The following is a 48,174-nucleotide window of genomic DNA, read 5'->3' on the forward strand; positions in this document are numbered from 1 at the left end:
GCTCGGGGGTCCGGGGGCGGAGCCCCCGGGAAACCCTCCTCCCCCCACCCCACCCACCCCCGGAGGGTTCAGGGAATGGGCGGGGTGGGGGGGGATGACTACGCTCACCCCATGGCCGACCTCCACGACCTCCGCGCCCGCTGGACCCGCGCCCTCACCGCCGCCCGCCCCGGCGACGGCCCGGACCCGGCCCCCTACGCCGACCGCCTCCTCACCCAGTGGGCCGAGCCGCACCGCAAGTACCACACCGTCGACCACCTCGCCGCCGTGCTGCGCCACATCGACACCCTCGTCGGCCACGCCGAGGACCCCGAACTCGTGCGCCTCGCCGCCTGGTTCCACGACGCCGTGTACCGGCCGGACCGCTCCGAGAACGAGGAGCGCAGCGCGGCGCAGGCCGAACGGGCCCTTTCCGAGGCCGGGTTGAGCCAGGACGGCACCGCCGAAGTCGCCCGGCTCGTACGCCTCACCGTCACCCACGACCCCCACGAGGGCGACACGAACGGCGAGGTCCTGTGCGACGCCGACCTGGCGGTGCTCGCCGGGGACCCGGAGGAGTACGCGGCGTACGCCGCCGCAGTGCGCGAGGAGTACGCCTTCGTCCCCGACGACACCTTCCGCACCGGCCGCGCGGCCGTCCTGCGCCAGCTCCTGGACCTGCCGCGGCTGTTCCGTACGCCCTACGGCGCCAAGGAGTGGGAGTCCCGCGCCCGCGAGAACCTGGCGGCGGAGCTGGAGCTGCTCACGGCGTGAGTCATTGCTGCGTCCCTCACCCGATCGTGGGACCGGCCAAGAGACGGCTGCGGATCCCACAACCGTCGATCTAGGTTCGCCCTGTCAGGTCACCGGAGACAGGGGGAATCGGATGGCCACATGGGAGGGCCTATTCCAGGCATGGTGCGAGTTGGATATGCCCGAGGGGTGGCGTGCCGAGATCGATGAGGGGCAGATCCACATGGCTCCGCCTCCGCCTCGGCACCACCATGTGATCCTCGCGGAACTTCAACGGCCCTGGTGCCACTCGCTCCCGGAGGAGCTGGAGATCTACCAGACTCTCGGCATCCACATCGCCCGCCTCGACAAGCTCTACATGCCCGACCTGGTGGTCATGCCGGGCGCACTTGTCGACGCAGCCGACCCCGCTTCGAACAACCCCATGGACGCCGCCGAAGCCCTCCTCGTCGTCGAGATCACCTCGAAGAGCAACGCCAAGGACGACCGGACGAAGAAGCTCTGGGCCTACGCCCACGCGCCCGTCCCGGCGTACCTCCTGATCGACCGGTTCGACGAACACGGCCCGACCAGCACCCTGTTCACCGAGCCCGTGGACGGCGTCTACAGCCGTACCGTCCGCACCCCGTTCGGCGCAGAGATCAAGCTCCCCGAGATGTTCGGCAAGCCGCTCGACACGTCCGTCTTCCCGCACTGACGCGGACGCCGGCTACGCCGGCCGCCCCTTCGGCCGCCGCAGCCCCGCCCCCGTAAGCCTCCGCACCAGTTCCTTGGAGCCGATCTCCACCGCCCCGGCCCGCACCGCGTCCGCGTACCGCGACTCCGGTACGTCGTAGTGGTCGCGCTCGAAGGCGCGCGGGGGGCAGCCGATGGCGGCCGCGAAGGCGTGGAGTTCGTCGTACGAGACGTCGCTGATCAGGTGCGACCACAGACGGCCGTGGCCCGGCCAGGTCGGGGGGTCGATGTAGACCGTCATGCGAGGGGGCCCGTGCCCAGGCCGCCGACCGGGGCCACCCTGACGCCCGCCTTGCCGCAGACCCAGTGCGGGTCGGGGCCGAGCTCGGGCTCGACGTCCAGCGCGTGCGGGTCCCCGGCGTCGCACACCGGGCAGATGGGCCAGCGTCCGTACTTCTCCAGGAGCGCGTCCTGCACGTCCTGGGCGACGAGCCCGGCCACGTACTCCATACCGTCCGGCCACTGCTCCACCCACCAGCGGCGGTGCGTCACCGCGTCCTCGACCAGCGAGACCACATCGGCCTGGGCCACGTCGCGCGCGGCCAGATCCGCCAGCACGAGGGCGCGTGCGGCGTGCAGGGACTGCTCCAGGGGGTCGACGTCGTCCATGCAGCCATTGTCACCCCTTCGGCCCCATGTGCCCGTCCCCCGGTCGGTCGAAGGGTTGACCACGGCCCACCTGCGAAAATATCTTTCAAGGGTGACTCGTGACGTGAAGGAAATTTTCCTCGGCGACGCCACCCCGCCGGCCCCCGCCGCCCTCGCCGCCAAGGTCCGCACCCTCGCGCCGTCCATGACCCGCTCGATGCAGCGCGTCGCCGAGGCCGTCGCCCAGGACCCGGCCGGGTGCGCCGCCCTCACCGTCACCGGACTCGCCGAGCTCACCGGCACCAGCGAGGCCACCGTGGTCCGCACCGCCCGCCTCCTCGGCTACCCGGGCTACCGCGATCTGCGCCTCGCGCTCGCCGGGCTGGCCGCCCAGCAGCAGTCGGGGCGCGCCCCGGCCGTCACCGCCGACATCGCCGTGGACGATCCGATCGCCGACGTCGTCGCCAAGCTCGCCCACGACGAGCAGCAGACCCTCGCCGACACCGCCGCCGCGCTCGACACCGTCCAGCTCGGCGCCGCCGTCACCGCCCTCGCACAGGCCCGCCGGGTCGACGTCTACGGCGTCGGGGCCTCCTCGCTCGTCGGCCAGGACCTCGCCCAGAAGCTGCTCAGGATCGGCCTCATCGCGCACGCCCACACCGACCCGCACCTCGCCGTCACCAACGCCGTGCAGCTGCGGTCGGGGGACGCCGCCGTCGCCATCACCCACTCCGGCTCGACCGGCGACGTCATCGAGCCGCTGCGCGTCGCCTTCGACCGGGGCGCCACCACCATCGCCATCACCGGCCGCCCCGACGGCCCCGTCTCCCAGTACGCCGACCACATACTGACCACCTCGACCGCCCGCGAGAGCGAGCTGCGCCCGGCCGCGATGTCGTCCCGGACGAGTCAACTCCTCGTCGTGGACTGCCTGTTCATCGGCGTCGCCCAGCGCACGTACGAGACGGCCGCCCCCGCGCTCGCCGCCTCCTACGAGGCGCTCGCCCACCGCCACAGCCCGCGCACCCGCTGACCCCGGGTGCCCTCGCACACGTACGGAAAGAGCAGCGCTCCCATGACTTCCACGTACGGGGAACTCCGCGCCCAGCTGGCCGCGTTGACCACCGAGGCGTTCCGGCCCGAGCTCGCCGACATCGACCGGCTGCCGACCGCCGAGATCGCCCGCATCATGAACGGCGAGGACGCCACGGTCCCCGCCGCCGTCGCCGCGCAGCTGCCGCGGATCGCCGCCGCCATCGACGCCACCGCCGAGCGGATGGCCCGGGGCGGGCGGCTGGTCTACGCGGGCGCGGGCACCGCCGGGCGGCTCGGCGTCCTGGACGCCAGCGAGTGCCCGCCGACCTTCAACACCGACCCCTCCCAGGTCGTCGGGCTGATCGCAGGCGGGCCGGCGGCCATCGCCACGTCCGTCGAAGGGGCCGAGGACTCGAAGGAGCTGGCGGCGGGTGATCTGGACGGGCTCGGGCTCACCGCGCTCGACACCGTCGTCGGCGTCTCCGCCTCCGGCCGCACCCCGTACGCCGTCGGCGCCGTAGAACACGCCCGAGCACGCGGGGCGTTGACGATCGGCCTGGCCTGCAACGCCGGGTCCGCCCTGGCCGCCGCCGCCGAGCACGGCATCGAGGTCGTGGTCGGGCCGGAACTGCTGACCGGCTCCACCCGGCTCAAGTCCGGCACCGCCCAGAAGCTCGTCCTCAACATGATCTCGACGATCACGATGATCCGGCTCGGCAAGACGTACGGCAACCTCATGGTCGACGTACGGGCCTCCAACGAGAAGCTGCGGGCCCGCTCGCGGCGGATCGTCTCGCTCGCGACGGGCGCGGGCGAGAAGGACATCGAGGCGGCCCTCGTGGCCGCCGACGGCGAGGTGAAGACGGCGATCCTGATGCTCCTCGCGGACGTGGACGCGGCAACGGCGACGCGCCGCCTGGAGCGGGCGGACGGCCATCTGCGCACGGCGCTGACGTAGCCGCGCGGCAGCTCCCGTACGCGGTCGGCGGCAGCTCCCGTACGCGGCCAGGCGGCAGCTCCCGTACGCGGCCGGCGGCAGCTCTCATACGCGGCCAGGCGGCAGCTCCCGTACGCGGCCGGCGGCAGTTCCCGTACGCGGCCAGGCGGCAGCTCCCGTACGCGGCCGGCGGCAGCTCCCGTACGCAGCCAGGCGGCAGCTCCCGTACGCGGTCAGGCGGCAGCTCTCGTGCGCGGCCTCTCACCCCGCGCCGGGGCGGCAACCCCCGTGCGGCGCAACGTCTTACGCTCTCGTCATGAGCACGTCCGACCGCGAACCCGAACCCGTCTTCACCCGCGTCAACGGCCGCTTCGCCTACAACCCCGCCAACCCCGTCGGTCTCACCCTCATCCTCCTCACCCTGGTCTTCGTCGGCGTCGCCATGTACGTCGTGAACGACCAGACCCACTGGAGCGAAGGCGAACTGCGGGACGCCGCCCACCAGGCGGCGCACGATCTGGACGACACGACCCAGTCCAACATCGATCCGTCGCAGAGGTTCTCCGGCAACGACTACGCGCGGACGATCGAGGACGCCATGAAGAACACCGGCACGGGCCAGTGGTTCGCCGACCCGATCGTGCTGCGCAGCCACGGCACGGACCAGGCGGCGTACGACATCACCGGCTCCGGCACCTACGCGGCGTTCTGCATGCACCTCACCGTCAGCCCGTTCGGCGGCGGGAAGGCGGTGATCAGGGCCCGGGTCACGGACGGCACCTGCTGACCCCGCCCCGGCCGCCCCCGGACACGCCGGAGGGCGGCACCCCTGCGAACAGGAGTGCCGCCCTCGGCGTACAGCGTTATGGAGCCACCGATCCCTGAGGGGATCAGAAGTCCATGTCACCGCCCGGCATGCCGCCCGGAGCGGCCGCAGAGGCCTTCTCCGGCTTGTCGGCGATGACGGCCTCGGTGGTGAGGAACAGCGCGGCGATCGACGCGGCGTTCTGCAGCGCGGAGCGCGTCACCTTCGCCGGGTCGATGATGCCCTCGGCGATCATGTCGACGTACTCGCCGGTCGCGGCGTTCAGGCCGTGACCGATCGGAAGGTTGCGCACCTTCTCGACGACGACGCCGCCCTCAAGACCACCGTTGACGGCGATCTGCTTGAGCGGGGCCTCCAGGGCGAGCTTCACGGCGTTGGCGCCGGTCGCCTCGTCACCCGACAGGTCCAGCTTCTCGAAGACCGAGGAGGCCTGCAGCAGGGCCACGCCACCACCGGCGACGATGCCCTCCTCGACGGCCGCCTTCGCGTTGCGAACGGCGTCCTCGATGCGGTGCTTGCGCTCCTTGAGCTCCACCTCGGTGGCGGCGCCGGCCTTGATGACGGCCACGCCGCCGGCCAGCTTCGCCAGACGCTCCTGGAGCTTCTCGCGGTCGTAGTCCGAGTCCGAGTTCTCGATCTCGGCACGGATCTGGTTGACCCGGCCCGCGACCTGCTCGCTGTCGCCGGAGCCGTCCACGATCGTGGTCTCGTCCTTGGTGATGACGACCTTGCGGGCGCGGCCCAGCAGGTCGAGACCCGCGTTCTCCAGCTTGAGGCCGACCTCCTCGGAGATGACCGTGCCGCCGGTGAGGATGGCGATGTCGTTCAGCATCGCCTTGCGGCGGTCGCCGAAGCCCGGGGCCTTGACGGCGACGGACTTGAAGGTGCCACGGATCTTGTTCACGACCAGGGTCGAGAGGGCCTCGCCCTCGACGTCCTCGGCGATGATCAGGAGCGGCTTGCCCGACTGCATGACCTTCTCAAGGAGCGGCAGCAGGTCCTTGACCGAGCCGATCTTCGAGTTGACGATCAGGATGTACGGGTCGTCGAGCGCGGCTTCCATGCGCTCCATGTCGGTCGCGAAGTACGCCGAGATGTAGCCCTTGTCGAAGCGCATGCCCTCGGTGAGCTCAAGCTCCAGACCGAAGGTCTGGGACTCCTCGACCGTGATGACGCCTTCCTTGCCGACCTTGTCCATCGCCTCGGCGATGAGCTCGCCGATCTGGGTGTCGGCGGCGGAGATGGAGGCCGTCGAAGCGATCTGCTCCTTGGTCTCGACATCCTTCGCCTGCTCCAGCAGCGCACCGGAGACGGCCTCGACGGCCTTCTCGATGCCGCGCTTCAGAGCCATCGGGTTGGCGCCGGCGGCCACGTTGCGCAGACCCTCGCGGACGAGAGCCTGGGCGAGGACGGTCGCGGTGGTCGTACCGTCACCGGCGACGTCGTCCGTCTTCTTGGCGACTTCCTTGACCAGCTCGGCGCCGATCTTCTCGTACGGGTCCTCGAGCTCGATCTCCTTGGCGATGGAAACACCATCGTTGGTGATCGTGGGGGCGCCCCACTTCTTCTCGAGGACGACGTTGCGGCCCTTGGGGCCAAGGGTGACCTTGACGGCGTCGGCGAGCTGGTTCATCCCGCGCTCGAGACCGCGCCGTGCCTCCTCGTCGAACGCGATGATCTTGGCCATGTGAAGTGGTCCTCCCGGACAGGGGTGGATTCTCCGGATCGAGCAAGCGCCCGCGACGGACGGCCTGCGCGCCTTGTGGTTCCTTACCCCACGCGGCTCGCGGACCTCACCGACCCGATCCTGGTTCTGTCACTCTCACTCGGAGAGTGCTAACGCCAATGATTAGCACTCGACCCAGGAGAGTGCAAGGCCGTCCCACCCTCCCGGCCCGGTCCCGGACACCTCCGCGCCGGCTCATCGGGCCCGGACACGCACGTGGGGCCCGCATCCATTTACAGAGGATGCGGGCCCCACGTGCGTGAGTGCGTCGGTGGCCGATCGCGCCGAGATCAGACGGCGAGCTTGACCATGTCCGCCTGCGGACCCTTCTGGCCCTGCGAGATCTCGAACTCGACTCGCTGACCTTCTTCAAGGGTGCGGTACCCGTCCATCTGGATCGCGCTGTAGTGGACGAAAACATCCGCACCACCGTCGACCGCGATGAAGCCGTACCCCTTCTCCGCGTTGAACCACTTGACGGTGCCCTGAGCCATGCCTAACTCCCCTATTACTGGCCCTTGCACGGGACCGCACTTCGCGGACCCGGGTCAGACCTCCACCCTCCGACAGGAGAGGGTGTGCGCCGGAACGCGTCGACCGCGGCTGAATGTATCTGCCCAACTGCCCTCTGCAACAGGTCAATCGGACGAGAATTCCGGGCAGGGGTGAAGAGCGGAATGCCGCGAAATTCAGCATTCCGGGGCAAGTCGGGCCGGGCAAAGCGCACTTAAGGAGCAATATGCTCGAACACTTTGACTGCTTCTCGACGCCGGTTCGTCGCGTTCTCATATGCACGTGGCACGCGCAACGAAGGGGACTTCCCCACTGTACCGCGCTCAACCACACTGAATTGCCCCCTCCGCTTAGCTTGCGGAGGGGGCAATTCAGGTAACTGTGCGTGTGACGCGCCTATGTTCAGCAGCCGCCGGCACTGTGCTCGACGGTCAGCCTCCGGCGACGGCCGGAATGATCGAGACGCCCGCGCCGTCCGGCGTCGCCGTCTCCAGGCCCTGCTCGAAGCGGACGTCGTCGTCGTTGACGTACACGTTGACGAAGCGGCGCAGCTTGCCCTGGTCGTCCAGGACCCGGGCGGCGATCCCGGTGTGGTTCTTCTCCAGGTCGGCGATGACCTCGGCGAGGGTGGCGCCCTCGGCCGCGACCTCGGACCTGCCGCCCGTGTACGTACGGAGAATGGTGGGGATGCGGACGTTGACGCTCATGTCTTCTGCCTTCCGTGCTCTCAGGACGATGGGGGTCCCTCCCTGCTCCTTAAGAGCTTGGGGGAGGGGTCAGCCGGCCAGGCCGGCGTCGCGGAACGCGTCCAGGCTCGGGCGGATGGTCGCGGACGGTCCAGTGGTCGGCGCCACCGCGTCCAGGGTCTTGAGGCCGTCACCCGTGTTGAGGACGACAGTAGTCAGGGTCGGGTCAAGGAGCCCGTTCTCGATGAGCTTCTGTGTGACGCCGACCGTCACGCCGCCCGCCGTCTCGGCGAAGATGCCCTCGGTCCGGGCGAGCAGCTTGATCGCGTCCACGACCTGCTCGTCGTTCACGTCCTCCACCGCGCCGCCGGTGCGCCGGGCGATGTCCAGGACGTACGGGCCGTCCGCCGGGTTGCCGATGGCCAGCGACTTGGCGATGGTGTCCGGCTTCTGCGGCCGTACGACGTCGTGGCCCGCCTTGAAGGCGGTGGATACCGGAGAGCAGCCCTCCGCCTGAGCGCCGAAGATCTTGTACGGCTTGTCCTCGACCAGGCCCAGCCTGATCAGCTCCTGGAGGCCCTTGTCGATCTTGGTGAGCTGGGAGCCGGAGGCGATCGGGATGACGATCTGGTCCGGGAGCCGCCAGCCGAGCTGCTCGCAGATCTCGTACGCGAGCGTCTTGGAGCCCTCGCCGTAGTACGGGCGCAGGTTCACGTTCACAAAGCCCCAGCCCTCGCCGAGCGGGTCCCCGATGAGCTCCGAGCAGAAGCGGTTGACGTCGTCGTAGTTGCCCTCGATGCCGACCAGCTCGCCGCCGTACACCGCGGCCATGACGACCTTGCCCTGCTCCAGGTCGTGCGGGATGAACACGCAGGAGCGGAAGCCCGCCCGGGCGGCGGCCGCGCCGACCGCGCCCGCGAGGTTGCCGGTGGAGGAGCAGGAGAGCGTGGTGAAGCCGAAGGCGCGGGCCGCCTCGACGGCGATGGCGACGACGCGGTCCTTGAAGGAGTGCGTCGGGTTGCCGGAGTCGTCCTTGACGTAGAGACCGCCGGTGACGCCCAGCTCACGGGCGAGATTGTCGGCCTTGACGAGCTTGGTGAATCCCGGATTCAGGTTGGGCTTTTCAGCCACATTGGCCGGAACAGGCAGCAGCGGCGCATAGCGCCAGATGTTCTCCGGGCCCGCTTCGATACGCTTGCGCAGCGCCTCGGGGTCACCCGTCGGAAGGTCGTACGCGACTTCGAGCGGCCCGAAACACAGGGCGCAGGCGAAGATCGGGCCGAGGTCGAACCGCTCGCCGCATTCCCGGCAGGAAAGCGCGACGGCGGGACCGAGGTTCACAGTGGTGGCGGCATTGGCGATGTTGGCGGTGTTGGCGGAGTTGTCAACGGTCTGCACAGCCATGATGGCGAGGCCCTTTCTCCTCATCTTCCCCATGGCGCATTTCGCCATGAGACGGAATTGGCACCTTCCCCACCGTGACCTCGCGGTCGGCAGGAGGGTTGCCGGGACTTCAACGGGCCGTTCCCTCAGTCCCTCTGGATGAGCGCTGTGGCACTGGGTCCAGGACCCAGGCATTTGTTCGCGCGACGACCCCCGACATGCGACGGTCATCCGCGTTGTTCAAGACTGTAACCGAAGGCCCGGACGGTTGAGATAGTCGTCCGAACCGCGAGATGGATCACACGAGGACCGCACAAGGAGGCTTCCGATCGTGCTGGAAGAGGTGGAGCGCTGGCTGAGCAGGCGTTCCTGGTCGGCGGCCGACCGCCCGCTGGACGGGATCCTGGCCGCCAAGCGCCGCGGCGCCACCACGGTCAGCGTCGTCCTGCCGGCGCTCGACGAGGAGGCCACGGTCGGGCAGATCGTCGCCGCGATCCGGCGCGAGCTGATGACCGCCGCCGTGCCGCTGGTGGACGAGCTGGTGGTGATCGACTCCGGCTCCACCGACCGAACGGCCGAGGTCGCCGCCGCCGCGGGCGCCCGCGTGGTGCACCGGGACGCGATCCTGCCCCGGATACCCGCCCTGCCCGGCAAGGGCGAGGTCCTGTGGCGCTCCCTGCTGGTCACCACGGGTGACATCGTCTGCTTCATCGACGCGGACCTGAGGGACTTCGACCCGGCCTTCGTCTCCGGAATCGTCGGCCCGCTCCTGACCGACGCGGACGTGGAATTCGTCAAGGCGATGTACGACCGGCCGTTCGGCGACGCCCCAGGTCAGGGCGGCCGGGTCACCGAACTCGTGGCCCGGCCCCTGCTCAACCTCCACTGGCCGCGGCTGGCCGGGTTCGTCCAGCCGCTGGGCGGCGAGTACGCGGCCAGGCGCTCGCTCCTGGAGCGGCTGCCGTTCCCCGTCGGTTACGGAGTGGAGCTGGGGCTGCTCGTCGACGCGCTGCACACGGTGGGCCTGGACGCGCTGGCCCAGGTCGACGTGGGCGTACGCAAACACCGCCACCAGGACGGCCAGGCGCTCGGCCGGATGGCGGCGGCGATCTACCGCACCGCCCAACTCCGCCTCTCCCGGGCCCACTTGGTGCGCCCGTCGCTGACGCAGTTCGAGCGGGGCGAGGACGGATTCGTCCCGCGTACGTACGCGGTGGACACCGAGGAGCGGCCGCCGATGCGTGAAATCGGCGAGTACGCGGTGCATCGGGCGGCGTAAGCGGGCGCGACCATCGGAGGTCCGCGCCTCCATTCGTACGTTTGAGGCAATCCACTACGGGCTAGGTTCGTCTCCATGGTCTCCGCGCGCGCTGCCCAGGTCACTGCCCAGGTCCTCGTCGCCTCCAACCGCGGCCCGGTCTCGTACACCCTCGACGCCGACGGGACGCTCACGCCCCGCCGCGGCGGGGGCGGCCTGGTCTCGGGCCTCTCCGCGATCGGCTCCGAGGCGGACACCCTGTGGGTGTGCTCGGCGCTCGGCGACGGCGACCGTGAGGCCGTGCGGCGCGGGGTGGGCGAGGCGGGCGTGCGGATGCTCGACATCGACGCGGGGGTGCACGCGGACGCGTACAACGGCATCGCGAACTCGGTGCTGTGGTTCGTCCACCACATGCTGTACCAGACGCCTCTGGAGCCGGTCTTCGACGCGGAGTTCCGTCGCCAGTGGGGTGCGTACGAGGCGTACAACCGCTCCTTCGCGCAGGCGCTGGCGGAGGAGGCGGCCGAGGGGGCCTCGGTGGTGGTCCAGGACTACCACCTGGCGCTGGTGCCGGGCATGCTCCGGGAGCTCCGCCCCGACCTGCGGATCGGCCACTTCTCGCACACGCCGTGGGCGCCGCCGGAGTACTTCCGGATGCTCCCGGACGACGTGGCCCGGCAACTGCTGCGCGGGATGCTCGGCGCGGACCGACTCGGCTTCCTGACGCACCGCTGGGCGGACGCGTTCACGCGCTGCTGCGGGGAGGTGCTGGGCGGGACGGGCACCACCCGGATCGGGGTGCACGGGCTCGGCGCGGACGCGGAGTTCCTGCGGCGGCGTGCGCACGAGCCGGACGTGGACGAGCGTCTGGCCACACTGCGCGAGCAGATCGGGCCGGACCGCAAGGCGATCGTGCGGGTGGACCGGACGGAGCTCTCGAAGAACATCGTGCGGGGCCTGCTGGCGTACCGGCAGCTGCTCGCCGACCACCCGGAGTGGCGGGAGCGGGTGGTGCACGTGGCGTTCGCGTACCCGTCGCGACAGGACCTGGCGGTGTACCGGGACTACACGGCGGAGGTGGCCCGGACGGCCGCCGCCATCAACCAGGCGTACGGTACGCCTGGTTGGACCCCGGTCCTCCTCCACGTCGAGGACGACTTCGCGCGCTCGCTGGCGGCGTACCGGCTGGCGGACGTGGCCCTGGTGAACCCCATCAGGGACGGCATGAACCTGGTGGCCAAGGAGATCCCCGTGGTCTCGGACGAGGGCTGCGCGCTGGTCCTGTCCCGGGAGGCGGGGGCGTACGAGGAGCTGCGCGAGGATGCGGTGTCGGTGAACCCGTACGACGTGGTGGGCACGGCTGCCGCGCTGCACGAGGCGCTGTCCATGGAGCGGTCGGAGCGGGCGGAACGCACGAAGCGGCTGGCCGCGGCGGCGACGGCGTTGCCGCCGCAGCAGTGGTTCCTGGCCCAGCTGAACGCACTGCGCGAGCGGTAGTCTCCCCCACCCCGCCCGTTCCCTTGCCCCTCCGGGGGTGGGTGGGGGGTTGAGGTGGTCTCCCGGGGGCTGCGCCCCCGGACCCCTTCGCGGGGCCTGCGGCCCCTGCACCCCGCTTCGGGGCTCCGCCCCCGATACCCCCGCCGGGGCTGCGCCCCAGCCCCCGCTTCGGGGCTCCGCCCCGGACCCGGCACGGAGGGTGGGTGGGTTGCCTGGGCTGCGCCCCAGCCCCCGCTTCGGGGCTCCGCTCCGGACCCCGCTCCTCAAACTCCCCCAAGGACTTCGTCCAGGGGGGGGACCCCCAGGGGCTGAATTTCGCGCCGCCGGGGCTGGATCTGGCCGGGCCCCGTTCTGCCTTCAGGGGCGCGGGGAACTGCGCGAGCAACCACAGCTGACCCGCAGACGAACACCGGGCCGAAAAGGGGCGCGGGGAACTGCGCGACCAGCCCCCACCGAACCCGCAGACAAACACGGGGCCCGGGGCGCAGCCCCCGGGAAACGAGCCTCAGCCCCCACCCACCCCCGGAGGCCACGCGGCGGAGCCGTAGCTGTCACAGCGGGAAGGGGCGGGGTGGGGCCACTAAAGGCGGTCCGCCAAGGACGTCAGGAAATCCACCACGCCCCCCGGCCCCGCCACCGACACATCCGCGCGTTCCGACACATCCGGCACCTCCGACGACCCGCTGCACACCAGCAGGCCCGGCACCCCGTCCGAGCGGAGTTTCTCCACCGCGGCGAACGCGGGCAGGTCGCCAAGGTCGTCACCCGCGTACAGCACGGACCCCGCCCCCACCTCCCGCAGGTACTCCGCCAGCGCCACCCCCTTGTCCATGCCGGGGGGGCGCAGCTCCAGGACCATGCGGCCGGGCTCCAGGATGAGGCCGTGCCGGGTGGCGAGGGCCGCGAGGGGGTCCCGCAGCGCGGCGTACGCGGCCGAGGGGTCCGTGGCGCGCCGGGTGTGGACCGCGACCGCCTGCCCCTTCTCCTCGATCCACGTACCCCGCCAGGCCCCGTGCGCATCAAGCACCCCCGGCAGCTCGGCCCGCGCGGCGGTGACGCCGGGGTGCGGCGCGGGCGCGGACACGGTCCCGGTCACCGCGTCCCAGCGCTCGGCGCCGTAGTGGCCGAGGACCACCAGGTGCTCCAGGCCGGGAACGCCCGCGAAGCCCCCGTACCGTACGGCCACTCCTGCCGGCCGCCCCGTGATCACCGCGACCGAGGCGACCTTCGGGGCCAGGGAGGCGAGGGCGGGAACGGCGCCGGGGTGGGCGCGCGCCAGCTCGGGGTCGGGGACGATCTCGGCCAGCGTGCCGTCGAAGTCGAGGGCGATCACGGCCCGCTCGGGCGCGGCCAGGATCGCGGCCAGCGCCTCGCGCCCGGCGGAGGTGGCAGGGTTCGGCAGGGGGTGTGGTTGGCTGCCCATGGCACGACCCTAGCGGCGCGGGCCGGATAACAGCCATGGCGGGAGGGCAATCAGCCTCGGCGTTCGCGCTGGGCCTCGCGTATCCGGCGCAGGCGGTTCACCGTGACGGGGTCGTGGGCCAGCGCCCGCTCGTCGTCGAGCAGGGCGTTGAGGAGCTGGTAGTAGTGCGTCGGCGAGATCCCCAGCTGCTCGCGCACGGCCCGCTCCTTGGCCCCGGGCCCGGCCCAGGACCGCCGCTCGATGGCCAGCACGGCCCGGGCCCGCTCGCTCAGCCCACCCTCGTCGTGGTCAGTCATACAAGCCAACGTATAGCCGACGCGTGACAACCCGCCCGGCTCCGTTCGTCTGCGGGCCGGTGGGGGCTGGTCGCGCAGTTCCCCGCGCCCCTCAAATGCCGCTGCGCGGCAATCCCCTGGGCGCCCCGAAGGGGCGCATCCAGGGGCGCGGGGCTGTGACATGTGCGGCTCCGCCGCGTGGGCGCGAGCAACCCACCACTCAGCCGCAGACGAACCCCGGGCCGACTACTCCGCGTTCTCCGCCTCCGTGGCGACCTTCGCGATCCCTTCGAGCACGGACCGCGGGTCCCCCTCCGGGGACACCGCCCCGCCGATCCGCTTCTTGATCGTCTCGCTCACCTTCGGCCAGGACGTCTTGCCGACGGGCGGCAGCTCCGACGTCGGCAGCGCGGCCAGGAACTCCTTGAGCTCCGGGTGCTTGCCGTTGCTCTGCATGGTCTGCGACGCCGTACGGGTCGCGGGCAGCAGGTCGTACTTGTCAGCGAAGGCCAGCACGTTCTGGTCGTTGAACGCGAAGTCGAGGAACTTCCCGATCTGCTCGCGGTGGCCGTTCTGCTTGAAGCCCATGATCCAGTCGGCCACGCCCATCGTCGCCTTGGCCTTGCCCTCGGTGCCGGGCAGCGGGACCATCCCGTACTTCACGCCCTTCTTCTTGGCCTGCTCCATCAGCGACGGGTGCCCGTTGAGCATGCCGACCTCGCCCTTGGCGAACGAGTCGAAGGCCGCCTGCCGGTTCAGCTTCCCCGGCGCGACGGGCCCGGTCAGGCCCTCCGCGACCAGGTTCTTCTTCAGCCAGTTGAGGGTCTTGATGTTCTCGGGCGAGTCGATGTCGTACCCGGAGACCTGGTTGACGTACGAGCCGCCGCCGCTCAGCAGCCACATCATCGTCTCGGCCTGGGCCTCCTCGCTGCCCAGCGGCAGCGCGAAGGGGGTCTTGACCCCCTTCGCCTTCAGCGCCTTCGCGTCGGCCTCCAGCTGCGCCCAGGTCTGCGGCGGCTTGATGTGCGCCTTGTCGAAGAGCGACTGGTTGTAGAACAGCAGGCGCGTGGAGGCGACGAAGGGGATGCCGTACTGGACGCGCTTCATCTCACCCGCGTCCGCCAGCGGCGCCAGGAAGTTCGCCTGGACGGGGATGGAGAGCAGCTGGTCGACGGAGTAGAGCTTGTCGCCGGCTGCGTAGTCGGAGTACGCGCCGATCTGCGCGATGTCGGGGGCGTTGCCCGCCTTCACCATCTCGGCGACCTTGGCGTCGACGACGTCCCACGAGTAGACGGAGACGTCGACCTTGACGCCGGGGTTCTTCTTCTCGAAGTCGTCGGCGACATCGTGCCAGTACGCCTTCGTGCTGCTGCCGCCCGCGATGTCGTAGTCGGCGGCGACCAGCTTGAGGGTGACGCTGCCGGAGCCGCTGTCGCCGCCGCAGCCGGTGAGGCCCGCCGCCGCTATGCCGAGTGCGGCCACCGCCGCCGTCAGACCGTTCCCCAAGCTCTTAAAGAGCAGGGGAGACCCCATCCGCCGCTGCTGCACGTGCTCTGTCCCACCCTCGTTGTTCGCCAGTCGGTCCCCCGTGAACGTCCTGTTCGCAACGTCCTGTCTACATGAGCTGCGATCTTCCCTTGCGGCCGGGTCTGAGGTCTACACCAGTTGGATATCACTTCCGCAACTTCTGCCGCCGCCGCCCCACCCGTACGGCCGTACTCCGGGCGGCACTTGGGAAAACGCTTACCCGCCGCCCGGTGAGTGGACTAGACCTTTCATGGGTGAACGCGCGAGACTGTCCCCCGTGAGACACGTCATCGCCCTGGATGTGGGCGGCACCGGGATGAAAGCCGCCCTCATCGGGGTGGACGGCGGGCTGCTGTACGAGGCGCGCAGGCCCACCGGCCGCGAGCGCGGCCCCGAGGCCGTCGTCGAGACCATCCTCGGCTTCGCGGCCGAGCTGCGCGCGTACGGCGAGGAGCACCTCGGCGAGAGCGCCGTCGCTGCCGGAGTCGCCGTGCCCGGCATCGTCGACGCCGAGAACGGCATCGCGGTCTACGCGGCCAACCTGGGCTGGCGCGACGTCCCCATGCGACGGCTGCTGAGCGAGCGGCTCGACGGCGTGCCCGTCGCCCTCGGCCACGACGTGCGCACCGGCGGCCTCGCCGAGGGCCGGATCGGCGCGGGCAAGGGCGCCGACCGCTTCCTGTTCATCCCGCTCGGCACCGGCATCGCCGGTGCCATCGGCATCGACGGCCGCATCGAGCCCGGCGCCCACGGCTACGCGGGCGAGATCGGCCACATCGTGGTGCGCCCCGGCGGCATCCCCTGCGGCTGCGGCCAGCGCGGCTGCCTGGAGCGCCTCGCCTCCGCCTCCGCCGTCACCCAGGCGTGGGCCGAGGCCAGCGGCGACCCGGACGCGGACGCGGCCGACTGCGCCAAGGCCGTCGAGTCCGGCGACCCCGGGGCGGCCGCCGTGTGGCAGAACGCCGTCGACGCGCTCGCGGACGGCCTGGTCACCGCGCTCACCCTGCTCGACCCCCGCACCCTGATCATCGGTGGCGGACTCGCCGAAGCGGGGGAAACCTTGTTCGTACCGCTGCGGGCGGCCGTCGAGGAGCGCGTCACGTTCCAGAAGCTGCCCGCGATCGTCCCGGCGGCCCTCGGCGACACGGCGGGCTGCCTGGGCGCGGGCCTGCTCGCCTGGGACCTGCTCGACACCACCGGCACCGCATCCGCACCCGCTTCCGGCACCCACTTCTCTCCCGGCACCGACGCCGGCCCCACCCACTCCACGGAGGTAACCGCCTGATGGCCACCAGCAAGGTTCTCTCCGGCGCCCGCGTCGTCCTGCCGACCGGGGTCGTCGAGAACGGACGCGTGATCGTCGAGGGCGGGAAGATCGCCGGAAGCGCGCCCGAGGCCGCCGAGCGCGTCGACCTCACCGGCCACTGGGTCGTGCCCGGCTTCGTCGACATGCACGTGCACGGCGGCGGCGGCGCCTCCTTCACCAACGGCACGGTCGACGACGTCCTCAAGGGCGTCCACACCCACCGTCTGCACGGCACCACCACCATGGTCGCCTCCACCGTCACCGGCGAGATGGACTCCCTGGCCCAGCGGGCCGGGCTGCTCTCCGAGCTGGTCGAGCAGGGCGACCTGGCGGGCATCCACTTCGAGGGCCCGTTCATCTCGCCGTGCCGCAAGGGCGCCCACAGCGAGGACCTGCTGCGCCACCCGGACCCGGCCGAGGTCCGCAAGCTGATGGACGCGGCCCGGGGCACCGCCAAGATGTTCACGCTCGCCACCGAGCTCCCCGGCGGCCTCGACTCCGTACGCCTGCTCGCCGAGCACGGCGTGATCGCCGCCATCGGCCACACCGACGCCACGTACGAGCAGACCGTCGAGGCGATCGACGCGGGCGCCACCGTCGCCACCCACCTCTACAACGCGATGCCCGCCCTCGGCCACCGCGCGCCCGGCCCGATCGCCGCCCTCCTTGAGGACGAGCGGATCACCGTCGAGCTGATCAACGACGGCACGCATCTGCACCCCGCCTCGCTCGAACTCGCCTTCCACCACAAGGGCGCCGACCGGGTCGCGTTCATCACGGACGCCATGGACGCGGCCGGGTTCGGGGACGGGCTGTACCACCTCGGGCCGCTGGAGGTCGAGGTCAAGGAGGGCGTGGCCCGGCTCGTCGAGGGCGGCTCGATCGCGGGCTCGACCCTGACCCTGGACCGCGCGTTCCGGCGCTCGGTGACCGTCGACGGCCTCTCCGTCGAGGACACCGTCCGCGCGCTCAGCGCCAACCCGGCGCGGCTGCTCGGCGTGTACGACAAGGCCGGCTCGCTGGAGCCGGGCAAGGACGCGGACCTGGTGGTCCTGGACGAGCGGTTCGCGCTCAAGGGCGTGATGCGGCGCGGCGAATGGATCGTGGCGCCGGCGCTCGGCCAGCGTCCTGCGCCGGAAGTTCCCAGGTAGTTCCGGCTCGGGCTCGAACGGCCAACGCGCCTGATCGACGTCCGGAACCCCGGTCGCCGAGGCGCGGCAGATGTACCGACGGACTACTGGCGCAGGACACCAGGGCCTCTCCGGCAGACCCTCCGCGTGCCGACCAGATCCGCCGGACAGGCAGGCCCCGGCACCCTCTGCGGGACGATGGCCGGATTCCGGGACTGGGGGGTCTGGGCCGGCCGGCGTCCATTTGGCATGATCACCTCGTGATCCTGACCGTCACGCTGAACACGGCACTCGACATCACCTACCGGGTCCCCGAGCTCGTCCCGCACGCCAGTCACCGCGTGGACGAGGTCACCGAGCGCCCTGGGGGCAAGGGCCTCAACGTCGCCCGGGTGCTGGCCGCGCTCGGCCACGAGAGCGTCGTCACGGGCTTCGCGGGCGGCCGCACCGGCGCGGTCCTGCGCGAACTGCTCGCCCCGCTCGCGCCCGTCGACGCGCTGGTCCCGGTCGCCGGGACCACCCGTCGTACGATCGCGGTCGTCGACACGGCCACCGGCGACACCACCCAGCTCAACGAGCCGGGCCCGCAGATCACGGCCGCCGAATGGGAGGCGTTCCTCACGGCGTACGAGCCGCTGCTGCGCCAGGCGGACGCGGTGGCACTCTGCGGCAGCCTGCCGCCCGGGGTCCCGGTCGGCGCGTACGCGGACCTCGTACGCCGGGCCCGCGCGGCGCACGTCCCGGTGCTCCTGGACACCAGCGGCGAGCCCCTGCGGCGCGGCCTGGCGGCCCGCCCCGACCTCATCAAGCCCAACATCGACGAACTGGCCCGCCTCACCGGCTCCCGCGAGCCCCTGCGCGCGGCCCGCGACGCCCGCCGCCGGGGCGCGCACACGGTGGTCGCCTCACTGGGCCCCGAGGGCATGGTCGCGATCACCCCGGACGGCACCTGGCAGGCAACCCCACCGGCCCCGGTCCGGGGCAACCCCACGGGCGCGGGCGACTCGGCGGTGGCGGCCCTGCTGTCGTCCCTGGTGGAGGGCCTGCCGTGGCCGGACCGCCTGACACGGGCGGTAGCACTGTCGGCTGCGACGGTGCTGGCGCCGGTGGCGGGGGAATTCGAGGCGGAGGCGTACGAGAGGCTGCTCACGCAGGTACGGGTCAGCAGCGTCCCGGGCTGACCCGCACCCCCTGCCTTTTGCCTTCAGGGGCGCGGGAAACTGCGCGCCCAGCCACGCACGGTCCGCGGACAAACGCCCCAGGGCCGCCTAATACTGCTTCTTCGTCTTACTGATCTCGACCCAGTCGAACACCGCATCACACTGGTTCCCCTGATCACAGGAGAACTTGATGGTGTTCTGCCCGTGCTTGAGCGTGACCTGGGTCCAGGTGGTCTGCCAGTTCTTCTCCAGGTTGGGGTCCGAGGACCCTATGAAGTTCCCCAGCCGGACCGGCTGCGCGTTCGGCTTGCCGTTGACCGTGACCGTGGCGTTCGCTTCCTTCGCCGGGGTGGCGTACCGCACATACAGGTAGTAGCCCCCGGACGACGGCAGGTCGGCCTGCCACGTCAGCGACGCGCCGATCTGGTTGAAGCCGCTGACGTACGCGCCGTCCGTCCCCTGCGCACCCTTGACGTCCTTGGCCAGCACCGCGCTCCCGCCCAGCTTCAGCGTCGCCGCGTCCTGCTTGGGGAGCTCCGCCGCCGGGGCGGACGCCGAGTTGGAAGGCGGGGTCGACGGCTGCTGCGAGGTGCCCGTGGAGCCGCCGCCCGCGGGCTTGCCGGCGTCGTCGTCCTTCTTGCTGTCGTCGTTGCTGAGCAGCGCCACGCCGATGCCGATGACGACCGCCGCGACCACCGCGACCGCGCCGATCAGCAGGCCCTTGGTGTTGGGGCCACGGCTGCCGCGCCCGCCGCCGCCGTCGGCCGGGGGGCCGGGCCGGCTGGGAGCGCCGCCGTAGGTCTCGGGCGCCGCGTACTGGGCGGTGGGCTGGCCGTACTGCTGCTGACCGTACTGCTGCGACTGCTGTCCGTAAGGGGCCTGCGGCGGCTGGCCGTACTGCTGCTGCGGGACCTGCCCGTACTGGCGCTCGCCGACCGTCCGCACCTGGTTGTACGAGGTTCTGGGCACGCCGGGCTGCTGCGGGGTGCTCGGGCCCGGGTAGCCGTAGCCGCCGGAGCGGGGCGGGGTGGCGCCGGAGGCCTGCCCGTCCTCGTACAGATAGCCGAACGGATCGTCGTCCTCGGGCGTGCTCGCGCCGTTGTTGCCGGGCGTCATCCGGGGTCACTCCTCACTGTTCGCCAGCCGTCGCCGACCGGCCGAGCCTACCCCGAACAGCCGACACCATGGCCGCGACCTCGTCCCGGAGCCCGGGAACCGGCCGGGGCGCACGGAATCGGGCGAGGTGTTATCCGGCTCGCCGGTGGACCTTCGCGCGCGACCGCTTCTCGATGTACATCCGCTGGTCGGCGGAGCGCAGGACCTCTTCGACGGACATCCCGCAGCTGGCCCAGCTGATACCGAAACTCGCCCCCACCCGGACCGCCCGGCCGTCCACCCGGATCGGCGGGATGATCGCGTTGCGCAGCCGGACCGCGAGGTCGGCGGCGTCGGCCGCGCCCAGGCCGTCGGCGAGGACCACGAACTCGTCGCCGCCGAGACGGGCGACCGTGTCCCCGTCCCGCACGCCGGTGGTGAGCCGGCGCGCGACCTCGATGAGGACGGCGTCGCCGGTGTTGTGGCCGAACCGGTCGTTGATCGACTTGAAGCCGTCGAGGTCGCAGAAGAGGACCGCGAGGCCCTTGGTGCCGTCGTCGACGTCGCCCTCGGGGGCGACCATGTGCACGTGGTGGTCGAAGGGGCCGCCGCCCGGCACCGGGTCGAAGTCGAAGCCGCCGGGGGCGCAGACCGCGTGTCCCGGGGTCTCGCCGCGCCCGTCGTGCGCCTCGCCGTACGCCGCGTCCAGCGCCTCCACGGCGCTCGCGCCCACCGCGTACGGCCGCTGACAGAGCCGGGCGGAGAGCCGGGCGCGCAGCTCGGCGCTGTTGGGCAGGCCGGTGAGCGAGTCGTGCGAGGCGCGGTGGGCGAGCTGGAGCTCGTGCCGCTTGCGCTCCTCTATGTCTTCGACATGGGTGAGCAGAAAACGGGGACCGTCGGCGGTATCGGCGACGACGGAGTTGCGCAGGGACACCCACACATACGAGCCGTCGCGCCGCCCGAGCCGCAGCTCGGCGCGGCCGCCCTCGGCCGAGGTGCGCAGCAGGAGCCCGATGTCCTCGGGGTGGACGAGGTCCGCGAACGAGTAGCGCCGCATCACGGCGGCGGGCCGGCCGAGCAGCCGGCAGAGCGCGTCATTGGTGCGCAGCAGGCGTCCGTGCTGGTCACCGCCCATTTCGGCGATGGCCATGCCGGACGGCGCGTACTCGAAGGCCTGCCGAAAGCTCTCCTCGCTGGCCCGCAGCGCCTGCTGCTCCCGCTCCAGGCGGACGAGCGCGCGCTGCATGTTTGCGCGAAGCCGGGCGTTGCTGATCGCAATGGCCGACTGCGAGGCGTACATCTGAAGCGCTTCGCGCCCCCACGCGCCGGGGCGCCGCCCGTTGCGCGGCTTGTCGACGGAAATGACGCCGAGGAGCTCCCGCCCGCCGCCCGAGGCGTACATCGGCGCGTAGAGGCGGTCCTGGGGGTGCCACTCGTCCTCGAAGCGCGGCTCGGGCCCTTCGGTGTACCACTGCGGGACGTCGTCCTCCAGGAGCACCCAGCCCTCGGTGTGCGGGATGAACCGCAGGTCGCCCCAGCCCTCACCCATGGTGAGGCGCCGCTCCCAGGAGGCACGGGAGCCGACGCGCCCGGTGATGAGAGCCTCGGCGGCGGCGTTCCCGGCGAAGGCGGCGACTACCAGATCGCCGTCAGGGCGTACGAGATTGACGCAGGCCAGTTCGTAGCCGAGCCCGGCGATGACGCCGTCGGCGACGGTCTGCAGCGTGTCCGCCAGGCTGCGGGCCGTGTTCAGGTCGGTGACCACCTGATGCAGCTGCCGCAGGGTCGCAAGACGGACGTACGGCTCCGACTCGGTCTCCATTGCTCGCTCTCCCCGAGACCTCGACAGCAACTCCAGGATCCTGATTCGGCGCGCTTCTTCTCCGGCTTCCGGCCCGGCTTCTGGCTTCCATGTGGGCGCTTTTTGTGCAGCGTCCCCGTCACTGAATCACAGCGAGCTGCTCACTCGGTACACAGGGTCAACAATTACTGCACTCTGTGACTCAAGTCACACGGGGTGATGACAGGCACCGCACAGAGGGTGGGAGCGCTCCGCGAAATTCCGGAATGCAAACAGGCAGTAATGCCGGTTTTTGGGCCGGGTGGGGGGTGCTCCGGCGAGGGAGTTTGCAGTGCGTCCGGTGTGGCCGGACGGGCCGCGTCGGCGCGGGAAACGGGGCGCGGCCCCGGATGACGGCCCCGCGCCCGCGACCTCCCCCGGTCCTAGGACCGTTCTGGTCCCAGGGCCTGATGTGCGGCGTTGACCCGGAGACTAGCGTTCTGTACGTGTTGCAGACAGACGTTCTCCAAGCTCTCACGTCCCAGCCGTCGCAGACCCCCCATGCTGAGGGGGTGAGCAATGACGAATTCCGCGCCGCGATGTCCCGGCTGGCCGGTGGGGTGGTGCTGGTGACCGCCCACGACGAGGACGCCGGCCCGCGCGGTGAGGACGTCGGCATGACGGCCACGGCATTCCTGTCCGTCTCCATCGACCCGCCCCTGGTCCTGGTGAGCGTACGCAACGGCTCCCGCATGGACGACCTGCTCGCCGAACAGCCCATGTGGGCGGTCTCGGTCCTCTCGGAGAGCCAGCGCCACATCGCGGGCCGCTTCGCGATGAAGGGCCGCATCAGCGACCGCCTGCTCTTCGACGACATCCCCTACAAGACGGGCCCCCTCAGCGGCGCCCCCTTGGTGGGCGGCGCCCTGTCGACCCTGGAATGCCGCACGGAACAACGGGTGGAGGCGGGCGACCACACGCTGGTGATCGCGCGCGTGCTGGGGGTGGACCTGCCGAGTGCGGAGGGGCGGCCGCTGGCGTATTTCCGGGGGCGGTACAGGCAGGTGGGGTGAGGGGCGGAGCCCCTGTCCACCCACCGACCCCGCAGGGAGCCGAGGCGAGGAGAGAGGGGCTTCGCCCCGGCCCCCTGTCGACCCACAGGGCCGGGGCGAAGCCCCGCCCCTAAGGGGCGCGGGGAACTGCGCGACCAGCCGAAGACAGCCCGAAGACGAACGGGGCCCGGGGCGAAGCCCCGAGGGGCGCAGGGGCGAAGCCCCCGCAAAAGGGCCCGGAAAAAGGGCCCGGGGCGAAGCCCCCAGTGACCCACCCACCCATGTCCGGGTACCGGTGGCGCAGCCACACGGCGGGGTGCAGGGGCCGCAGGCCCCGCAAGAGGGTCGGGCCGCAGCCCCCGCAAGGAGGTCGGGCCGCAGCCCCCGCAAGGAGGTCGGGCCGCAGGCCCCGCAAGAGGGTCGGGGCGCAGGCCCCGCAAGAGCGTCGGGCCGCAGCCCCCGCAAGGAGGTCGGGCCGCAGCCCCCGCAAGAGCGTCGGGCCGCAGCCCCCACAAGAGGGTCGGGGCCGCAGCCCCCACAAGGAGGTCGGGGCCGCAGCCCCCACAAGAGGGGCTGGGGGCGCAGCCCCCGCAGGAAGCCCACCGCCTCCCCCTACCAGTCGCGCCCCGTGCGACCCCGCTTCGTCTGCGCCCGCGCCTTCTTCTCCCGCAGCCGCCGCTCATTGATCCCGCGAGGGATCTTCGTCGCCCGCCGAGGCTTCGGCGGCGGCGCGGTGGCCTCCGCGAGCAGCGCCGCGAGCCGAACCGCCGCCGTCTCCCGGTTCCGCCACTGCGACCGGTGCTCCGACGCCCGTACGGTCACGACGCCGCCCACCAGCCGCGACGCGAGCCGCTCCAGCGCCCGCGCCTTCCAGACCTCCGGCAGCGCCTCCGTACGCCCCAGGTCGAACCGGAGCTCCACCTGCGAGTCGCTCGTGTTGACGTGCTGCCCGCCGGGTCCGGAGGACCGCGAGAAACGCCACATGAGCTCGGCCTCCGGAAGGGAGACGGAGCCGCGGATGAAGTAGGGCCCGGACATGCGCTCCATGGTCCCCTGTGCGAGGGGCGACGTCACCCGCTTTTGCGCGCACGTACTGACACAGGCCGGGCAAAGAAAGTAAAGCCAACTGGAACCCGGCATGCCCTGCCGACGTTAGGAGGGGTGACGGTAGCTTCGGGAACGACCGTAGCCCGCACATCACGATGAAAGGGACTTCCCATGGCTGTAAGCCTGTCCAAGGGCGGCAACGTCTCGCTCACCAAGGAGGCCCCGGGCCTGACCGCCGTCACGGTGGGCCTCGGCTGGGACGTCCGCACGACCACCGGCACCGACTTCGACCTCGACGCCTCCGCGATCGCCGTCAACCCGGCGGGCAAGGTCTATTCGGACGCCCACTTCGTCTTCTTCAACAACAAGGCGACCCCGGACCAGACCATCGTCCACACCGGTGACAACGTCACGGGCCAGGGCGAGGGCGACGACGAGCAGATCAACGTCAACCTGGCCGGCCTCCCCGCCGACGTCGACAAGATCGTCTTCCCGGTCTCGATCTACGACGCGGAGAACCGCTCGCAGAACTTCGGCCAGGTCCGCAACGCGTTCATCCGCATCATCAACCAGGCCGGCGGCGCCGAGATCGCCCGCTACGACCTGAGCGAGGACGCCGCCACCGAGACCGCGATGGTCTTCGGCGAGCTGTACCGCAACGGCGCGGAGTGGAAGTTCCGCGCGGTAGGCCAGGGGTACGCCTCGGGCCTGGTCGGCATCGCCCAGGACTTCGGCGTCAACGTCTAAGTCCCCGGCTAAGTCCCCGGCACGCCACCAAGACCCCCCGAAGCCCCCGGCGCACAAGCGCCGGGGGCTTCGGCGCGCCATGCGCCAGCCCGCCCGGCCGCCCTCCGGTTCACGCCAACCCGCCCACCCCGCAGGGCAATTCGCATCGCTTACCGGACACCCCGCACCCCCTGACGGACACATTCCAGTCAAATACTTGTCGGTACCCTGTCAAAAAGTAGTCATCTGCTGGCACGCTCACCCCACGCACCACACGCAGATGCACCCCACGCACCTGCATGGGCACCACCCACTCGCACCACCCCCCACCGCGCACCCCCACCGCGCAACGGATCGAGTGAAGGAGACCCCTCAGTGAGAACTTCCCTGCGTGCCGCCGCTCTTGCCGCTACTGCCGCAATGGTCGTCGTCGGCGTTCAGTCCGGTACCAGTGCCGGCGCCGCCGACCGCGAGGCGGGCGCGAGCGCCCGCGTGCTCGGTGTGGCCGAGCGCGCCGGCGCCGTCCAAGAGGCTCAGGCCGCCGCCCCCGCCGCCGCCCGCCAGATCGGGCTCGGCGCCAAGGAGGCGCTGGTCGTACGCGATGTCGTCAAGGACGTGGACGGCACCGTGCACACGCGGTACGAGCGTACGTACGACGGTCTGCCCGTCCTCGGCGGCGACCTCGTCGTCCACACCAAGAAGGACGGGAGCCTGAAGGGCGTCAGCAAGGGCACCGAGGCCCGTATAGCCGTCGCCACCTCCGGCGTCTCGCTCAAGGGCGCCCCCGCGAACGCCCGCAAGGTCGTCTGGGCCGCCAACGGCACGCCCGTCCTGGCGTACGAGGCCGTCCTCAAGGGGACCCAGCGCGACGGCACCCCCAGCGAGCGCCACGTCATCACCGACGCCACGACCGGGGCCGAGCTCTACTCGTACGAGGCCATCGACACCGGGACCGGCACCAGCGAGTACTCGGGCAAGGTCACCCTCGGGACGTCCAAGTCCGGTACCACGTACAGCCTCACGGACGCCGGACGCGGCGGGCACAAGACGTACGACCTCAAGCACGGCTCCTCAGGCACCGGCACCCTCTTCACCAAGGCCACCGACACCTGGGGCGACGGCACCCCGCAGAACCGCGAGACCGCCGGTGTCGACGCGCACTACGGCGCCGCCGTGACCTGGGACTTCTACAAGGCCGAGCTCAACCGCAACGGCATCGCGGGCAACGGCAAGGCCGCGTACTCCCGCGTCCACTACGGCAACGCGTACGTCAACGCGTTCTGGGACGACAGCTGCTTCTGCATGACGTACGGCGACGGCGCGAACAACCTCAAGCCGCTCACCGCACTCGACGTCGCGGGCCACGAGATGAGCCACGGCCTCACCGCCGCCACCGCCAAGCTGAACTACAGCAAGGAGTCCGGCGGCCTCAACGAGGGCACCAGCGACATCTTCGGCACGTCGGTGGAGTTCTTCGCGAACAACGCCGGCGACCCCGGTGACTACCTCATCGGCGAGAAGATCGACATCCGCGGCAACGGCACCCCGCTGCGCTACATGGACAAGCCGAGCAAGGACGGCCAGTCGGCCGACTACTGGTCGAGCACGGTCGGCAACAAGGACGTGCACTACTCGTCCGGCGTCGCCAACCACTTCTTCTACCTGCTGTCCGAGGGCAGCGGCGCGAAGGTCATCAACGGCGTCAGCTACAACTCCCCGACGTCCGACGGCTCCAAGGTCACCGGCATCGGGCGGACCAAGGCGTACAAGATCTGGTACAAGGCCCTGTCCACGTACATGACGTCGACGACCAACTACGCGAAGGCGCGCACCACGACCCTGCAGGCCGCGGCCGACCTGTACGGGGCGAGCAGCACCGAGTACAAGACGGTGGCGGCCGCCTGGACCGCCGTCAATGTGAAGTAACCGGCCACCGGGCGGTGCTCTACGGGGACTTGGGCTTGCCGTCCCCGTAGAGCCAGGTGTCCCACAGATCCGTCAGGTCCTTGCCGGACTCCTCCTCCACGAACCGGGTGAAGTCCTCGGTGGAGGCGTTCGCGTGCCGGTGCTCCTTCGTCCAGCCCTGCACGATGTCGTAGAACATGTCGTCGCCGACGGCCCGGCGGATCTTGTGGACCACCATCGCACCGCGCTCGTACACCGGCTCGTGCGAGACCTCGGCGGCCGACGGCGGTTCGGCGGGCGGGAACGCCCAGAGCTCGGCGTCGGCCGCCTTGGCGTACGCCTCGTCGAAGTGCGCCTGCGCCGACTCGCCGCCGTGGTCCTCGCTCCAGAGCCACTCCGCGTACGTCGCGAAGCCCTCGTTGAGCCACATGTCCTTCCACCGCTTCGGCGTGACCGAGTCCCCGAACCACTGGTGGGCGAGCTCGTGGACGAGGGTCTCGTTGTCAAGCTGGTCGGCGGGGATCACCGGGCGGTTCTGGGTCTCCAGGGCGTACTCGGCCGAGCCTTCGGGGGCGACGATCACGCCGGTGGAGGAGAAGGGGTACGGCCCGAAGTTCTCCTTCTCCCACTCGACGATCTCCGGGAGCCTGCCGACCACGTCGGCGGTCTTCTTCCGCACGGCAGGGTCGACCGCCGTGTAGACGGGCAGTCCTGACGGTGTCTTGGATTCCTTGGCGACGTCGTACTTGCCGATCGCCACCGTCGCCACATAGCTCGCCATCGGTTCGCCGGTGTGCCAGGTGAAGGTGGTGCGACCGCCCGCCGTGACCTTCGACTTCAGCTCGCCGTTGGAGACCGCCGTGAGCTCCTGGGGCACCGTGATCTTGATGTCGTACGTGGCCTTGTCGCCGGGGTGGTTGTTGGAGGGGAACCACGCCATCGACCCGGCGGGCTCGCCGAGCGCGAGCGCGCCGCCGTCGGCGGTCCGCAGCCAGCCCTCGTGCGAGTCGTCCTGGTCGGTGAGGGTCTTCGGGGTCCCGGAGTAGGCCACGCTCGTACGGAACCGCGCGCCCTTCTCGATCTCGTCCGCCGGGCGCAGGGTCAGCTCGTCGCCCGCCCGGTCGGCGTCCGCGCGCTCGCCCCCGACCGTCGCGGAGTTCACGTCCATCCCCGCGAAGTCGAGGTTGAAGGCGCTGAGGTCGCGGGTGGCGCGGGCGGTGAGGGTGGCGGTGCCGGTGAGGTGGTTGCGGGCCGGGTCGTAGTCGAGCGCGAGGCTGTAGTGCTCGACGTCGTAGCCGCCGTTGCCCAGCTTGGGGAAGAGCCCGTCCCGCACCCCCGCCGCCCCGGGCTTGCCCGCACCGCCGGTGCAGCCGCCGAGGGCGAGCAGGACGGCGCCTGGGAGGGCGAGCCGGCGTATCGCGCTGCGGTGATCCACAGGGCGATCCTACGGGCGGGGCGCGCGGGGGGCTCGGGGATGCGGGGGCGAGGCTGGAAACAGCTACCGCGACAGCCCCGCCGCCCTCGGGCGGACGTTACTTCGTCAGCGCCGCCACGCCCGCCTGCGCGAACTTCTCGTCGAGGTCGCCGCTGGGGGCCCCGGCGACACCGATGCCCGCGATCGGGGCGGCCTGGGCCTGGACGGGCGCGCCGCCCGCGAGGAAGAGGGTGCCGGGGATGTCCTTGAGGTGGGGCGCCTGGGCGAGGCGGCCGGCCAGCACGGACGTGGGGGCGTTCCAGGAGACGGCCGTGTACGCCTTGCGCTCCGCCGACTCGTACGACTGCGGGCCCGCGCCGTCGCCGCGCAGGGTGACCACGGTGTTGCCGTCGCGGTTGACGACGGCGACCGAGACGCGCTGGTTCTCCTGGCGGGCGGCGTCGAGGGTCGTCCTGATGGACCTCCGGCTCGGCCCCGGCATCGACGGGGTCGAGGCGAGTCGAGGCGACGCGGCGGATCGCGGGGACGGGGGTGCGGGTGCTCGTCCTGACCACGTACGACACGGACGCGGACATCACGCGGGCGATCGCCGCCGGGGCGACGGGGTGCCTGCTGAAGGCTGAGCGCCCGGAGGAGCTCTTCGCGGCGATCCGCGCGGCCACCCAGGGCCGCACCGCCCTGTCACCCCGGGGGCTCCGCCCCCGATACCCCCGCCGGGGCTGCGCCCCGGCCCCCGTTCGTCTGCGGGTCGTCTGTGGCTGGTCGCGCAGTTCCCCGCGCCCCTGAAGGAGCGGGAGCTTCGCTCCCTGCCCCCGCTCCTCAAACGCCGGAGGGGCTGGAGGTGCCTGGGCCCCGTTCCTCACCCGCCGGAGGGCCTGAAATGTGCCCGAGCCCCGTTCTGCCTGAAAGGGGCGCGGGGAACTGCGCGCCCAGCCACAGACGGCCCGCAGCCAAACACCGGGCCAAGAAGGGGCGCGCCCAGCCCCCACCGAACCCGCAGACGAACCCCGGGTCTGGGAGGGAAACCCCCAGGAGCCGAGCCCTCCCGACCCCAGCAACGGGCGGGCAGGGTGGGCAAACCCCCGGGGGCCGGGGCGAAGCCCCGCGTGCGACCGCCGGCCCGCCGCCGGACGCCGGGGGCCGGGGCGAAGCCCCGCGTGCGACCGCCGGCCCGCCGCCGGACCAGCCGGGGCACGGGGCCCAGCCTCGTGAAGAGGGGCCCGGGGTGCGGACCGGACCCGGCCACCGGGGGGCTCAGGAACGGGCCCCCGCCCCCGCCATGGGACCATCGAGCGTGCTCGACATCGGCTACTCCCTCTCCAACCGCTTCCCCGACCCCCCACAAACCGACTACCGCCGCGCAGACGTACACGCCCTCCGCCACGACCTCTTCTGCGGAGACGTCTACCTCGCCGACACCAAGGCGGACCGCGAAGTGTCCACAGCCTGGGGATGGGTGCCGGTGCTCGACTTCGCGTGGGCGCTCTGCGACACCGTGGAGGCGCTCGACCGCGACCCACGCGGCAGCCGCGCCTCCCGGAGCCAGTACGCCGAGATCGACTTCACCGAGTCGACCGACCGCATGCTCTTCGAGCGCCGCTTCGGCTGGGTGGACGTCGAGGCCGACTGGATGCCCGGCGACGAGGCCCCGCTCACCTTCAGCCACCGGCTGCTGCGCCGCGAGGCCCGCGACTTCCTGCACGACGTGATCGCCGACCTCAGCGACATGCACGACGACCTCGCCGAGAACCCGGTCATCTGGACCCTCCAGTCCCGCTTCCCGCGTCTGGTGGACTAGGGCAGAGCAGGGCGGAGCGGCCCCCTCACCCCACCACCCGCACCCCCACCTGCGCCGCGAACGCCGGCGCCAGGTCCACCAGCTGGGACGGCGTGATCACCGCCCCCGCCAGGCGGTCCACGCCCCGGGCGATGTCCAGGAGCGCCGCGCCCCGCAGGTCCACGTCCTTCATACGGGCGCCCGTGAAGTCCGCCCCCCGCAGCTCGCAGCCCGCGAACGCCACCCGGTCCAGGCGCGCCGCCGCGAAGTCCGGCTCGGCCAGGACGACGTTCTCGAAGACCACGTCACGTAGATCCGTATCGCGCAGATTGAGGTAGTCGATCTTGCCGCCGCGGATCAGGACCCGCTCCAGGACCGCCCCGTGGAGCTGCACGCCGCCCATGCGTACGTCGTGGATCTCCACATCGCGCAGGGACGCGCGCGACAGGTCCGTGCCCACGCCCCGTACGCCCGAGAGCACCGTGTCGATGAAACGGGTGCCGGGCAGGCGGGTCTCGTCCAGCACGCACCCGTACACCCCGCAGTCCATGAAGCGGGCGCCGGTGCCCTCCTGGCCGGACAGGTCCAGGTTCCGGAACTCCAGGCCGTCGTAGTCGCCCTCCGGTTCCAGTTCCGCCGGTCCGTGTGGTGCCAGCGGGGGCAGCCGCACCTCCGGACGCCGCACTGTCGTCACTTCGCTCGCCCTCTTCGCCATGACTCCATGCTGGACCACGCCACTGACAACCGCCCCACCCCTTCCTGTCACATTCCACCCTCCTTACTCCGTCTCTAACGATGAGTGCCCGTACAGCGACAGGAGAGCGTCATGGACCGGATCACCGTCATCGGCGGCGGCCTCGCCGGGCTCACCGCGGCCATCACCGCAGCCGAGTCCGGCGCTCGGGTGAACCTGTACGAGTCGCATCACACGCTGGGCGGACGCGCGCGTACGGCCGAGGGTCCGTACCTCACCAACGACGGTCCGCACGTGCTCTACAACGGCGGCCCGCACTGGGCCTGGCTCAAACACCGCGGGCTGCTCGGGCAGGCCGTCTCCGTACCGCCGCTCGAAGCCGCCCGGTTCCGCTTCCACTGGGACGGCTCGCTGCGCCACACTCCGCCTCTGGCCCTGCTCAAGCTGGCCCGGCAGAGTCCGGAAACCGCCCCGGTGGACCGTGACTTCGCCTCCTGGGCCGCCGGTGTCGTCGGCCCCAAGGCCGCCCGCGCCGCCGCCAACTACGCCGCCGTCGCGCTCTTCCACCACGACCCGGGCTCGCTCTCCGCCGCGTTCGTCCAGGAGCGGCTGCACCGCGCCGCCGCGCTGCCGCCCGAGGCGCGCTATCCGGTGGGCGGGTGGGGCGCGCTCGTCGACCGGATGGCCACGCGCGCGTGGGAGCTGGGGGTGCACGTGGAGACCACCGCGCGCGTGGACGCGCTCCCCGAGGACCACGGGCCCGTCGTCGTCGCCACCTCCCTCGACGCCGCCCGGCGCCTGCTCGGCGACGACTCGCTGCGCTGGACCAGCGGCCGCACCGCCCTGCTCGACCTGGGGCTCAGTACGCGCCGGGGCGACCCGTTCGTCGTCTCCGACCTGGAGACACCGGGCTGGATCGAACGTTTCACCGCCGCCGGCCGCACCCTCGCCCCGGCCGGACACCAGCTGCTCCAGGCGCAGTTCCCGATCGCCCCGCACGAGTCGAAGGCCGACGGCGTCGCGCGCGGGGAGCGGCTGCTGGACGCCGCGTTCGCGGGCTGGCGCCGGCGGATCGCCTGGCGCCGCGACGCGCTCGCGGCCGGGCGTACGGGGGCGGTCGACCTGCCCGGCACCACCTGGCGCGACCGCCCCGCGGTCGACCGCGGCCACGGCGTGTTCCTCGCGGGCGACCAGGTGGCGGCGCCGGGCGTGCTGTCGGAGGTCGCGTTCACGAGCGGGATAGAGGCGGCGACACTGGCGGTACGAAGCCTGCGGCTGGCCCGGGCTTGACCGCAGGGGAACCTGAGCTCGGAGGCTGACGGCGCGAGGAGAACCTGCCGGAGGACTCCGAGCTGTCGCGGGTCTGCGAGATCCACCATGACCCGGCGGCCACGAAGCGGGTGGCCCGCAAGCGTTACGTATGCGCGCACTGCGACCGAGCCCGCAACGGTCTGCCTCCAGCCGCCGGGTAGGACGGGCTACTCCACCCGCCCCAGCTCCCCCAACGCCCCATCCGCAAGCCGATAAACCGTCCACTCGTCCTGCGGTCGCGCCCCCAGCGACTCGTAGAAGGCGATGGACGGGGCGTTCCAGTTCAGGACGGACCACTCCAGGCGGCCGTAGCCGCGGCTCACGCAGATGCGGGCCAGTTCGGTCAGGAGGGCCTTGCCGTGGCCGCCGCCGCGCTGCTCGGGGCGTACGTACAGGTCCTCCAGGTAGATGCCGTGCACCCCGCGCCAGGTCGAGAAGTTGAGGAACCAGAGCGCGAAGCCCGCGGGCTCGCCGGTGTCGGTCTCGGCGATGTGCGCGTAAGCCGCGGGGTGTTCACCGAACAGCGCCTCGTGCAACTGCTCCTGCGTCGCCCGCGCCTCGTCCGGGCACTTCTCGTACTCGGCCAGCTCGCGGACCATGGCGTGGATGACGGGGACGTCTTCGGGCGTCGCGGTACGAATCATGGCCGCAGGGTAGCCCGGGGGCGGCGGAGCGGTCGCGGGCGTTCCGCTCCCCGGGACGCCCCCCCGGGACGCCCCTCGGGACGCCCCCCGGGCCGCCCCACCAGGAGGCCTCACCAGCCCCGTACCGCCTCGCCACCTCCACCTGCTCCGCCCCAGCGCACCAGGAACTCCTCCGCCCGGCCGGGCAGCGCGGCCACGAAGGCGCGGCCCGCCTCGCCGTTGCTTCTCGTCCGCGTCGCGACCGGCCCGCCGGGATGTCGATCACCCGCCCGACCCTACCCACGTGCGTGAATCGGCCCATGAGCCGATTCCTCCGGACGGGACCGCGCCCGCGCCGCGCGGTGCACGCCGGGCGGCGTTACGTCCGCAGCGCCCCCGGCACGTACTTCTGGCTGGCGGTCCTGTTCGTCACCACCATCGCCCTGCACCACATGTCGCCGGAGTTCGAGGAGGACTTCCTGCGGCAGCGCTCCACCAACATCCATGAGCTGTCCAGCGATCCCGTACGGGTACTCATCACCAGCGCCCTGTGGATCGACGGCGGCCACTGGCTCCCGTACGCCGTCCTCTACTCCGTCTTCCACGCGCAGGCCGAACGCTGGCTCGGCACCCGCCGCTGGCTCGCGGTCGTCGTCCTCGCGCACGTGCTCGCGACCTACTTCAGCGAGGGCGCGCTGCTGTGGGCGGTGCACCACGGCGTCGCCCCGCACTCGGCAGTCAACACCCTGGATGTGGGCGTCAGTTACGCCCTCGCGGGCGTCGTCGGTGTGCTGACCTACCGGATCGCGGCTCCCTGGCGATACGTGTACGCCGCCTGTGTCCTCGTCCTGTACGGGACCCCGCTCCTGACCGGCCGCACCTTCACGGACCTGGGCCACTTCACGTCCGTACTCGTCGGGCTCGCCTGCTACCCGCTCGTACGGGGCCGGGGCGCGCCCTGGAGTCCGGCGGCGGCGGCACGGGAGACCGTCAGGAGATACCGGCGTCCTTGAGCACCTTCGCGAAGGCGTCCGCGTCGAGGCTGGCCGAGCCGACGCCCGGCGGACGCTTGGCGTCGATCAGGACGGTGGGGCTGGACCCGCCGAAGGTCCCCACCCCATAGGGACGAAGGTCCCGCACGGCCCCCGTCCCCGGCTGCGGATTCCGTACCTGCGGATTCCGTACCTGCGGATTCCGCATCTGGACAGGCCTCATCCAGCGGTGTACCAACAAGCCCCATGAGCACGCGCACGATCAACGGCGGCATCTCCTTCTGGTACGCGCAGGACGGCATCCCCGCCCCCCGCGAGCCCCTGACCGGCGACGCGACGGCGGACGTCGTCATCGTCGGCGGCGGCTACACGGGGCTGTGGACCGCGTACTACCTCAAGAAGGCCGTCCCCTTCCTCAACATCACCGTCCTGGAGGCCCGCTTCTGCGGCTACGGCGCCTCCGGCCGCAACGGCGGCTGGCTCTACAACGGCATCGCGGGCCGCGACCGGTACGCGAAGCTGCACGGCCACGAGGCCGCCGTACGCCTCCAACGGGCCATGAACGACACGGTCGACGAGGTCGTGCGGGCCGCCGCCGAGGAGTCGATCGACGCGGACGTCCACCAGGGCGGGGTACTTGAAGTCGCCTATACCCCCGCCCAGTCGGAGCGACTCAAGGCCTTCCACACCACCGAGCTCGCATTCGGCGAGAAGGACCGGCTGCTGCTCGGAGCCCGTGAGACGGCCGCGCGCATCCGGGTCGCCGGGGCCGTCGGCTCCGCCTGGACCCCGCACGGCGCCCGCATCCACCCCGTCAAGCTGGTCAAGGGCCTGGCGGCGGCCGTGGAGGCGCTGGGCGTGACCGTCCACGAGTCGACCCCGGTGACGGAGATCCGCCCCAAGCACGCGGTCACTCCGTACGGCACCGTCCGCGCCCCGTACGTCCTGCGCTGCACCGAGGGGTTCACCGCGTCCCTGAAGGGCCAGCGCCGCGCCTGGCTGCCGATGAACTCGTCCATGATCGCCACCGAGCCGCTGCCGGACGGGCTGTGGGAGACGATCGGCTGGGAGGGCCGCGAGACGCTGGGCGACATGGCGCACGCGTACATGTACGCCCAGCGCACCGCCGACGGCCGGATCGCGCTCGGCGGGCGCGGCGTGCCGTACCGCTTCGGCTCCCGCACCGACAACGACGGCCGTACGCAGCCGGAGACGATCGAGGCCCTGCGCGAGATCCTGCTCCGCTTCTTCCCCCAGCTCGCCGGGGTCGAGGTCACGCACGCCTGGTCGGGGGTGCTCGGGGTGCCGCGCGACTGGTGCGCCACCGTCACCCTGGACCGCTCGACGGGGCTCGGCTGGGCGGGCGGCTATGTCGGCTCGGGCGTGGCCACCGCCAACCTCGCCGCCCGCACCCTGCGCGACCTGGTCCAGCAGGACTCCGGCCAGTCCGGCCCCACCGACCTGACCACGCTCCCCTGGGTCAACCACAAGGTCCGCCGCTGGGAGCCGGAACCTTTCCGCTGGCTGGGCGTACAGGGGATGTACGCGGCGTACCGGGAGGCGGACCGCCGCGAGCTGACCAGGCACGCGGCGCGCACCGACCGCATCGCAGTCCTGGCCGACCGGCTTTCCGGGCGGCACTGAGGGGCCGCCGGGCCGGCCGCGAGGGGGTGCGGGAGCGGAGCCCCCGCCCGGGGTCCGGGGCGGCACCCCGGGCGGACTCCCACGCTCATCCCCGCCGTCCCCGGGGGGTTCAGGAAAGGGGGCGGGGTGGGGCCTACTCCACCTCGATCCCGAAGTCCCCGATCAGCTCCTCCAAGCCGCCCCGGTACCCCCGTCCGCCCACCACGAAGTCCCAGTCGTCGCCCGACCGGCGTCGGAACGAGCCCAGGACCAGGGCCGTTTCGCCGGTGCGGCCGTCCGAGACCTCCAGGCGGTCCAGTTCCGTGCCCGCCGCGTCACGCAGGCGGATGCCCGCGTCCGTGAAGCCGGCCAGGTCCGCGTCCGGGTTCGCCTCGGGGTCGACCGAGGCGACCAGGACCAGGCGGTCCGCCCGGGGCGGCAGGGCGTCGAACGCCACCCGGACCGCCGCCCGGTCGCCCAGCGCTCCGGGCACCATCCGAACCGAACCCCCGGGTATCTCGCGGTTGTTGAAGAAGACGAAGTGGTCGTCGTCGAGCACCCGGCTCCCGGCGCACACCAGCGCGCACACGTCCAGGACGACGGACCCGGTCCACGTCATGCCCAGGACGTTGAAGTCGGAGTCGGCGGAGTCGGCGGACTCGTCGGCGTCCGGCAGGTCCACCGGCACTCCCGCCGAGACGTCCACCAGCGTGTCCGGGATCGTGTCCGAGGGGCCCCGCTGGGCCGGCACCGGGCGCTCCCCCAGCCGGCCCCGCAGCCCGCACTCGTGCAGCAGGTCCACCAGCTCCGCCCCGGACACCAGCGTCAGCGGCTTGCCCTGGGCGAAGGCGTACGAGCCGGGGCCGAAGCCCGATGTCGTCACCAGGACGCCCTTGTTGGCCCCGGCGCCCTGGACCGTGCCGTACAGGTCCCGGACGGCCGTCGGCGGGACCGTGTTGCGGTAGCGCTTGACCTGGACGATGATCCGGCCGCCACTGATCGGGTCGGGGTCCACCGCCTCCACGTCCACCCCGCCGTCGTTGGAGCGCTGCGTGGTCACCGCCCCCATCCCGCGCGCCCGGAACAACTCCGCCACCAGGGACTCGAATTCGATCGGGTCCATCAGGAACAGGTCCGGTTCGGTGGAGTGCGAGGAGTCGGCGCCGTGCGAGAGGACGCCCGAGCCCACGTCCTCCGGGCGGCGCACCGGGCGTACCGCCGTCCGCTGGTCGGGGCGGGCCGACAGCTGGCCGCGCACCGCCTCCACCAGGCAGTCCACCGCGCTCACCTGCGTCAGGTTCAGGCCCTGGAACGCCGGCCGGTCCACCATCACCGTCGCCAGGAAGATCTCCGCCCGCCGGCCCGTCGCCGGGTCGACGTCGTCCACGAAGCCGTTGAGCGCCACGGACTCCAGTACGCCGAACTCGTCGGCCGCGAACAGGTCCCGCACCACCAGCAGCACACTCTGCGCCAGCGCGTCCCGGTACAGCGCGCGCCGCTGGGAGACCGGGCGGGCGGACTCGCGCTCCTCGTCCGTACTCGCCACGTACCGCACGGACTTGGCCGCCGGGACCACGTCGAGCGCGGGCAGCTCCCAGTCGACCACCAGCTGCCGGGCACCCCGGTCGTACGCGCACGACACCTGGCGGGGGAAGCCCTCCGGCCACGCCGACGCCGCGTACAGGGCCGCCGAGAAGTACTCGACGACCGCGTCGGGCTCGCCCGCCCGCAATCCGCTCACCAGGTCGGCCACACCCGCGTTGTGGCCCCGGACCTCGGCGAGCTGCCCCTGGGCCCACGACTCGTACCGCGCCCGGTAGTCGGCGAGGTGGCGGCGCCGCTCGGTCTCGGCCAGCTGCGCGGCGTCCCAGTCCCGCTGGTAGGCGGCCTGCGCCTCCTGCTGGGCGTGGGCGCGGCGCCAGCCGCCCTGGGCCTGGTAGCGCGCCGGGTCCGGCATCGCCACCGGCTGCGCCAGCGCCCCGGGCGCGAACGGCTCGACGGCCTCCTCCCGCAGCAGACCCGTCGTACGGAACGGCGGCTCGGCGCACCCCGCCGCCAGCAGCCCCGTCAGCGCCTCCACGCGCGCGTCCAGCTCCTGCGAGCGCTGCCGGGCGTCCGCCTCCCGGCTCTGCCGGTAGGCCGCCCGCTGCTCGCGGTGGACCCGCGCGGCATCCCGTTCGTACTCCCGCTGCTGGCGCTCCCGCTGCCGCTGCTGCTGGACCGACGCCCGGTGCTGGGCCTCCTGCTGGCGCTGCTGCTGCCGCTGCGCCTCCGCCCACACCCCGGCCAGCCCGCTGGAACGACGACTCATACGACTCCCCGACCCCCTTTTCCCTCACACCCCTTGAAACACAATTGTCCCGGACCAGGAAGGTCCGGGACACGGTGTTACGCGGTGTTTCGGTGGAGCCGCCTGTCGGAATCGAACCGACGACCTCAAGATTACAAGTCAAGCGCTCTAGCCAACTGAGCTAAGGCGGCAGCGTGTGCGATCGCACCCCCACGCGAGGGCTCCCTCACTCTACACAGAGCACGATCGGGAGCTCCAGGAAGTTCCCCTCTCCCACCTGCTGACAGATCGGACATCGGCGGGTAGCGTCTCCGGCAGCCCACTCAGGTGGACTACACCACTTCTCCCTCTACTCGGATCGTCCGGCACGTTCCTGCCGGTGAAGGGACAGGTCTCCCATGGCCACTGTCACGTTCGACAAGGCGACCCGGATCTACCCGGGCTCCACCAAGCCCGCGGTCGACGGGCTTGAGATCGAGATCGAGGACGGCGAGTTCCTCGTCCTCGTCGGCCCCTCGGGCTGCGGAAAGTCCACCTCCCTGCGGATGCTCGCGGGCCTGGAGGACGTCAACGGCGGAGCCATCCGCATCGGTGACCGCGACGTCACCCACCTCCCGCCGAAGGACCGGGACATCGCGATGGTGTTCCAGAACTACGCGCTGTACCCGCACATGTCCGTCGCCGACAACATGGGCTTCGCCCTGAAGATCGCCGGGGTCAACAAGGCGGAGATCCGCAAGAAGGTCGAGGAGGCGGCGAAGATCCTCGACCTCACCGAGTACCTGGACCGCAAGCCCAAGGCGCTCTCCGGCGGTCAGCGCCAGCGCGTGGCGATGGGCCGCGCGATCGTCCGCGAGCCGCAGGTCTTCCTGATGGACGAGCCGCTGTCGAACCTCGACGCCAAGCTCCGCGTCTCGACCCGTACGCAGATCGCCTCGCTCCAGCGCCGCCTCGGCATCACCACGGTGTACGTCACCCACGACCAGGTCGAGGCCATGACCATGGGCGACCGCGTGGCGGTCCTCAAGGACGGGCTGCTCCAGCAGGTCGACTCGCCGCGCAACATGTACGACCGCCCGGCCAACCTCTTCGTCGCGGGCTTCATCGGCTCCCCCGCCATGAACCTCGTCGAGGTCCCGATCACCGACGGCGGAGTGAAGTTCGGCAACAGCGTGGTCCCGGTGAGCCGCGAGGCCCTGTCCGCGGCCGCCGACAGGGGCGACCGCACGGTGACGGTCGGCGTGCGCCCCGAGCACTTCGACATCGTCGAGCACAACGGCGGTGTGGCTGCGTCCTTGGCGTCTCTCTCGAAGGACTCCGACGCGGAGCCGGCGGGCCTCGCGGTCACCGTGAACGTGGTGGAGGAGCTCGGCGCCGACGGCTACGTGTACGGCACGGCCGAGGTCGGCGGCGAGCAGAAGGACCTCGTGGTCCGCGTGAACGGCCGCTCGGTCCCCGAGAAGGGCACCCAGCTCCACGTGGTCCCGCGCCCCGGCGAGACGCATGTCTTCTCGACCTCGACGGGCGAGCGCCTCAGCGACTGACGTACGGCGGCACGTCAGCCGGCCCCGCACCCACCTACCGGGGTGCGGGGCTCTTCATATGCCGAGCTCTTCATTTGCCGAGCTCTTCTCTTGCGGGGCCCGGCGGGCGGCTGTCGACAAATACCCCGGCAGACCGCCCATTTCGAACTGCGTTCGTCAACACGGAATTCGAAACGCCCCTCGAACCATCCCCCGACCGGGTGACTGAATGTCGCCAAGTCATCACCCCCCGCTACGCTCGCCTCCGTGACGCACACAGCCCGCCGAATCGGCCGCACCCTAGCTCTCGTCCTGCCCGTCGTCCTCGTCCTCTCCGGGACGCTCGCGGTCACCCGGGTCAACTGGGCCGGGACCAGCGACTCGCAGCTGCTGACCGCCTCCTCCGAGGACGTCTCCGTACGCGCGAAGCCGCGCACCCCGCAGGACCTCCTGCGCGACGCGCTCCTCGTCGAACTCCAGGAGAAGGACCCCGGCACCGCCCTCACCCACCTCCAGCGCGAGGTGGAGCGGCGCCCCTCGCTCGCCCAGCACTGCATGTCGATCGCGCGGGCGCTCGGACGGGCCGCCGTGGAGCAGTACGGGCCCGTGAAGGCCCAGTCGTACTCGCGCCCCGTCTGCGACACGTCGTTCGCGTCGGGCGTGGCCCAGGAGTCCTGAGCGACCCCGGCTCCGCCGTACCGCTTATCGTTCACCGCATGACTGCGAGCACGACTTCGACCTTCCCGACGCAGGCCGTGGTCCTGGCGGGCGGCCAGGGCTCACGACTGCGTCCGTACACCGACGACCGCCCCAAGCCGATGGTCGAGATCCCGGGCACCGGGACCCCGATCATCGGCCATCAGCTCGCCTGGCTGGCCGCGGAGGGCGTCACCGACGCCGTGATCTCCTGCGGCCATCTCGCCGGTGTGCTCCAGGAGTGGCTGGACTCGGCGGATCTGCCGCTGCGCGTCACGACGGTCGTCGAGAACGAGCCGCTGGGGCGGGGCGGCGGCCTCAAGTACGCGGCCGCGCACCTGCCGCACCCCGATCAGCCGTGGTACGCCACGAACGGCGACATCTGGACGCGCTTCTCCCTGCGCGAGATGGCGTCCTTCCACGGCGAGCGCGACGCGACGGCCACGCTGGCGCTGGCGCGTCCGCGGATCCCCTGGGGCGCCGTCGAGACGGACGCCTTCGGCCACATCACGGACTTCATCGAGTCCCCGCCGTCGCCGTACCTGATCAACGCGGGCGTGTACGTGTTCTCGTCAGCCTTCACCGCTCTCCTCCCCGACCGGGGCGACCACGAGCGCACCACGTTCCCGCGCCTGGCCCGCGAGCGCCGCCTGGCCGGCTATCCGCTGCCGCACGGGGCGTACTGGCGCGCGATCGACACGGCGAAGGACCTGACGGAGGCGGCGAAGGAACTGGCGGCGGGCGGCCACTGAGGGGTTTTGGCCCCAGGTGGTTCTCCCGGGGGCTACGCCCCCGTGCCCCCGGGCGGGGTCGCGCCCCTGCACCCCTGCTGGGGCTTCGCCCCGGGACCCCGCTCGTCTGCGGGTGGGTGGGGGCTGGTCGCGCAGTTCCCCGCGCCCCTGAAGGGCGGGAGCTACGCTCCCTGCCCCCCGCTCCTCAAACGCCGGAGAGGCTGGAGGTGGCTGAGGGGCGCGGGGAACTGCGCGACCAGCCACACACAGCCCGCAGCCAAACAGGGGGCCGGGACGAAGCCCCACAAGATGCGGGGGCCGCAGGCCCCGCAACGGGGTCCGAGGGAGCAGCCCCCGGGAAACCTCCGCCCCTCCCCCACCCGGAGGCCACGCGGCGGAGCCGCACATGTCACAGCGGGAAGGGGCGGGGCGGGGGAACAAAGCCCCGTCAGCCCAGCAGCCCACCGATCGGGTTCCGGTTACCCCCCGTAGACCCCGTCCCCCCCGACGGAGTCGACGCACCCCCCGTAGACGTCGGCCCCGAACTCGTCGACGGCGGCGCCGCCGGCGCCTGGTGGCGGGACGGCGGCGGCTTGTGGCCCGTCGTGCCCTGGGACGTCTGGCTCGGCACACCCCCGACCGTCCCGGGCTGCCGTACCGCCTTGGACGCCGCCCGCTTCGACGGCTTCGCGGACGGCTTGGCCGACCCGCTCGCGGACGGCTTGGGCGAGCCGGGGCGCCGTACGACCGGAGCGTGCGGCGTGGGCGCCAGCGGGGTGCCCGGCAGGTAGTTGGTGGGGTCGGAGTTGGGCCCCGGGACCGTCACCATCTCGGTGGAGCGGACCGCGCCGCCCAGGAGCGAGCCGATCAGCAGTGTCAGGCCGACCAGGACCGTCGCCATGACGGTGCCCCGCCGCAGCACCCGCCGCCGCAGCTCCCACAGCGTGGAGCGCGGGCCGAGGCGCCGCCAGGCCTCGCCGGCGAGGCGGGCGTCCAGCGAGTACACCGGCGCGCCCGCCGTGATCAGGGGGGACCAGGCGGCCAGGTAGATGAAGTCCGGCGCGTCGTACGCCGGGACCGTCTGCCAGCTCACCGTCAGGAGCAGCGCCGCCGACAGCAGCGCCCCGAACACCGCCGCGATCCGCTGCCACAGGCCCATCATGGTCAGTACGCCCACCACGATCTGGACGAAGGCCACCGACAGGCCCGCCCCGACCGGGTGCTGGAGCGCGAAGTCGCGCAGCGGCTCGGCGAGGCCCCACGGGTGCAGCGAGTTCAGCCACTTCATCATCGAGCCGCGCTCGCCGCCGTCGAAGTAGACGGGGTCGCAGAGCTTGCCCATCCCCGCGTACACGGAGATGAAGCCGAGGAAGACGCGCAGCGGGAGCAGGACCACGCCGAGGTTCATCCGGCGGCCCGGGTAGTACGCGTGCCGCACCTGGTCCACGCCGTGCCGCTGCCCGCGTGTGGCGGGGCCGTCGGGCACGTCGGACCCGCCGAAGGCGTCGCCCTCGTAGCCGCGCTCGAACTCGTCGAAGCCGCCGCCCCCGTACGCCCCTTGGGCGTATCCGTGCGGGCTCTGGCGGACCGCCTGGAGCAGGGCCGACTCCGCACCGCCGCCGGAGTCCGCGAGCGGCGAGCGCGGGCCCACCACGACCGGCGTCGGCCTGGTGTCCTCGCCGGTGCGCGGGATGACCTGGGTGGCGCCCGCGTCGAGCCCCGTGCCCGGCGCGTCCAGGCCGCGCACCGCCTGGAGCAGGCCGGTCGCCCCGGGCGCCGCCCGGCCGGTCCACACCACCGGGGCCCGGCGGCGGGCCGTCCGCTGCCCGGCCGGCATCCTCGCCAGGCGCTTCGGCTGGGCCTTCGGGGCGAAATGCACCCGGAAACTGGCGTGGTTGACGATGACCTGCGCGGGGTCCGAGTCCACCTTGACCATACTCAGGGCAGGCTGATCGTCGAACCCGGGCCGGGGCGTTCTGGTGTCCACACTCATCTAACCGAGTGATGGAGGTTTAGGACACTGCCTTGACGGGCCCGATCTGTCCGAGGCCCGTCAAGATCACCTACGCCGGACGGGCGTCAGGCGTACGGGGGTGTCAGCCCTTGCGGCGGCGCGCCGCCTCGTACAGCACGATGCCCGCCGCGACACCGGCGTTCAGCGACTCGGCGCCGCCCGGCATCGAGATCCGCACCCGGTAGTCGCAGGTCTCGCCGACGAGGCGGCCCAGGCCCTTGCCCTCGCTGCCGATGACGATGACGACCGGGCCGCCCAGCGCCTCCAGCTGCTCGACCGTGTGCTCGCCGTCGGCCGCCAGGCCCACGATCGTGACCCCGGCCTTCTTGTACTCCTCCAGGGCGCGGGTCAGGTTGGTGACGCGCGAGACCGGCGTACGGGCCGCGGTGCCCGCCGAGGACTTCCAGGCGCCGGCCGTCATACCGGCCGCCCGGCGCTCGGGCACGACCACGCCGTGGCCGCCGAAGGCGGAGGTGGAGCGGACGATCGCACCGAGGTTGCGCGGGTCGGTGACGCCGTCGAGGGCGACGATCAGCGGCTCGTCGTGGTTGTCGTACGCCGCCTCCAGGAGGTCCTGCGGGTGCGCGTACTCGTACGGCGGGACCTGGAGGACCATGCCCTGGTGGTTGAGGCCGTTGGTCATCCGGTCGAGCTCGGCGCGCGGGGCCTCCATCAGGTTGATGTTGCCGCGCTCGCCCGCGAGCTGGAGCGCGTCGCGCACCCGCTCGTCGTTGTCGATGTACTGCTGCACGTACAGCGTGGTCGCCGGGACGCCGTCGCGCAGCGCCTCGAAGACCGGGTTGCGGCCGACGACCATCTCGGACGTGCCCTTGGGGCCGCCGCGGCGCGGGGCCGGGCGGCGGGTCGCCGCCTGCTTGGCCTTGGCGGTGGCGATGCGGTTCTTCTTGTGCTTCTTGCGCTCCTCCGCGGGCGGCGTGGGGCCCTTGCCTTCCAGACCCCGGCGCCGCTGGCCACCGCTGCCGACCGTCGCGCCCTTCTTGTTGGACGTGCGGCGGTTCCTGCGCTGGCTGTTCCCGGCCATGACCTACCTGTTTCCGTGATTCTGCGACCTACGGGGCGTCGTGGCGTCCGTGGGTCCTGCGTACGTACGTATATGAAGTGTGCCGCGCAGTCGCCCGGGCGGCACATCGCGCTTCCCCGTCAGCGGGGGCCGAGGGTCCAGCGGGGGCCGCTGGGGCTGTCCTCGATGACCAGGCCGGACTGGGTCAGCTGGTCGCGGATGGCGTCCGCGGTGGCCCAGTCCTTACGGGCGCGGGCCGCCTCGCGCTGTTCGAGCACCAGCCGTACGAGCGTGTCGACGGCCCCGTGCAGATCTTCGCCGCGGTCGGCCTCGCCCGCCCAGTGGGCGTCCAGCGGGTCCAGGCCCAGGACACCGAGCATCGCACGGACCTCGGCGAGCCGGGCGACGGCCGCTTCCTTGTCGTCGGCGGCCAGTGCGCTGTTGCCCTGGCGGACCGTGGTGTGGACGATCGCCAGGGCCTGCGGGACGCCCAGGTCGTCGTCCATCGCCTCGGCGAACGCGGGCGGGACCTCGGCCGCGGGCTCGACCGCGCCCCCCGCCTTCTCGACGACGCGCTGGACGAAGCCCTCGATGCGCGCGAAAGCCGACTCGGCCTCGCGCAGGGCCTCCACGCTGTACTCGATGGTCGAGCGGTAGTGGGGGGTGCCCAGGTAGTAGCGCAGGACGATCGGGCGCCACTGCTTGACCATGTCGGAGACGAGGACCGAGTTGCCGAGCGACTTGGACATCTTCTCGCCGGACATGGTGACCCAGGCGTTGTGCATCCAGTACGCGGCGAACGCGTCGCCGTACGCCTTGGCCTGGGCGATCTCGTTCTCGTGGTGCGGGAAGATCAGATCGCGCCCGCCGCCGTGGATGTCGAAGGCGCCGCCCAGGTACTTGTGGGCCATCGCCGAGCACTCCAGGTGCCAGCCGGGACGGCCGCGGCCCCAGGGCGTCTCCCAGTCGGGCTCGCCCGGCTTCGTCGCCTTCCACATGGCGAAGTCGCGGGGGTCGCGCTTGCCCGCGACGCCCTCGTCGGGCTGGAGCAGGTCGTCGATGTTCTGGTTGGACAGCTCCAGATAGCCGGGGAAGGAGCGCACGTCGAAGTAGACGCTGCCGTCCGCCTCGTACGCGTGACCGCGCTCGATCAGACCGCGCATCATCTCGATCATCTCGGGCACATGCCCGGTCGCCCTCGGCTCGTACGTGGGCGGCAGGCAACCCAGCTCGTTGTAGCCGTCGTTGAAGGCGCGCTCGTTCTCGTATCCGATCGACCACCAAGGGCGGCCCTGCTCGGCCGACTTCGCGATGATCTTGTCGTCGATGTCGGTGACGTTGCGGACGAACGTGACGTCGTAGCCGCGGTATTGGAACCAGCGGCGCGCGATGTCGAAGTTCAGGTAGGAGCGGACGTGCCCGATGTGCGGGGCGGCCTGCACGGTCGCGCCACAGAGGTAGATCGAGACACAGCCCGGCACGAGCGGGGTGAAGTCACGGATCTGCCGGGCGCTGGTGTCGTACAGGCGAATAGTCACCACTCCAGGGTAGTGGGCCCGTAGCAGTGCCCCGCGACCCTCGGGCCACCGGGCACCGAAGTGTGACAGAAGCTTTTCCGGCGGGCTTTGCGGCGGGCTTTGCGGCAGGCTTTCGGGCGAGCTTTACGGCGAGTATCCGCCGAGCTTTTCCGGCCGCCGCCGGAAGGTGTTCATCCGGTCCGGTACACCAGCGCCGTGGCGATCGCGGCGAGGCCGTCGCCGCGGCCGGGGAAGCCCAGGCCGTCGGTGGTGGCGCCGGAGACCGAGACGGGCGCGCCGACCGCGTCCGAGAGCACCTTCTGCGCCTCCTCGCGCCGCTTGCCGATCTTGGGGCGGGGGCCGACCACCTGGACGGCCACGTTGCCGATGCCGAAGCCCGCGGCCCGGACGATCCGCGCGGCCTCGGTGAGGAGCGTGACGCCGGACGCGCCGGACCACTCGGGGCGCCCGGTGCCGAAGTGGGCGCCGAGGTCGCCGAGGCCGGCCGCGGAGAACAGGGCGTTGCAGGCGGCGTGGGCGACGACGTCGGCGTCGGAGTGGCCCGCGAGGCCGGGGCCCTCACCCTCCCAGAGCAGGCCCGCGCACCACAGCTCGCGGCCCTCCTCGAAGGCGTGGATGTCGGTGCCGATGCCCACCTGCGGCAGCATCCATTGCGGGCTGCCGCCGGGGGCCGCGACCTGCTGCTGTGCCGGAGGCGCCTCAGAAGCCATCGTTCGCCCTCCTGCGGGCCAGGACCGCCTCCGCCAGGACAAGGTCCAGCGGGCGGGTGACCTTGAAGGCCTCCTCGTGGCCGGGGACGACCACGACCTTCAGGCCCAGCCGCTCGACCATGGACGCGTCGTCCGTGACGTCGCCGGTGACGCTCTCGTGGGCGCGCACCAGGGTGGCGTGGTCGAAGCCCTGCGGGGTCTGGACGGCGCGCAGCCGGGCACGGTCGGGCGTGGCGAGCACCGGCTCGGGGGTGCCGTCGGCGTGCGGCTCGACCTCCTTGACGGTGTCGGCGAGCGGCAGCGCGGGGACGACGGCCGGGGCCCCGTCCCGTACGGCCTCGATCACCGCGTCGACGGTGTCGACCGGCACCAGCGGGCGGGCCGCGTCGTGGACGAGGACCACGTCGATACCCTGCGGGAGCGCGTCCAGGCCGAGCCGGACGGACTCCTGGCGGGTCTCGCCGCCGGGCACCACGAGGAAGTCGGTGCGGTCCGGCAGCGCGTGCTCGGCCAGCAGGTTCTTCACCTCGGTGGCGCCGTCGGGCGGGGCCACGACGACGACGAGCGAGACGGCGCGGGAGGCGGCCATCGCCCGTACGGCGTGGATGAGCATGGGCGTGCCGTTCAGCGTGCGGAGCGCCTTGGGGGCGCCCGGGCCGAGCCGCACGCCGCGGCCGGCCGCGGGAATCACGGCGGCCGTGCGGAAAACGCGCGTTTCCTCAGACAAGGTTTGTGTCCTTCGGCGACATGGGTATGGCCTCAGCAAGCTGGCTCAACGCCCTGACCGGCCCCTTCCGTGACGACCGGTCGGGCACTCCGCCCGGCCCGGCACGCCGCTGCGGGTGCCGGGCGTACGAATGATGTCCGAACATGCCGCAGCGCCCGGCGACGCAGCAGTAGGTTCACTGCTGGTCAGCGGGCACCGCGGCAATGCTGGTCCTCCGGGAGGCGAAGCCCCCGGACTTACCAGTGTCAGGACGCGAGGACCTCGTCGAGAAGGGCCTCGGCCTTGTCTTCGTTGGTGTTCTCAGCGAGTGCCAGCTCGCTCACCAGAATCTGGCGCGCCTTGGCGAGCATGCGCTTCTCACCCGCGGAGAGTCCGCGCTCGCGCTCACGACGCCACAGGTCGCGCACTACTTCGGCGACCTTGATGACATCGCCGGAGGCGAGCTTCTCAAGATTCGCCTTGTAGCGACGGGACCAGTTGGTGGGCTCTTCCGCAAACGGTGCACGCAGCACCTCGAAGACCCGGTCCAGCCCGTCCTGCCCGACCACATCGCGTACGCCTACGAACTCCGCATTGTCCGCGGGTACGCGTACCGTCAAGTCGCCCTGGGCGACCTTGAGCACCAAGTAGGTCTTGTCCACGCCTTTGATCTGGCGAGTCTCAATGGCCTCGATCAGCGCGGCCCCGTGATGGGGATAGACCACGGTGTCGCCAACCTTGAACGTCATGTGACAGGTACCCCTTCCGTGGCTATCCAGGGTAACACGAGAACAGCCTGTTCTGAATGGCGTTTTCGCAGGTCAGGGCATATCTCGGGGCTTGACAACAGCAACAGGAACGTGCTGCGGAGGGCTCACGGGAGGGGGTATTCGCAGGTCGGAGCGGCTGTTCGGGGGCAGGGAAACATGCCCGTCACACTCTTCGCAACCCCCCTCAAGTGGTCTAAACATCCCGTTTTGTCGGGTTCCAAGCGGTGAACTTCCACTGCTCCGTTCGGTGATCGGTCACCCGTTCGGCGTGACCGGGACTTTTTCGTGAATTGATCAACGGACCCGGGCCGGGGGGTTTTCGGTAAGGAATACGTGGCGGTCCGGAGAATTGATCACCGGCGATATGTGAACGGCGCGCGAAACACCGAGATCAGAGCGGGTGCGGACGTCTCACGGGGGTTCCGGGGAGGGTTCTGGGGGCGCGCTCGGCGGATGCGGGGCGAACGGCGTACGGGTCCGGGCGCGGCGGACCCGCGCCGAGGGGCGGGTCGGGTGCGGGCTCGTGGGGACGGCTCGGTAACCTAAGCCAGCTGACACAGACTTAGCCGTCCTTTAGATGTCCTTACGTCCAAGGAGTTGCCGCCGCCGTGAGCCGCAGCCTTCGACGCGGCGCCCTCGCCGCCTCTGCCATCGCGTTCTCGCTCGCCTCTCTCGCCGCATGCTCGGCGGGCAACGACGCGCAGACGCTCGAAGTGAAGCCGGACAACGCCGCCGTCAAGGTGGGTGACATCAAGATCCAGAACGCGACCGTCCTCACGCAGCCCAAGGCCGACGCGGCCGGGCCCGCCGTGATCACGGCGACCGTGTTCAACAACGGCGACAAGCCGCAGACGCTCGACGCCGTCAAGCTCGCGGCCTCGGGCGCCACGGTGAAGCTCTCCCCCGGCAAGGGCCAGAGCGGGCTCACCGTCCCCGCGCACGGCTCGCTGCTCCTCGGCGGCAAGGACAACGCGTCCGCCGTCGTGGAGAACGGCAAGGAGGCCGCCAAGAACGGCGACGCCCAGCCCGTCACCTTCCAGCTGAGCAGGACCGGCGGCGTGACGCTGCGCGCGTTCGTGGTCCCCGCCACCAGCTTCTTCGAGGGCTACGGCCCCAGCGAGCTCCCCAAGCCCCCGGCGGCCACGCCGGGCGCTCCGGGCGGCGCCCCGTCCACGACGCCGGGCGCCCCGGCGAGCGGCAAGCCCTCGGGCAAGCCGTCGAACACCCCCGGCAAGGGCGGCAAGCCGTCGGGCACGGCGAGCACGGGTGCGGGTCACTGACGTACGCAGCTGTACGAGGAGGGGCCCCCGTCGATGTGCGGGGCCCCCCCCCGTCCGTTACCGCCGTGCCGCGGCGGACGGGCCGTAACGCGCATCAC

General features: G+C 71.7%; 44 protein-coding genes, 1 tRNA gene, 2 pseudogenes and 1 riboswitch. Of the genes and pseudogenes, 22 read left to right on the forward strand and 25 right to left on the reverse strand.

The window, feature by feature from the left end; genetic code table 11:
* The first annotated feature begins 111 nt into the window (after positions 1 to 111).
* Together ACFWA7_RS24565 and ACFWA7_RS24570 are read left to right on the forward strand one after the other, a co-directional pair.
* Positions 112 to 753: a hypothetical protein gene (locus ACFWA7_RS24565; protein WP_385825221.1), complete on the forward strand. Its 642-nt coding sequence runs from the start codon at positions 112 to 114 to the stop codon at positions 751 to 753.
* A 112-nt stretch (positions 754 to 865) separates the two neighbouring features.
* A complete protein-coding gene (locus tag ACFWA7_RS24570; RefSeq protein ID WP_385545713.1) occupies positions 866 to 1,429 on the forward strand; it encodes a Uma2 family endonuclease in 564 nt (187 codons plus the stop codon).
* A 12-nt stretch (positions 1,430 to 1,441) separates the two neighbouring features.
* Here ACFWA7_RS24570 and ACFWA7_RS24575 read toward each other — a convergent pair whose 3' ends face one another.
* Positions 1,442 to 1,708, reverse strand: coding sequence for a DUF4031 domain-containing protein (locus ACFWA7_RS24575; protein WP_385545716.1), 267 nt, complete (start codon positions 1,706 to 1,708; stop codon positions 1,442 to 1,444).
* On the reverse strand, positions 1,705 to 2,076 hold the full coding sequence (locus ACFWA7_RS24580; protein ID WP_385545719.1) for a hypothetical protein: 372 nt from the start codon (positions 2,074 to 2,076) through the stop codon (positions 1,705 to 1,707). The genes ACFWA7_RS24575 and ACFWA7_RS24580 overlap by 4 nt, the downstream gene beginning before the upstream one ends.
* Before the next feature lie 91 nt (positions 2,077 to 2,167).
* Here ACFWA7_RS24580 and ACFWA7_RS24585 point away from each other — a divergent pair, with 91 nt between their 5' ends.
* The 3 genes from ACFWA7_RS24585 to ACFWA7_RS24595 all read left to right on the forward strand — a co-directional run bounded on the left by ACFWA7_RS24585 (position 2,168) and on the right by ACFWA7_RS24595 (position 4,814).
* On the forward strand, positions 2,168 to 3,088 hold the full coding sequence (locus ACFWA7_RS24585) for a MurR/RpiR family transcriptional regulator (RefSeq protein ID WP_385545722.1): 921 nt from the start codon (positions 2,168 to 2,170) through the stop codon (positions 3,086 to 3,088).
* A 42-nt stretch (positions 3,089 to 3,130) separates the two neighbouring features.
* Entirely contained in the window at positions 3,131 to 4,048 is a 918-nt protein-coding gene (gene murQ / locus ACFWA7_RS24590; protein WP_385545725.1) for an N-acetylmuramic acid 6-phosphate etherase, read from the forward strand.
* 295 nt (positions 4,049 to 4,343) lie between these two features.
* Positions 4,344 to 4,814 (forward strand): hypothetical protein, encoded by a 471-nt coding sequence (locus tag ACFWA7_RS24595; RefSeq protein WP_385825223.1) that lies wholly within the window; start codon positions 4,344 to 4,346, stop codon positions 4,812 to 4,814.
* Positions 4,815 to 4,917: 103 nt separating this feature from the next.
* Here the strand turns inward: ACFWA7_RS24595 and groL are convergent, their stop codons facing one another.
* From groL to thrC, 4 genes are all read right to left on the reverse strand, one after another.
* The gene (gene groL, locus ACFWA7_RS24600) at positions 4,918 to 6,540 is read right to left on the reverse strand and encodes a chaperonin GroEL (RefSeq protein WP_385545731.1); all 1,623 of its coding nucleotides are present in this window, start codon (positions 6,538 to 6,540) and stop codon (positions 4,918 to 4,920) included.
* 329 nt (positions 6,541 to 6,869) lie between these two features.
* The gene (locus ACFWA7_RS24605) at positions 6,870 to 7,073 is read right to left on the reverse strand and encodes a cold-shock protein (protein ID WP_005315736.1); all 204 of its coding nucleotides are present in this window, start codon (positions 7,071 to 7,073) and stop codon (positions 6,870 to 6,872) included.
* A gap of 450 nt (positions 7,074 to 7,523) precedes the next feature.
* On the reverse strand, positions 7,524 to 7,799 hold the full coding sequence (locus tag ACFWA7_RS24610) for a MoaD/ThiS family protein (RefSeq protein WP_385545734.1): 276 nt from the start codon (positions 7,797 to 7,799) through the stop codon (positions 7,524 to 7,526).
* A 69-nt stretch (positions 7,800 to 7,868) separates the two neighbouring features.
* Positions 7,869 to 9,182, reverse strand: coding sequence for a threonine synthase (gene thrC / locus ACFWA7_RS24615; protein WP_385545737.1), 1,314 nt, complete (start codon positions 9,180 to 9,182; stop codon positions 7,869 to 7,871).
* A 17-nt stretch (positions 9,183 to 9,199) separates the two neighbouring features.
* Positions 9,200 to 9,327, reverse strand: a riboswitch (SAM riboswitch).
* A gap of 165 nt (positions 9,328 to 9,492) precedes the next feature.
* On the opposite strand from thrC, the gene ACFWA7_RS24620 reads away from it, so the two are divergent.
* Entirely contained in the window at positions 9,493 to 10,440 is a 948-nt protein-coding gene (locus ACFWA7_RS24620; protein WP_385545740.1) for a glucosyl-3-phosphoglycerate synthase, read from the forward strand.
* Positions 10,441 to 10,515: 75 nt separating this feature from the next.
* Positions 10,516 to 11,916 carry a trehalose-6-phosphate synthase gene (locus ACFWA7_RS24625; RefSeq protein ID WP_385825225.1) on the forward strand — a complete coding sequence of 467 codons (1,401 nt, stop codon included), beginning with the start codon at positions 10,516 to 10,518 and terminating at the stop codon, positions 11,914 to 11,916.
* Between the two features lie 580 nt (positions 11,917 to 12,496).
* On the opposite strand, the gene otsB is transcribed toward ACFWA7_RS24625, so the two are convergent.
* From otsB to ACFWA7_RS24640, 3 genes are all read right to left on the reverse strand, one after another.
* The gene (otsB, locus tag ACFWA7_RS24630) at positions 12,497 to 13,339 is read right to left on the reverse strand and encodes a trehalose-phosphatase (protein WP_385545746.1); all 843 of its coding nucleotides are present in this window, start codon (positions 13,337 to 13,339) and stop codon (positions 12,497 to 12,499) included.
* A gap of 50 nt (positions 13,340 to 13,389) precedes the next feature.
* Positions 13,390 to 13,635 carry a DUF3263 domain-containing protein gene (locus ACFWA7_RS24635; protein WP_385545749.1) on the reverse strand — a complete coding sequence of 82 codons (246 nt, stop codon included), beginning with the start codon at positions 13,633 to 13,635 and terminating at the stop codon, positions 13,390 to 13,392.
* Positions 13,636 to 13,860: 225 nt separating this feature from the next.
* The gene (locus ACFWA7_RS24640; protein ID WP_385545775.1) at positions 13,861 to 15,147 is read right to left on the reverse strand and encodes an extracellular solute-binding protein; all 1,287 of its coding nucleotides are present in this window, start codon (positions 15,145 to 15,147) and stop codon (positions 13,861 to 13,863) included.
* 271 nt (positions 15,148 to 15,418) lie between these two features.
* On the opposite strand from ACFWA7_RS24640, the gene ACFWA7_RS24645 reads away from it, so the two are divergent.
* The 3 genes from ACFWA7_RS24645 to ACFWA7_RS24655 all read left to right on the forward strand — a co-directional run bounded on the left by ACFWA7_RS24645 (position 15,419) and on the right by ACFWA7_RS24655 (position 18,758).
* A complete protein-coding gene (locus tag ACFWA7_RS24645; RefSeq protein WP_385545752.1) occupies positions 15,419 to 16,426 on the forward strand; it encodes an ROK family protein in 1,008 nt (335 codons plus the stop codon).
* Positions 16,426 to 17,598 (forward strand): N-acetylglucosamine-6-phosphate deacetylase, encoded by a 1,173-nt coding sequence (gene nagA, locus ACFWA7_RS24650; RefSeq protein WP_385545755.1) that lies wholly within the window; start codon positions 16,426 to 16,428, stop codon positions 17,596 to 17,598. Before ACFWA7_RS24645 ends, nagA begins: the two co-directional genes overlap by 1 nt.
* A gap of 239 nt (positions 17,599 to 17,837) precedes the next feature.
* Entirely contained in the window at positions 17,838 to 18,758 is a 921-nt protein-coding gene (locus ACFWA7_RS24655; protein WP_385545758.1) for a 1-phosphofructokinase family hexose kinase, read from the forward strand.
* Positions 18,759 to 18,845: 87 nt separating this feature from the next.
* Here ACFWA7_RS24655 and ACFWA7_RS24660 read toward each other — a convergent pair whose 3' ends face one another.
* Together ACFWA7_RS24660 and cdgB are read right to left on the reverse strand one after the other, a co-directional pair.
* Entirely contained in the window at positions 18,846 to 19,853 is a 1,008-nt protein-coding gene (locus ACFWA7_RS24660; RefSeq protein ID WP_385545761.1) for a CBM35 domain-containing protein, read from the reverse strand.
* Positions 19,854 to 19,983: 130 nt separating this feature from the next.
* Positions 19,984 to 21,654, reverse strand: coding sequence for a diguanylate cyclase CdgB (gene cdgB, locus ACFWA7_RS24665; protein ID WP_385825227.1), 1,671 nt, complete (start codon positions 21,652 to 21,654; stop codon positions 19,984 to 19,986).
* A gap of 557 nt (positions 21,655 to 22,211) precedes the next feature.
* On the opposite strand from cdgB, the gene ACFWA7_RS24670 reads away from it, so the two are divergent.
* On the forward strand, positions 22,212 to 22,685 hold the full coding sequence (locus ACFWA7_RS24670; protein WP_385545778.1) for a flavin reductase family protein: 474 nt from the start codon (positions 22,212 to 22,214) through the stop codon (positions 22,683 to 22,685).
* Between the two features lie 591 nt (positions 22,686 to 23,276).
* On the opposite strand, the gene arfB is transcribed toward ACFWA7_RS24670, so the two are convergent.
* Entirely contained in the window at positions 23,277 to 23,711 is a 435-nt protein-coding gene (arfB, locus tag ACFWA7_RS24675; protein WP_385545767.1) for an alternative ribosome rescue aminoacyl-tRNA hydrolase ArfB, read from the reverse strand.
* Between the two features lie 171 nt (positions 23,712 to 23,882).
* Between arfB and ACFWA7_RS24680 the strand changes: the two genes are divergently transcribed.
* Both ACFWA7_RS24680 and ACFWA7_RS24685 read left to right on the forward strand, forming a co-directional pair.
* Positions 23,883 to 24,458 (forward strand): TerD family protein, encoded by a 576-nt coding sequence (locus ACFWA7_RS24680; RefSeq protein ID WP_371653418.1) that lies wholly within the window; start codon positions 23,883 to 23,885, stop codon positions 24,456 to 24,458.
* 399 nt (positions 24,459 to 24,857) lie between these two features.
* On the forward strand, positions 24,858 to 26,363 hold the full coding sequence (locus ACFWA7_RS24685; RefSeq protein ID WP_385825237.1) for a M4 family metallopeptidase: 1,506 nt from the start codon (positions 24,858 to 24,860) through the stop codon (positions 26,361 to 26,363).
* Positions 26,364 to 26,382: 19 nt separating this feature from the next.
* On the opposite strand, the gene ACFWA7_RS24690 is transcribed toward ACFWA7_RS24685, so the two are convergent.
* The gene (locus ACFWA7_RS24690) at positions 26,383 to 27,777 is read right to left on the reverse strand and encodes a M1 family metallopeptidase (protein ID WP_385825229.1); all 1,395 of its coding nucleotides are present in this window, start codon (positions 27,775 to 27,777) and stop codon (positions 26,383 to 26,385) included.
* Positions 27,778 to 27,874: 97 nt separating this feature from the next.
* A pseudogene (locus ACFWA7_RS24695) lies at positions 27,875 to 28,228 on the reverse strand (heme-binding protein); the annotation flags it as partial.
* On the opposite strand from ACFWA7_RS24695, the pseudogene ACFWA7_RS24700 reads away from it, so the two are divergent.
* Both ACFWA7_RS24700 and ACFWA7_RS24705 read left to right on the forward strand, forming a co-directional pair.
* Positions 28,209 to 28,560, forward strand: a pseudogene (locus ACFWA7_RS24700) (response regulator transcription factor); the annotation flags it as partial. The pseudogenes ACFWA7_RS24695 and ACFWA7_RS24700 overlap by 20 nt on opposite strands.
* A gap of 511 nt (positions 28,561 to 29,071) precedes the next feature.
* Entirely contained in the window at positions 29,072 to 29,575 is a 504-nt protein-coding gene (locus ACFWA7_RS24705; protein WP_385547565.1) for a hypothetical protein, read from the forward strand.
* Positions 29,576 to 29,600: 25 nt separating this feature from the next.
* On the opposite strand, the gene ACFWA7_RS24710 is transcribed toward ACFWA7_RS24705, so the two are convergent.
* On the reverse strand, positions 29,601 to 30,269 hold the full coding sequence (locus ACFWA7_RS24710) for a pentapeptide repeat-containing protein (protein ID WP_385547523.1): 669 nt from the start codon (positions 30,267 to 30,269) through the stop codon (positions 29,601 to 29,603).
* Between the two features lie 111 nt (positions 30,270 to 30,380).
* Between ACFWA7_RS24710 and ACFWA7_RS24715 the strand changes: the two genes are divergently transcribed.
* Positions 30,381 to 31,538 (forward strand): NAD(P)-binding protein, encoded by a 1,158-nt coding sequence (locus tag ACFWA7_RS24715; protein ID WP_385547526.1) that lies wholly within the window; start codon positions 30,381 to 30,383, stop codon positions 31,536 to 31,538.
* Positions 31,539 to 31,726: 188 nt separating this feature from the next.
* Here ACFWA7_RS24715 and ACFWA7_RS24720 read toward each other — a convergent pair whose 3' ends face one another.
* A complete protein-coding gene (locus tag ACFWA7_RS24720) occupies positions 31,727 to 32,203 on the reverse strand; it encodes a GNAT family N-acetyltransferase (protein WP_385547529.1) in 477 nt (158 codons plus the stop codon).
* Between the two features lie 299 nt (positions 32,204 to 32,502).
* On the opposite strand from ACFWA7_RS24720, the gene ACFWA7_RS24725 reads away from it, so the two are divergent.
* Positions 32,503 to 33,195, forward strand: coding sequence for a rhomboid-like protein (locus tag ACFWA7_RS24725; protein WP_385825231.1), 693 nt, complete (start codon positions 32,503 to 32,505; stop codon positions 33,193 to 33,195).
* Here ACFWA7_RS24725 and ACFWA7_RS24730 read toward each other — a convergent pair.
* Positions 33,173 to 33,382, reverse strand: a complete 210-nt coding sequence (locus ACFWA7_RS24730; protein WP_385825233.1) for a hypothetical protein — start codon at positions 33,380 to 33,382, stop codon at positions 33,173 to 33,175. The two genes, ACFWA7_RS24725 and ACFWA7_RS24730, sit on opposite strands and share 23 nt — an antisense overlap.
* Positions 33,383 to 33,420: 38 nt before the next feature.
* On the opposite strand from ACFWA7_RS24730, the gene ACFWA7_RS24735 reads away from it, so the two are divergent.
* Positions 33,421 to 34,818 carry an NAD(P)/FAD-dependent oxidoreductase gene (locus ACFWA7_RS24735; protein WP_385547538.1) on the forward strand — a complete coding sequence of 466 codons (1,398 nt, stop codon included), beginning with the start codon at positions 33,421 to 33,423 and terminating at the stop codon, positions 34,816 to 34,818.
* A 133-nt stretch (positions 34,819 to 34,951) separates the two neighbouring features.
* Here the strand turns inward: ACFWA7_RS24735 and ACFWA7_RS24740 are convergent, their stop codons facing one another.
* Entirely contained in the window at positions 34,952 to 37,108 is a 2,157-nt protein-coding gene (locus ACFWA7_RS24740) for a restriction endonuclease (protein WP_385547541.1), read from the reverse strand.
* Between the two features lie 93 nt (positions 37,109 to 37,201).
* A tRNA-Thr gene (locus ACFWA7_RS24745) sits at positions 37,202 to 37,278 on the reverse strand.
* Positions 37,279 to 37,485: 207 nt separating this feature from the next.
* Here ACFWA7_RS24745 and ACFWA7_RS24750 point away from each other — a divergent pair.
* From ACFWA7_RS24750 to ACFWA7_RS24760, 3 genes are all read left to right on the forward strand, one after another.
* Positions 37,486 to 38,631 (forward strand): ABC transporter ATP-binding protein, encoded by a 1,146-nt coding sequence (locus ACFWA7_RS24750; protein WP_385547544.1) that lies wholly within the window; start codon positions 37,486 to 37,488, stop codon positions 38,629 to 38,631.
* Positions 38,632 to 38,877: 246 nt separating this feature from the next.
* Positions 38,878 to 39,288, forward strand: a complete 411-nt coding sequence (locus ACFWA7_RS24755; protein ID WP_371653435.1) for a hypothetical protein — start codon at positions 38,878 to 38,880, stop codon at positions 39,286 to 39,288.
* Positions 39,289 to 39,326: 38 nt separating this feature from the next.
* Positions 39,327 to 40,058: an NDP-sugar synthase gene (locus tag ACFWA7_RS24760; protein ID WP_385547547.1), complete on the forward strand. Its 732-nt coding sequence runs from the start codon at positions 39,327 to 39,329 to the stop codon at positions 40,056 to 40,058.
* Positions 40,059 to 40,485: 427 nt separating this feature from the next.
* On the opposite strand, the gene ACFWA7_RS24765 is transcribed toward ACFWA7_RS24760, so the two are convergent.
* From ACFWA7_RS24765 to ACFWA7_RS24790, 6 genes are all read right to left on the reverse strand, one after another.
* Positions 40,486 to 42,030, reverse strand: coding sequence for a DoxX family membrane protein (locus tag ACFWA7_RS24765; protein WP_385547550.1), 1,545 nt, complete (start codon positions 42,028 to 42,030; stop codon positions 40,486 to 40,488).
* A gap of 103 nt (positions 42,031 to 42,133) precedes the next feature.
* Positions 42,134 to 43,093, reverse strand: coding sequence for a 23S rRNA (guanosine(2251)-2'-O)-methyltransferase RlmB (rlmB, locus tag ACFWA7_RS24770; RefSeq protein ID WP_385547552.1), 960 nt, complete (start codon positions 43,091 to 43,093; stop codon positions 42,134 to 42,136).
* 119 nt (positions 43,094 to 43,212) lie between these two features.
* Positions 43,213 to 44,610, reverse strand: coding sequence for a cysteine--tRNA ligase (gene cysS, locus ACFWA7_RS24775; RefSeq protein ID WP_385547555.1), 1,398 nt, complete (start codon positions 44,608 to 44,610; stop codon positions 43,213 to 43,215).
* Between the two features lie 170 nt (positions 44,611 to 44,780).
* Positions 44,781 to 45,320, reverse strand: coding sequence for a 2-C-methyl-D-erythritol 2,4-cyclodiphosphate synthase (gene ispF, locus ACFWA7_RS24780; RefSeq protein ID WP_385547557.1), 540 nt, complete (start codon positions 45,318 to 45,320; stop codon positions 44,781 to 44,783).
* The gene (gene ispD, locus ACFWA7_RS24785; RefSeq protein WP_385825235.1) at positions 45,310 to 46,047 is read right to left on the reverse strand and encodes a 2-C-methyl-D-erythritol 4-phosphate cytidylyltransferase; all 738 of its coding nucleotides are present in this window, start codon (positions 46,045 to 46,047) and stop codon (positions 45,310 to 45,312) included. The genes ispF and ispD overlap by 11 nt, the downstream gene beginning before the upstream one ends.
* A 245-nt stretch (positions 46,048 to 46,292) precedes the next feature.
* The gene (locus tag ACFWA7_RS24790) at positions 46,293 to 46,775 is read right to left on the reverse strand and encodes a CarD family transcriptional regulator (RefSeq protein ID WP_120722213.1); all 483 of its coding nucleotides are present in this window, start codon (positions 46,773 to 46,775) and stop codon (positions 46,293 to 46,295) included.
* A gap of 629 nt (positions 46,776 to 47,404) precedes the next feature.
* On the opposite strand from ACFWA7_RS24790, the gene ACFWA7_RS24795 reads away from it, so the two are divergent.
* Positions 47,405 to 48,076: a DUF461 domain-containing protein gene (locus tag ACFWA7_RS24795; protein ID WP_385547563.1), complete on the forward strand. Its 672-nt coding sequence runs from the start codon at positions 47,405 to 47,407 to the stop codon at positions 48,074 to 48,076.
* The last annotated feature ends 98 nt before the right edge of the window (positions 48,077 to 48,174 follow it).

It is taken from the genome of Streptomyces sp. NPDC059994, assembly GCF_042737755.1.
In the GTDB taxonomy this organism is placed as follows: Bacteria; Actinomycetota; Actinomycetes; order Streptomycetales; family Streptomycetaceae; genus Streptomyces.

Excerpts from the sequence above, each read along its gene's own strand:
- ACFWA7_RS24565 (WP_385825221.1), top strand. The coding sequence starts at position 112 with ATGGCCGACCTCCACGACCTCCGCGCCCGCTGGACCCGCGCCCTCACC.
- ACFWA7_RS24570 (WP_385545713.1), top strand. The coding sequence starts at position 866 with ATGGCCACATGGGAGGGCCTATTCCAGGCATGGTGCGAGTTGGATATG.
- ACFWA7_RS24575 (WP_385545716.1), bottom strand. The coding sequence starts at position 1,708 with ATGACGGTCTACATCGACCCCCCGACCTGGCCGGGCCACGGCCGTCTG.
- ACFWA7_RS24580 (WP_385545719.1), bottom strand. The coding sequence starts at position 2,076 with ATGGACGACGTCGACCCCCTGGAGCAGTCCCTGCACGCCGCACGCGCC.
- murQ (WP_385545725.1), top strand. The coding sequence starts at position 3,131 with ATGACTTCCACGTACGGGGAACTCCGCGCCCAGCTGGCCGCGTTGACC.
- ACFWA7_RS24595 (WP_385825223.1), top strand. The coding sequence starts at position 4,344 with ATGAGCACGTCCGACCGCGAACCCGAACCCGTCTTCACCCGCGTCAAC.
- groL (WP_385545731.1), bottom strand. The coding sequence starts at position 6,540 with ATGGCCAAGATCATCGCGTTCGACGAGGAGGCACGGCGCGGTCTCGAG.
- ACFWA7_RS24605 (WP_005315736.1), bottom strand. The coding sequence starts at position 7,073 with ATGGCTCAGGGCACCGTCAAGTGGTTCAACGCGGAGAAGGGGTACGGC.
- ACFWA7_RS24610 (WP_385545734.1), bottom strand. The coding sequence starts at position 7,799 with ATGAGCGTCAACGTCCGCATCCCCACCATTCTCCGTACGTACACGGGC.
- thrC (WP_385545737.1), bottom strand. The coding sequence starts at position 9,182 with ATGGCTGTGCAGACCGTTGACAACTCCGCCAACACCGCCAACATCGCC.
- ACFWA7_RS24625 (WP_385825225.1), top strand. The coding sequence starts at position 10,516 with ATGGTCTCCGCGCGCGCTGCCCAGGTCACTGCCCAGGTCCTCGTCGCC.
- otsB (WP_385545746.1), bottom strand. The coding sequence starts at position 13,339 with ATGGGCAGCCAACCACACCCCCTGCCGAACCCTGCCACCTCCGCCGGG.
- ACFWA7_RS24635 (WP_385545749.1), bottom strand. The coding sequence starts at position 13,635 with ATGACTGACCACGACGAGGGTGGGCTGAGCGAGCGGGCCCGGGCCGTG.
- ACFWA7_RS24640 (WP_385545775.1), bottom strand. The coding sequence starts at position 15,147 with ATGGGGTCTCCCCTGCTCTTTAAGAGCTTGGGGAACGGTCTGACGGCG.
- nagA (WP_385545755.1), top strand. The coding sequence starts at position 16,426 with ATGGCCACCAGCAAGGTTCTCTCCGGCGCCCGCGTCGTCCTGCCGACC.
- ACFWA7_RS24660 (WP_385545761.1), bottom strand. The coding sequence starts at position 19,853 with ATGACGCCCGGCAACAACGGCGCGAGCACGCCCGAGGACGACGATCCG.
- cdgB (WP_385825227.1), bottom strand. The coding sequence starts at position 21,654 with ATGGAGACCGAGTCGGAGCCGTACGTCCGTCTTGCGACCCTGCGGCAG.
- ACFWA7_RS24670 (WP_385545778.1), top strand. The coding sequence starts at position 22,212 with ATGTCCCGGCTGGCCGGTGGGGTGGTGCTGGTGACCGCCCACGACGAG.
- arfB (WP_385545767.1), bottom strand. The coding sequence starts at position 23,711 with ATGGAGCGCATGTCCGGGCCCTACTTCATCCGCGGCTCCGTCTCCCTT.
- ACFWA7_RS24680 (WP_371653418.1), top strand. The coding sequence starts at position 23,883 with ATGGCTGTAAGCCTGTCCAAGGGCGGCAACGTCTCGCTCACCAAGGAG.
- ACFWA7_RS24685 (WP_385825237.1), top strand. The coding sequence starts at position 24,858 with ATGGTCGTCGTCGGCGTTCAGTCCGGTACCAGTGCCGGCGCCGCCGAC.
- ACFWA7_RS24710 (WP_385547523.1), bottom strand. The coding sequence starts at position 30,269 with ATGGCGAAGAGGGCGAGCGAAGTGACGACAGTGCGGCGTCCGGAGGTG.
- ACFWA7_RS24715 (WP_385547526.1), top strand. The coding sequence starts at position 30,381 with ATGGACCGGATCACCGTCATCGGCGGCGGCCTCGCCGGGCTCACCGCG.
- ACFWA7_RS24720 (WP_385547529.1), bottom strand. The coding sequence starts at position 32,203 with ATGATTCGTACCGCGACGCCCGAAGACGTCCCCGTCATCCACGCCATG.
- ACFWA7_RS24725 (WP_385825231.1), top strand. The coding sequence starts at position 32,503 with ATGAGCCGATTCCTCCGGACGGGACCGCGCCCGCGCCGCGCGGTGCAC.
- ACFWA7_RS24730 (WP_385825233.1), bottom strand. The coding sequence starts at position 33,382 with ATGCGGAATCCGCAGGTACGGAATCCGCAGGTACGGAATCCGCAGCCG.
- ACFWA7_RS24735 (WP_385547538.1), top strand. The coding sequence starts at position 33,421 with ATGAGCACGCGCACGATCAACGGCGGCATCTCCTTCTGGTACGCGCAG.
- ACFWA7_RS24740 (WP_385547541.1), bottom strand. The coding sequence starts at position 37,108 with ATGAGTCGTCGTTCCAGCGGGCTGGCCGGGGTGTGGGCGGAGGCGCAG.
- ACFWA7_RS24750 (WP_385547544.1), top strand. The coding sequence starts at position 37,486 with ATGGCCACTGTCACGTTCGACAAGGCGACCCGGATCTACCCGGGCTCC.
- ACFWA7_RS24760 (WP_385547547.1), top strand. The coding sequence starts at position 39,327 with ATGACTGCGAGCACGACTTCGACCTTCCCGACGCAGGCCGTGGTCCTG.
- ACFWA7_RS24765 (WP_385547550.1), bottom strand. The coding sequence starts at position 42,030 with ATGAGTGTGGACACCAGAACGCCCCGGCCCGGGTTCGACGATCAGCCT.
- rlmB (WP_385547552.1), bottom strand. The coding sequence starts at position 43,093 with ATGGCCGGGAACAGCCAGCGCAGGAACCGCCGCACGTCCAACAAGAAG.
- ispF (WP_385547557.1), bottom strand. The coding sequence starts at position 45,320 with ATGGCTTCTGAGGCGCCTCCGGCACAGCAGCAGGTCGCGGCCCCCGGC.
- ACFWA7_RS24790 (WP_120722213.1), bottom strand. The coding sequence starts at position 46,775 with ATGACGTTCAAGGTTGGCGACACCGTGGTCTATCCCCATCACGGGGCC.